53 protein-coding genes (1 of these 53 cut by a window edge) are annotated in these 57,253 nt (G+C 60.4%); 22 read left to right on the forward strand and 31 right to left on the reverse strand.

Translation table 11 applies throughout. The features are described from left to right. Positions 1-127: 127 nt before the first annotated feature. The 7 genes from C3Y91_RS09220 to araD form a co-directional block, all read right to left on the reverse strand. Positions 128-1,186 carry an Ldh family oxidoreductase gene (locus tag C3Y91_RS09220; RefSeq protein WP_130665639.1) on the reverse strand — a complete coding sequence of 353 codons (1,059 nt, stop codon included), beginning with the start codon at positions 1,184-1,186 and terminating at the stop codon, positions 128-130. A gap of 70 nt (positions 1,187-1,256) precedes the next feature. Further along, the gene (locus tag C3Y91_RS09225) at positions 1,257-2,777 is read right to left on the reverse strand and encodes an ABC transporter substrate-binding protein (protein ID WP_168575266.1); all 1,521 of its coding nucleotides are present in this window, start codon (positions 2,775-2,777) and stop codon (positions 1,257-1,259) included. A 185-nt stretch (positions 2,778-2,962) separates the two neighbouring features. Beyond that, positions 2,963-3,868 carry a 5-dehydro-4-deoxyglucarate dehydratase gene (locus tag C3Y91_RS09230; protein ID WP_027688003.1) on the reverse strand — a complete coding sequence of 302 codons (906 nt, stop codon included), beginning with the start codon at positions 3,866-3,868 and terminating at the stop codon, positions 2,963-2,965. A 17-nt stretch (positions 3,869-3,885) separates the two neighbouring features. Then, positions 3,886-5,403, reverse strand: a complete 1,518-nt coding sequence (locus C3Y91_RS09235) for an aldehyde dehydrogenase (NADP(+)) (protein WP_130663178.1) — start codon at positions 5,401-5,403, stop codon at positions 3,886-3,888. Positions 5,404-5,581: 178 nt separating this feature from the next. Next, complete coding sequence (locus tag C3Y91_RS09240; RefSeq protein ID WP_130665641.1) at positions 5,582-6,292, reverse strand: ribonuclease activity regulator RraA; 711 nt, start codon at positions 6,290-6,292, stop codon at positions 5,582-5,584. A 22-nt stretch (positions 6,293-6,314) separates the two neighbouring features. Further along, a complete protein-coding gene (locus C3Y91_RS09245; protein ID WP_130665642.1) occupies positions 6,315-7,505 on the reverse strand; it encodes an L-talarate/galactarate dehydratase in 1,191 nt (396 codons plus the stop codon). 9 nt (positions 7,506-7,514) lie between these two features. Then, entirely contained in the window at positions 7,515-9,251 is a 1,737-nt protein-coding gene (gene araD / locus C3Y91_RS09250) for an L-arabinonate dehydratase (protein ID WP_130676374.1), read from the reverse strand. Between the two features lie 142 nt (positions 9,252-9,393). Between araD and C3Y91_RS09255 the strand changes: the two genes are divergently transcribed. Continuing rightward, on the forward strand, positions 9,394-10,113 hold the full coding sequence (locus C3Y91_RS09255; protein WP_018480299.1) for a GntR family transcriptional regulator: 720 nt from the start codon (positions 9,394-9,396) through the stop codon (positions 10,111-10,113). A 26-nt stretch (positions 10,114-10,139) separates the two neighbouring features. Here C3Y91_RS09255 and C3Y91_RS09260 read toward each other — a convergent pair whose 3' ends face one another. From C3Y91_RS09260 to C3Y91_RS09290, 7 genes are all read right to left on the reverse strand, one after another. Then, the gene (locus tag C3Y91_RS09260; protein ID WP_024321451.1) at positions 10,140-11,087 is read right to left on the reverse strand and encodes a 2-hydroxyacid dehydrogenase; all 948 of its coding nucleotides are present in this window, start codon (positions 11,085-11,087) and stop codon (positions 10,140-10,142) included. After that, a complete protein-coding gene (locus C3Y91_RS09265) occupies positions 11,084-12,718 on the reverse strand; it encodes an ABC transporter ATP-binding protein (RefSeq protein WP_130687351.1) in 1,635 nt (544 codons plus the stop codon). Before C3Y91_RS09265 ends, C3Y91_RS09260 begins: the two co-directional genes overlap by 4 nt. Next, complete coding sequence (locus C3Y91_RS09270) at positions 12,711-13,637, reverse strand: ABC transporter permease (protein ID WP_174826991.1); 927 nt, start codon at positions 13,635-13,637, stop codon at positions 12,711-12,713. The genes C3Y91_RS09265 and C3Y91_RS09270 overlap by 8 nt, the downstream gene beginning before the upstream one ends. A 3-nt stretch (positions 13,638-13,640) precedes the next feature. Beyond that, positions 13,641-14,555, reverse strand: a complete 915-nt coding sequence (locus C3Y91_RS09275; protein WP_024321454.1) for an ABC transporter permease — start codon at positions 14,553-14,555, stop codon at positions 13,641-13,643. 160 nt (positions 14,556-14,715) lie between these two features. Then, positions 14,716-15,558, reverse strand: coding sequence for a DMT family transporter (locus C3Y91_RS09280; protein WP_130687467.1), 843 nt, complete (start codon positions 15,556-15,558; stop codon positions 14,716-14,718). A 460-nt stretch (positions 15,559-16,018) separates the two neighbouring features. After that, positions 16,019-16,300: a hypothetical protein gene (locus C3Y91_RS09285; protein ID WP_130665648.1), complete on the reverse strand. Its 282-nt coding sequence runs from the start codon at positions 16,298-16,300 to the stop codon at positions 16,019-16,021. A gap of 170 nt (positions 16,301-16,470) precedes the next feature. Continuing rightward, positions 16,471-16,935 carry an NUDIX hydrolase gene (locus C3Y91_RS09290; protein ID WP_130665649.1) on the reverse strand — a complete coding sequence of 155 codons (465 nt, stop codon included), beginning with the start codon at positions 16,933-16,935 and terminating at the stop codon, positions 16,471-16,473. A gap of 415 nt (positions 16,936-17,350) precedes the next feature. Between C3Y91_RS09290 and C3Y91_RS09295 the strand changes: the two genes are divergently transcribed. Next, positions 17,351-18,031: a redoxin domain-containing protein gene (locus C3Y91_RS09295; protein WP_130663186.1), complete on the forward strand. Its 681-nt coding sequence runs from the start codon at positions 17,351-17,353 to the stop codon at positions 18,029-18,031. A 58-nt stretch (positions 18,032-18,089) separates the two neighbouring features. Here the strand turns inward: C3Y91_RS09295 and C3Y91_RS09300 are convergent, their stop codons facing one another. The 9 genes from C3Y91_RS09300 to C3Y91_RS09340 form a co-directional block, all read right to left on the reverse strand. Next, on the reverse strand, positions 18,090-19,160 hold the full coding sequence (locus C3Y91_RS09300; protein ID WP_130663187.1) for an ABC transporter ATP-binding protein: 1,071 nt from the start codon (positions 19,158-19,160) through the stop codon (positions 18,090-18,092). Positions 19,161-19,227: 67 nt separating this feature from the next. Then, positions 19,228-20,526 carry a D-tagatose-bisphosphate aldolase, class II, non-catalytic subunit gene (locus C3Y91_RS09305; protein WP_130687355.1) on the reverse strand — a complete coding sequence of 433 codons (1,299 nt, stop codon included), beginning with the start codon at positions 20,524-20,526 and terminating at the stop codon, positions 19,228-19,230. Then, complete coding sequence (locus tag C3Y91_RS09310; RefSeq protein ID WP_027688017.1) at positions 20,523-21,476, reverse strand: SIS domain-containing protein; 954 nt, start codon at positions 21,474-21,476, stop codon at positions 20,523-20,525. Before C3Y91_RS09310 ends, C3Y91_RS09305 begins: the two co-directional genes overlap by 4 nt. Before the next feature lie 11 nt (positions 21,477-21,487). Then, positions 21,488-22,321, reverse strand: coding sequence for a carbohydrate ABC transporter permease (locus tag C3Y91_RS09315; RefSeq protein WP_024321462.1), 834 nt, complete (start codon positions 22,319-22,321; stop codon positions 21,488-21,490). Positions 22,322-22,344: 23 nt separating this feature from the next. Beyond that, the gene (locus C3Y91_RS09320) at positions 22,345-23,262 is read right to left on the reverse strand and encodes a carbohydrate ABC transporter permease (RefSeq protein ID WP_018493585.1); all 918 of its coding nucleotides are present in this window, start codon (positions 23,260-23,262) and stop codon (positions 22,345-22,347) included. Further along, positions 23,259-24,515: an ABC transporter substrate-binding protein gene (locus C3Y91_RS09325; RefSeq protein ID WP_130676365.1), complete on the reverse strand. Its 1,257-nt coding sequence runs from the start codon at positions 24,513-24,515 to the stop codon at positions 23,259-23,261. Before C3Y91_RS09325 ends, C3Y91_RS09320 begins: the two co-directional genes overlap by 4 nt. A 31-nt stretch (positions 24,516-24,546) precedes the next feature. Next, on the reverse strand, positions 24,547-25,506 hold the full coding sequence (locus tag C3Y91_RS09330) for a BadF/BadG/BcrA/BcrD ATPase family protein (protein WP_168575267.1): 960 nt from the start codon (positions 25,504-25,506) through the stop codon (positions 24,547-24,549). Then, complete coding sequence (locus C3Y91_RS09335) at positions 25,503-26,297, reverse strand: DeoR/GlpR family DNA-binding transcription regulator (RefSeq protein WP_024321466.1); 795 nt, start codon at positions 26,295-26,297, stop codon at positions 25,503-25,505. The genes C3Y91_RS09330 and C3Y91_RS09335 overlap by 4 nt, the downstream gene beginning before the upstream one ends. Before the next feature lie 193 nt (positions 26,298-26,490). Then, complete coding sequence (locus tag C3Y91_RS09340) at positions 26,491-27,807, reverse strand: alpha-glucosidase/alpha-galactosidase (protein WP_130665654.1); 1,317 nt, start codon at positions 27,805-27,807, stop codon at positions 26,491-26,493. Positions 27,808-27,906: 99 nt separating this feature from the next. Between C3Y91_RS09340 and C3Y91_RS09345 the strand changes: the two genes are divergently transcribed. Next, on the forward strand, positions 27,907-28,773 hold the full coding sequence (locus C3Y91_RS09345) for a helix-turn-helix domain-containing protein (RefSeq protein WP_130663192.1): 867 nt from the start codon (positions 27,907-27,909) through the stop codon (positions 28,771-28,773). Positions 28,774-28,816: 43 nt separating this feature from the next. On the opposite strand, the gene C3Y91_RS09350 is transcribed toward C3Y91_RS09345, so the two are convergent. The 3 genes from C3Y91_RS09350 to C3Y91_RS09360 all read right to left on the reverse strand — a co-directional run bounded on the left by C3Y91_RS09350 (position 28,817) and on the right by C3Y91_RS09360 (position 31,913). After that, complete coding sequence (locus tag C3Y91_RS09350) at positions 28,817-28,990, reverse strand: hypothetical protein (protein ID WP_245483719.1); 174 nt, start codon at positions 28,988-28,990, stop codon at positions 28,817-28,819. Positions 28,991-29,054: 64 nt separating this feature from the next. Continuing rightward, on the reverse strand, positions 29,055-30,014 hold the full coding sequence (locus tag C3Y91_RS09355; RefSeq protein WP_029767995.1) for an HD-GYP domain-containing protein: 960 nt from the start codon (positions 30,012-30,014) through the stop codon (positions 29,055-29,057). An 84-nt stretch (positions 30,015-30,098) separates the two neighbouring features. Continuing rightward, positions 30,099-31,913, reverse strand: a complete 1,815-nt coding sequence (locus tag C3Y91_RS09360; RefSeq protein WP_168575268.1) for a putative bifunctional diguanylate cyclase/phosphodiesterase — start codon at positions 31,911-31,913, stop codon at positions 30,099-30,101. Positions 31,914-32,274: 361 nt separating this feature from the next. Here C3Y91_RS09360 and C3Y91_RS09365 point away from each other — a divergent pair, with 361 nt between their 5' ends. The 8 genes from C3Y91_RS09365 to C3Y91_RS09400 all read left to right on the forward strand — a co-directional run bounded on the left by C3Y91_RS09365 (position 32,275) and on the right by C3Y91_RS09400 (position 40,923). Continuing rightward, positions 32,275-33,810, forward strand: coding sequence for a sensor histidine kinase (locus C3Y91_RS09365; RefSeq protein WP_168575269.1), 1,536 nt, complete (start codon positions 32,275-32,277; stop codon positions 33,808-33,810). 175 nt (positions 33,811-33,985) lie between these two features. Next, positions 33,986-34,309 carry an antibiotic biosynthesis monooxygenase family protein gene (locus C3Y91_RS09370; RefSeq protein WP_130665656.1) on the forward strand — a complete coding sequence of 108 codons (324 nt, stop codon included), beginning with the start codon at positions 33,986-33,988 and terminating at the stop codon, positions 34,307-34,309. Between the two features lie 146 nt (positions 34,310-34,455). Beyond that, on the forward strand, positions 34,456-35,466 hold the full coding sequence (locus C3Y91_RS09375; RefSeq protein ID WP_018493574.1) for a LacI family DNA-binding transcriptional regulator: 1,011 nt from the start codon (positions 34,456-34,458) through the stop codon (positions 35,464-35,466). Between the two features lie 42 nt (positions 35,467-35,508). Continuing rightward, positions 35,509-36,783: an ABC transporter substrate-binding protein gene (locus tag C3Y91_RS09380; RefSeq protein ID WP_168575270.1), complete on the forward strand. Its 1,275-nt coding sequence runs from the start codon at positions 35,509-35,511 to the stop codon at positions 36,781-36,783. Positions 36,784-36,855: 72 nt separating this feature from the next. Further along, a complete protein-coding gene (locus tag C3Y91_RS09385) occupies positions 36,856-37,707 on the forward strand; it encodes a carbohydrate ABC transporter permease (RefSeq protein WP_033183136.1) in 852 nt (283 codons plus the stop codon). Further along, positions 37,704-38,561: a carbohydrate ABC transporter permease gene (locus C3Y91_RS09390; RefSeq protein ID WP_018071360.1), complete on the forward strand. Its 858-nt coding sequence runs from the start codon at positions 37,704-37,706 to the stop codon at positions 38,559-38,561. Before C3Y91_RS09385 ends, C3Y91_RS09390 begins: the two co-directional genes overlap by 4 nt. A gap of 13 nt (positions 38,562-38,574) precedes the next feature. Next, complete coding sequence (locus C3Y91_RS09395; RefSeq protein ID WP_130665658.1) at positions 38,575-39,633, forward strand: ABC transporter ATP-binding protein; 1,059 nt, start codon at positions 38,575-38,577, stop codon at positions 39,631-39,633. Between the two features lie 21 nt (positions 39,634-39,654). Next, positions 39,655-40,923, forward strand: coding sequence for an MGH1-like glycoside hydrolase domain-containing protein (locus tag C3Y91_RS09400; protein WP_168575271.1), 1,269 nt, complete (start codon positions 39,655-39,657; stop codon positions 40,921-40,923). A 12-nt stretch (positions 40,924-40,935) separates the two neighbouring features. Here C3Y91_RS09400 and C3Y91_RS09405 read toward each other — a convergent pair whose 3' ends face one another. From C3Y91_RS09405 to C3Y91_RS09420, 4 genes are all read right to left on the reverse strand, one after another. Beyond that, the gene (locus tag C3Y91_RS09405; RefSeq protein WP_130665660.1) at positions 40,936-43,563 is read right to left on the reverse strand and encodes an AAA family ATPase; all 2,628 of its coding nucleotides are present in this window, start codon (positions 43,561-43,563) and stop codon (positions 40,936-40,938) included. Beyond that, positions 43,560-44,684, reverse strand: a complete 1,125-nt coding sequence (locus C3Y91_RS09410; protein WP_130665661.1) for a metallophosphoesterase family protein — start codon at positions 44,682-44,684, stop codon at positions 43,560-43,562. Before C3Y91_RS09410 ends, C3Y91_RS09405 begins: the two co-directional genes overlap by 4 nt. A gap of 308 nt (positions 44,685-44,992) precedes the next feature. Beyond that, positions 44,993-46,384, reverse strand: a complete 1,392-nt coding sequence (locus C3Y91_RS09415) for an aldehyde dehydrogenase family protein (protein WP_168307136.1) — start codon at positions 46,382-46,384, stop codon at positions 44,993-44,995. A 1-nt stretch (position 46,385) separates the two neighbouring features. Beyond that, positions 46,386-48,032: an acetolactate synthase large subunit gene (locus C3Y91_RS09420; protein ID WP_130764027.1), complete on the reverse strand. Its 1,647-nt coding sequence runs from the start codon at positions 48,030-48,032 to the stop codon at positions 46,386-46,388. A 59-nt stretch (positions 48,033-48,091) separates the two neighbouring features. Here C3Y91_RS09420 and C3Y91_RS09425 point away from each other — a divergent pair, with 59 nt between their 5' ends. Further along, positions 48,092-48,232, forward strand: coding sequence for a hypothetical protein (locus C3Y91_RS09425; RefSeq protein WP_018480331.1), 141 nt, complete (start codon positions 48,092-48,094; stop codon positions 48,230-48,232). 243 nt (positions 48,233-48,475) lie between these two features. Here the strand turns inward: C3Y91_RS09425 and C3Y91_RS09430 are convergent, their stop codons facing one another. Beyond that, entirely contained in the window at positions 48,476-49,012 is a 537-nt protein-coding gene (locus tag C3Y91_RS09430; RefSeq protein ID WP_130726023.1) for an A24 family peptidase, read from the reverse strand. Between the two features lie 256 nt (positions 49,013-49,268). Between C3Y91_RS09430 and C3Y91_RS09435 the strand changes: the two genes are divergently transcribed. The 10 genes from C3Y91_RS09435 to C3Y91_RS09480 form a co-directional block, all read left to right on the forward strand. Next, positions 49,269-49,466, forward strand: coding sequence for a Flp family type IVb pilin (locus C3Y91_RS09435; protein WP_130726024.1), 198 nt, complete (start codon positions 49,269-49,271; stop codon positions 49,464-49,466). A 98-nt stretch (positions 49,467-49,564) separates the two neighbouring features. Continuing rightward, positions 49,565-50,521 carry a Flp pilus assembly protein CpaB gene (cpaB, locus tag C3Y91_RS09440; RefSeq protein WP_168307134.1) on the forward strand — a complete coding sequence of 319 codons (957 nt, stop codon included), beginning with the start codon at positions 49,565-49,567 and terminating at the stop codon, positions 50,519-50,521. Between the two features lie 16 nt (positions 50,522-50,537). After that, positions 50,538-52,025 carry a type II and III secretion system protein family protein gene (locus C3Y91_RS09445; protein WP_164582354.1) on the forward strand — a complete coding sequence of 496 codons (1,488 nt, stop codon included), beginning with the start codon at positions 50,538-50,540 and terminating at the stop codon, positions 52,023-52,025. Then, complete coding sequence (locus C3Y91_RS09450; RefSeq protein WP_131614434.1) at positions 52,009-52,314, forward strand: hypothetical protein; 306 nt, start codon at positions 52,009-52,011, stop codon at positions 52,312-52,314. The genes C3Y91_RS09445 and C3Y91_RS09450 overlap by 17 nt, the downstream gene beginning before the upstream one ends. A 93-nt stretch (positions 52,315-52,407) precedes the next feature. Continuing rightward, positions 52,408-54,009 carry a TadE/TadG family type IV pilus assembly protein gene (locus C3Y91_RS09455; protein ID WP_164070668.1) on the forward strand — a complete coding sequence of 534 codons (1,602 nt, stop codon included), beginning with the start codon at positions 52,408-52,410 and terminating at the stop codon, positions 54,007-54,009. Further along, positions 54,006-54,485 (forward strand): TadE/TadG family type IV pilus assembly protein, encoded by a 480-nt coding sequence (locus C3Y91_RS09460; RefSeq protein WP_130673721.1) that lies wholly within the window; start codon positions 54,006-54,008, stop codon positions 54,483-54,485. Before C3Y91_RS09455 ends, C3Y91_RS09460 begins: the two co-directional genes overlap by 4 nt. Next, a complete protein-coding gene (locus tag C3Y91_RS09465; RefSeq protein WP_130663211.1) occupies positions 54,479-55,102 on the forward strand; it encodes a TadE/TadG family type IV pilus assembly protein in 624 nt (207 codons plus the stop codon). The genes C3Y91_RS09460 and C3Y91_RS09465 overlap by 7 nt, the downstream gene beginning before the upstream one ends. Before the next feature lie 29 nt (positions 55,103-55,131). Further along, positions 55,132-56,280, forward strand: coding sequence for a response regulator/pilus assembly protein (locus tag C3Y91_RS09470; protein WP_131614436.1), 1,149 nt, complete (start codon positions 55,132-55,134; stop codon positions 56,278-56,280). After that, on the forward strand, positions 56,277-56,849 hold the full coding sequence (locus C3Y91_RS09475) for a L,D-transpeptidase (RefSeq protein WP_130673719.1): 573 nt from the start codon (positions 56,277-56,279) through the stop codon (positions 56,847-56,849). The genes C3Y91_RS09470 and C3Y91_RS09475 overlap by 4 nt, the downstream gene beginning before the upstream one ends. Before the next feature lie 18 nt (positions 56,850-56,867). Beyond that, a protein-coding gene (locus tag C3Y91_RS09480) for a TadA family conjugal transfer-associated ATPase (protein WP_130673718.1) crosses the window boundary here: on the forward strand, positions 56,868-57,253 show its 5' end (the start). Its footprint extends 1,060 nt past the window's final position; the window shows 386 of its 1,446 coding nt (coding positions 1-386); it begins with the start codon at positions 56,868-56,870; its stop codon lies off the right edge, out of view.

Consider the following 57,253-nt stretch of genomic DNA (forward strand, 5'->3'; position numbering starts at 1 on the left):
CTGGCCATGGTCGTTCCCGAAAGCAGCCCCGACAGCGAAATGCCGGCTGGCAGCTGGAAGTTCCATCAGGGCGTTTGTCTGGCGAGCTTCGGGGGAAAAGCGCGCTTATGAAAGCGGGGCTAGCGCCTCACGCAGCGACGTCTGGAACTGGCAATCCTGCGATCTCGGCATGTTTACAGAGCTTCGCCCAAGCCACGTCGCCGACCGGCACGCCCTCTTCCAACGCCGAGCGGCGCCTTCGCGCTGCGCTATCACCCGGCATGCGGACGGGGCCGTTCCAAGGCGCGGGAGGATTGCTCCGGCATGCAGAGGCGAGAAAGTCAGACTGCATTGTAAAGGCATCCAGCCCGGCGAAAAAGGCGGGGTCGATGATCTGAAGGAAAGCGCTTTGCGAAAAGATGCCGGACGGCGCGTTCGCCCGTCCCTTGCCGGAAAGCCCCTGCCCCAGCAATTCGACGATCAGCCCGAGCCCAAAGCCCTTGTGCCCCTTCAACTGGCCGCCGAGAGGCATCATCGTCCCACCACGTTCGGTCACCTCGCGCGGATCATCGGTCGGCTCGCCTGCGGCGGTGAAAGCCCAGGCCTCAGGAAATTTCTTGCCGGCCTTCGCCAGGTTTTGCGTCATGGTCGTGGTGGTGATCGAGGCCGAGACGTCGATCAGGATCGGATCCGCAGATGTCGGGAATCCGGCCGCCATCGGGTTGGGCGTCAGAAGCGGCTTCGTGCCGCCATAGGGCGCAACGCGGCTCGCCGCGGGATGCGAAACCGACAGCTGTACGATGAGGCCCCGTTCGGTCACCTGCCGCATGAAGGCTGAAAGCGCGCAGGTATGGTGGCAGTTGCGGATCGCGGCGGTGACGACGCCATGATCGCCGACCCGTTCGCAGGCCTGCTCGATCGCCTTCGTCAGCAGCCATGCGCCCGGCAGGGATTTGCCGTCCCAAACAAAGGCTGCGCCGCGGTCATTGACGACCTCATAGCTGCCGGACTTTGCCAGCGAGCCGTCTTCCAACGCCTCGACATACCAGTTCAAAAGACTGACGCCATGGGTATCGTGGCCGATCATGTCGCCTTCCACCAGCACGGTGGCAGTCGTTTCGGCCTTGTCGGCCTCCATGCCGGCGCGGGTCAATATCTGCTTTGCGAATTGAGTCAGGGCAATGCGGTCAATCAGGGGCATCGGCATTTCTCCCTCACGTCATGGAAAGCACGGGCCGCTGTTCGCGGCGGCCCGTGGTTAAGTGCGGCATACCGGCTTACTTGAAGCGGATCTGCGACAGCTGCAGTTCGGAATTCGTCGCGATCGTCGGCTTGAAGTCGAGACGCGGCGAGACGCGGGTGAAACCGACCATGTGAAACATCGGGATGTCGGCGATGATTTCGGTGTTCACCTTGGCGAAAAGCTCCTTCCAGAGTTTTGTGCGCTCGTCGCCGGTGGCAGACGTCGCCTTGCCGATCAGCGCGTCGACGGCGGGATCCCGAACCATGGAGTGCGAGCCGTCGGTCGCGTATTTCACGAATGCGGTGAAGACGGGATCGCCAGTCGCATTGTCGTGCTGAGACTGGGTCAGCGTCGGACCGGAATCGGCGACAAAGGGCGCAACGAAGTAGCCGTTCCACACGGAAACATCGTACATGTCGAGCTTTACGTTCAGGCCGACTTCCTGAAGCATCGCCATGGTCGCTTCCATCGCTTCGGTGGCATTGGGATATTGCCCGTTGCGACCGATGATGCGGATTTCGCTATCGACCGGGACGCCGTCCGCTTTCGCTGCTGCGACCAGTTCCTTTGCTTTTTCGGGATCATAGGGCCAGGCGGGGATATCGGCATTGTAGCCGATCGTGGTTGGCACGACGAGCTGTGTCGCGATCTTTGCCTGTTCGGGGAACAGCGTTCCGAGCATCGCCTGACGATCGATGGCGAGGTTCATTGCTTCGCGGATGCGCCGGTCGTTAAGCGGTGCTGCGCGCGTATCGATGCGCAGTGATGTCGTTTCGGAATTGGGATAGGCGAAATCAGTTTCCTTGTTGGTGGCATCCTGTACGGAGACGGCCGGAACGATATCGGCTTCGCCGGCATCGACCATCGCAGCAGCAACGGCGCTGTCGGAGCGGAACAGATAGGTCGCCTGTTCCACCTGCGGCTTCTCTCCCCAATATTCCGCGTTACGCTTCAGCACGATCGACTGGCCGATATCCCATTTGTCGAACGTATAGGGGCCGGTGCCAATCGGCTTGCGGGTGAATTCGCTTGCTGGCGTCGCCTCGGCCGATTCCACAGCCATCACCGTCATCAGAAGCGGAAGAATCGGTTGCGCCGGTTTTGTCGTAATCCGGATCGTGTTGGCATCCGGCGTTTCGAAGCTGAACTCCGTGCCGCCGAAATATTTGCCGCCGGTCTCACAGCTGAGCTTCTTGTTCTTGTTGCGCTCGATGGTGAACTGAACATCTTTGGCGGTGAACGGCTTGCCATCGTGCCATTTGACATTCGGGCGCAGCTTGAACTCCCAGGTGTCGTCGTCGATCTTCGACCATTCCGTCGCCAGGCGGGGTTTGAGGCCGCCATTGACGTAGTCGAATTCCACCAGCATCTCGTTGACGTTTTCAGAAATGACCCGACCGACGTCCTGGCGCGCTGCCATACAGGGCTCGACGACATCGACGGTTTCGGCAAGCACAACACTGACGTTGCTCTTGGCATCCTCAGCGTGAGCCGAGCCGGCGCTCAGCGCGAGCACCGTGGTTGAAAAGCAGGCAGCTAACAAATGCAATTTCATTTCGTTCTCCTCCCATGCGCCTTTGGCGCTCCTCACAGTGAACTGCGTCCCGTTTCCGGTGCTCCGGCATCTATCTCCTCAGTAGTTCTCTAAAGCACAAGTGCACTAATATATTAGTTAGCGGCAAGCTTCAACTCCAGCGCTCCGAAGCGGGGAGCATTCAACCTTGGCCGGAACGCGAAATTTTACCTTGCCGAACCAATCAGTTCGCGCATCATCTCGACTTCCTCGTCGGTGAGATCCGTCAGCGGCGCCCGCACCGGTCCCGCCTCAAAGCCGCGCAAACGCACGCCTGCCTTGACGGCGGAAACCGCATAACCGGCCTTGCGATCGCGAATACGGGCAAAGGGATAGTAGAAATCGCGCAGCATCTGCTCACAGGCCGCGTCGTCACCGGCGAGGAATGCCTTGTGGAATTTCAATGCCGTTTCGGGCACGAAATTGAAGACCGCCGAGGAATAGGTCGGCATGCCGGCGCCGCGATAGGCCTGGGCAAAAAGTTCATGCGTCGGCATGCCACCAATATAGGAAAGCCGGTCCCCGAGCGCGATCGTGACACGGCGCACCGTATCGATATCACCGGTACCGTCCTTGAAGCCGATCAGATTTGGGCATTCGTCGGCAAGCTGAGCAAGCTGCTCGGCCGAAACCCGCGCCTGGCCACGATTATAAACGATAACGCCCATATTGGTGGCCTTGCAAACGGCCCGTACACGCGCGGCAATGCCATCTGCCGGCGCCTCGGTCAGGTAATGCGGCAGCAGAAGAATGCCGTCGCCGCCGGCCGCCTCGATCTCGCGCGCCATGTCGCAGGCAATCCGCGTGCCGTAGCCGCATCCGGCAATAACAGGCGCATCGCCGGATACGGCGCGGGCGGCCTTCACAACCTCAACCACCTCGCCGGGCGTCAGCGAGAACAGCTCACCAGTGCCGCCGGCAACGATCAGGCCGGCAACGGGGTAAGATGACAGCCATTCCAGATGCGCTGAAAACGGCCTGGCTGCAAACCGATCCTCGGCATCGAAAGGGGTGACGGGAAAGGACAGCAGGCCGTTGCGAATGATTTCGCGAAGTTCCGTCGGGGCAATCAATTTGGCACTCCTCGATTTCAGTTGCGCAGGTCTTGGGGCAACAGGCCGGCAGGGAAATTCTGATAGGCGACGGGGCGCAGAAACCTGCGGATCGACATGGTCCCGACGCTGGTCGCGCCGAAATTGGTCGAGGCAGGGTAGGGTCCGCCATGCACCATGGAATCGACAACCTCGACGCCGGTTGGGAAGCCATTGACCAGCAATCTGCCCGCCTTCCTTTCGAGGACCGGCAGCAGGTCGCGGGCAAGTCCAAGATCGGCATCGTCCATATGAATCGTCGCGGTCAGCTGTCCCTGGAAGCTTTCGGCAAGGGCGACCATCTCTTTAGGCGAGCCGACGCGTACGACGAGGCCGAGAGGGCCGAACACCTCTTCGCTGAGCGAGTGATCGGCAAGCCAGGCCGCGCCGTTGGTCTCGAACAGGCTCGGGGCTGCGTCGCGGCCAGCACTCTCTGCAGCGAGAACCGGCGCGACGGCATTGCTTGCCCGCATCCGGTCGACACCTTCGTGATAGGCCGTAGCGATGCCTTTGGTCAGCATCGTCTGCGGTGCCACCTTCTCAAGAGCCGACTTGGCAGCACTGGTGAACCTGTCCGCCTCCGGCCCGTCGACGACGACGGCGATACCGGGGTTGGTGCAGAACTGGCCGGCACCAAGCGTCAGTGAACCGGCCCAGCCGGAACCGATTGCCTCTGCCCGGGCGGCGGTAGCGGCCGGCAGCAGGAACATCGGATTAACGCTGCCGAGTTCCCCGAAAAAGGGGATCGGCTCAGGGCGCTGGGCGCAAAGGTCGAAGAGCGCACGGCCGCCGGCAAGCGAGCCGGTAAAGCCAACGGCTTTGATGGCCGGATGCGTCACCAGCGCCGTTCCGACATCACGGCGGCCCCCCTGGATCAGGCTGAAGACGCCGGCCGGCATTCCAGTGCGCTCGATAGCGGCTGCAATCGCCTCGGCAATAATCTCACCTGTGCCGGGATGGGCTGAATGTCCCTTCACCACGACCGGGCAGCCCGCGGCAAGTGCTGCTGCCGTATCGCCGCCGGCCGTCGAGAATGCCAGCGGAAAATTCGAGGCGCCGAAGACGGCGACGGGGCCGATCGGCCGTTGGACCAGACGGATCTCGGGCCGCGGCGCCGGTTGCCGATCGGGTTGCGCCGCATCGACGCGGGCGTCGAGATGCGCCCCCTTGCGGATATGGTCGGCAAACAATCTGAGCTGGCCGGTGGTGCGAGCGCGTTCGCCGTTCAGCCGGCCCTCCGGAAGCCCGGTTTCCTGCGTTCCGATGAGGGTGACGGCCTCGCCGCGCTTGTCGATCTCCTCGGCGATTGCCTCAAGGAAAATGGCCCGCTCCTCGCGTGTCGTTGCCGAAAATGCTGCAATAGCAGCTTCGGCGGCGCGGCAGGCGCGGTCGACCAGCTCCGTTGTGCCGACGGCAAAGTCATGTGCCTGCCCATGCGCCGGCTCGGACCGAAATGTCGTCGTTCCGGCGATCCACTCGCCGGCGATGAAATGCCTGCCTGAAGGGGTCCAGCTCATTGTTATTCTCCTCGGCGGAGCCTCGCTCCGTCCTGATGCGTGAAGTCTTGTCGAAGGTGTGCCGCATTAGAACAGGATGATTTTAGGCCAGGTCGGCCTAAAATCTGAATCCTGTTCTAAATTATATAGTGAGAGCATCATGTCGCCGAAAACCGCTTACACTTTTCGGCATCATGCTCTAGCGGCCATTCACCTTCCGCCATTCGGCAAAGAGCGTCAGATTGCTTTCGTCGGTGGCCGGGTAGAGGCCAATGATCGTGTGACCTTGCTTGACGCGCTCGGTGACGAAATCCTCGTAAGCGGTCATCTCTACCGCTTCATTGGCGATCTCGTCGGCGATCTCGGCAGGGATGACGATCACGCTGTCATCGTCGCCCACAATGACGTCGCCCGGGAAGACCGCCACATCGCCACAGCCTATCGGCACATTGATGTCGATTGCCTCGTGCAGCGTCAGGTTCGTCGGGCTGGAGGGACGATTGTGATAGGCGGGGATATCGAGACCACCGATCGTCATGGCGTCCCGGAAGCCGCCATCGGTAACGACGCCGGCGCCGCCGCGCATCATCAGACGGGTAATCAGGATGTCGCCGGCAGAGGCTGCGCGCGGATCCTTGCGGCTGTCCATCACCAGAACAGAGCCTTCCGGGCAAGTCTCGATGGCAAGCCGTTGCGGATGTTTCGGGTTCCGAAAGACGTTCATCGCATTGCGGTCCTCGCGCGCCGGCATGTAACGCAGCGTGAAGGCCGGTCCCACCATATTGCGGCCCTTCGGCTGCACCGGCCGAACATCCTGGACCGTCTGGTTTCTCAGGCCGCGCTTGAACAGTGCCGAACAGAGCGTCGCGACGGAGACGCCCATCAGCTTTTCACGGGTTGCGGGGTTCATATTTCCTTCTCCTCGTTCCAATTCAGACGCCGAAGCTGCACGTTTCCACGGTCCAGTCACGGGCTTTGCCCGTCAGGCTGCAACCAAGCCCCGGACGGGCCGGCACGATCATTCGGCCGTCCTTGATCTCGAGTTGTTCGTTGAACAGCGGCGCCAGCCAATCGAAATGCTCTACCCATGGCTCATGCGCATAGGCGGCCGCCAGGTGCAGATGGATTTCCATGGCGAAATGTGGCGCCAGGCGCATGCGTTTCGCCTCGGCGTGCGTGCAGATGCGCAGAAAGGGCGTGATGCCGCCGACCCGCGGCGCATCCGGCTGAATGAAGTCGACCGCATCGGCCCGGATCAGCGCCATGTGCTCGTCGGCGCTGGCCAGCATTTCGCCGGTGGCGATCGGCGTGGCGAGTTCGCGTGCCAGTGCCGCATGGCCCTCGGCATCATAGGCATCGAGCGGCTCTTCGATCCATTCGAGGTTGAGCGGTTCGACCAGCCGGCCGAAGCGCAACGCCGTCGTGCGGTCCCATTGCTGGTTTGCATCGACCATCAGCGGAACACGGCCATCGATATGGCTGGTCACGGCATCAAGCCGGCGAAGGTCGATCATCGGGTCCGGCTGTCCGACCTTGATCTTGATGCCGCCGATGCCGGAGGCGATCGAGTGGTCGATGGCATCGCGGATTTCCTCGACGCTCGATGACAGGAAGCCACCGGAGGTGTTGTAGCAGGCGACACTGTCGCGATGGGCGCCAAGCAGTTTTGCAAGCGGCAGGCCGGCGCGTTTCGCCTTCAGGTCCCAGAGGCAGATGTCGATGGCGGCGATTGCCTGGGTCGCAATGCCGGAGCGGCCGACCGAGGCCCCGGCCCAGCAGAGCTTGTCCCAGATGCGCGCGGTATCGTTGGGATCTTCGCCGATCAGGTCGTCGGCAAGCTCGCAGGCATGTGCATAAAGGGCAGGTCCGCCTGCCCGCTTCGAGTAACTGAAACCGAGCCCACTATGGCCAGCCTCGGAGACGATCTCGCAAAACAGAAAGGCCACCTTCGTCAGCGGCTTCTGTCGGCCCGTCAACACCTTGGCATCGCTGATCGGCCGCGCCAACGGCAGGTAGACGAGCGACAGGGTGACCGATCGGATGGCGTCCAGCTTGGACGGACCGGCAGCGAAGCCAGCCTTGGGAGGCTGTTCCGGGATCGTGCGTCGATTGTGATCAAACATCGTGGTGCCTCAGTTGATGGCCGGTTCCGGCGTCTTGCCACCGAATTCCGTCGTCAGGAAATCAAAGTCACAGCCTTTGTCGGCCTGCTCGATATGGCTGGAGAACATGAAGCCGTAACCGCGCTCGTAATGCCGCGTCGGCGCCACCCAGGCGGCCCGCCGCGCTGTGATCTCTTCTTCGGAAACCAGCATATTGAGGCTGCGTGCCGGAATATCGAGCTCGACCATGTCCCCCGTTCTCAGCAGCGCCAGAGGCCCGCCAACATAAGATTCCGGTGCGACATGCAGCACGCAGGCGCCGAAACTGGTTCCGGACATGCGGGCATCCGAGATGCGCACCATGTCGCGCAGGCCGAGCTTCAACAGCGCCTTCGGCATCGGGATCATGCCCCATTCCGGCATGCCCGGTCCGCCCTGGGGGCCGGCATTGCGGAGCACGAGAACCGTCTCCGGCGTCAGCGGGTAGTCGGGATCATCGATGATCTTCTTCATCTCCGCATAGCTGTCGGCGACCAGCGCCGGGCCGCAATGGCGGTGGAATTTCGGGTCGCAGGCCGCTGGTTTGATGACCGCGCCGTCGGGACACAGGTTCCCCTTGAGCACGGCCAGCGAACCTTCGTGATAGACCGGGTTCGACAATGGCCGGATAACGTCGTCATTGTAGATCTTCACCTGGTCGAGGCCATCCACCAAGGGTTTGCCCGTCACGGTGATCGCGGTGGGATCCAGCTTGTCCCCGAGCTGCTTCATCAGGGCGCGCAGGCCACCCGCATAAAAGAAATCCTCCATCAGGTAGGTCGAACCGGAAGGCCGGATGTTGGCGAGAACCGGCGTCGTGCGACCGATGCGATCGAGATCATCAAGCTCCAGCGGGACGCCGGCGCGCCGCGCCATGGCGATCAGGTGAATGATCGCATTGGTGGAGCAGCCGGTCGCCATGGCGACCGTGACCGCGTTGTCGACGGCCGCAGGAGTGATGATCTGGTCCGGCGTCAGATCCTCCCACACCATATCGACGATGCGGCGGCCGCAGGCCGCTGACATGCGCTGGTGGTTGGCGTCGGCTGCCGGAATCGAGGATGCGCCCGGCAGCGTCAACCCCATGGCCTCTGCGATCGCCGTCATCGTCGACGCCGTGCCCATGGTCATGCAATGGCCATAGCTGCGGGCGATTCCGCCTTCGATGCCCTGCCACTCCTCGTGGGTGATCGTGCCGGCGCGGCGCTCATCCCAGTATTTGAAGCCGTCGGTACCGGAGCCCAGCGTCTTGCCGGCATAGTTGCCGCGCAGCATCGGGCCGGCGGGCAGATAAATGAAGGGAATGCCCATGCTGACCGCGCCCATGACAAGGCCTGGTGTCGTCTTGTCGCAGCCACCCATCAGAACGGCGCCATCAACAGGATGGCTCCGCAGCAGTTCCTCGGTCTCCATCGCCAGCATATTGCGATAGAGCATCGTGGTCGGCTTGACGAAGTTTTCGGAAAGAGAAAGAGCGGGCAGCTCCATGGGGAACCCGCCCGACTGAAGAATTCCCCGCTTCACCCATTCAGCGCGTTCACGGAAATGCATGTGGCACGGCTGGGCATCGGACCAGGTGTTGATGACAGCAATGATCGGCTTTCCCTGCCAATCCTCCGGCGCGTAACCCATCTGCATGGTCCGCGACCGGTGGCCGAACGAGCGCTGATCATCTGGCAGCATCCATCGGGCGGACCGCAATTGCTCGTAGGTTTTCCTCGCGGTCACGGCTTTCTCCCACCTTTTCGCTTGTTTATCTCAGCCTTGGCACAACTGATATTTTAGTTTGACATATATATCAATGGAAAGTTTGCGTTCTTGTGCATTAGGTCGTGCGAAGCTATGAATGGGACTGAAAAGGATGCCTCACATGAATTCCCAATTCGCCTCCACATTCGGCCTGACCGCGCCCGGCTTTCCGGTCGTTGCCGGCAGTACGGTCCAGCGGGTCTATGATGATCTGCGAAAGCGCATAATCACCATTCAGCTGCCGCCGGACACCACGCTGTCGCGCACCGAGCTCACCGAGACTTATGAAGTCAGCCAGACTCCCATCCGTGACGCATTGCAACTTCTCAAGCAGGAGGGTCTGGTTCGCATTTACCCGCAGTCCCGCACTGTGGTGACCAGGATCGACGTTCTGCAAATTTACGAGGCGCATTTCCTTCGCGTGGCACTGGAAACGGAAGTCTGCCGCCGCCTCGCAACAGATCCGGACCCGGATCCCAGCGTCATCACCCGCGCCCGGTCGATCATCAAGATGCAGGCGGCAGTTGCCGACGACGCCGATCAGATTGCGATCTTCCAGGAGCTCGACGAGCTCTTTCACCAGACATTGTTCGCAGGCGCCAAGCGTAGCAGCCTCCACCAGCTGATCCGCGAGCGGTCCGGCCATCTCGAGCGTATTCGTCGCCTGCATCTGCCCGAGAAGGGCAAGATCGTCAGCATTCTCGATGGGCACCACGCCATCATCGATGCGATTGCCGCTCGCAACGAACAGGGTGCAGTCGACGCGATCCGTGAGCATCTCAGCCAAACCGTCGCAAAAGTGGAAGACCTCAGGAAGGAGTTCCCGGATTATTTCGTCTGATCTGCAGCGCCGCGGGTTTGCCGGAGTCAATTGACCGGCGTCAGCAGCGGCCTGCCTGCGAAGAAGGCGGCAAGGTTGTCGACCGTCAATTGCGCCATCCTGTCGCGCGTTTCCTCGGTACCGCTAGCGTGATGGGGATAGAGCACAACGTTGTCGAGCGCTGCGAAGCGCGGATCGGGATTGGGTTCGTCGAGGTAGACATCGATGCCGGCCGACGCGATCCGCCTTTCCTGCAAGGCCTTAATCAAGGCCGGCTCGTCGACCACGGTGCCCCGGGCAATGTTGATGAAGCTGCCCGTCGGTCCGAGCGCATTCAGCACGTCCGCCGAAATCAACCCTTCGGTCGAGGCCCCGCCCGGCGTCGCGACGATCAGGATATCGGCCCAGTCCGCCAGTTTTAGCGGCGCGTCGAAATAGGCAAAATCGTTGCCAGCCTTCTTCGTCCGCCCATAATAGCCGACCGTCAGCCCGACAGCTTCGCATCGCTTGGCAATCGCCATCCCTATGCGGCCGAGGCCGACGATCCCGGCCTTCTTGCCCGAGGTCGATGTCGTCAACGGCATCATGCCCTTCCGCGCCCAGTCGCCGGAGCGCACATAGCGGTCGCCTTCCGGCAGGCGCCGGCGTGCCGCCAGCATCAGAAGCAATGCCATGTCGGCAACGTCGTCGCACAGCACCTCGGATGTGTTGGTGAGCTTGATGCCGCGCCGTGTCATCGCTTCGACATCCATCTGGTCGTAGCCAGCCGAAGAACAGGCGGCAAGCTTTAATGCCGGCAATTTCGAAAGCAGGGCTTCGTCAATCGTCACATGGCCGTTACAGACCAGCGCGGAAGAGATCGGGCCGGCTTTCCGCAGGAGAGCATCCCGCTCTTCGCCTTTGACAAGATCCAGCCGGTGCAGCGTGTAGGTCTCCTCCAGCATCGCCATCTGACGGGGCCGGAGCGGATAGGCGACGATAACATCGGGCTTCATGCGGAAACGAGTCCTTCCTGTATGTGGCGGGCAGCGCGTCGGGTGGCCTGGACCTCCGGATCGGGATCGAGGCTCGCGGCAAGAAGCGCCTGCGTGTAGGGGTGGGAGGGTGCGTTGAAGATCTGTTCCACCGGACCCTCCTCGACAATCTCGCCGGCCTTCATGACGATGACACGATCGGCGAAATCGCGAACCACCGGCAGGTCGTGTGCGATGAATAGGTAGGACAGGCCGAATTCGCGACGCAGGCCCTCAAGCAAGGCAATCACCTGTGCCTGGATCGATACGTCGAGCGCTGAAACCGCCTCGTCGCAGATGATCAGTTTCGGCTCCATGGCCAGCGCCCGGGCGATCGCGATGCGCTGGCGCTGACCGCCGGAAAACTGATGTGGATACCTGTCGGCCATATCCGGCTTCAGGCCAACCTTGACCAGCAACTCGGCCACCCTCTCCTTCCATCTCGCTTTCGGCAGGATATCCGGGTGAATGACCCAGGCCTCGGAAATCAACCGGAACACGCTCATCCGCGGGTTCAGCGACTGGGTGGGGTCCTGAAAGACCATCTGCAAATCGCGACGCAGTCCGAATATTTCCCTCGGGGTCATCGCAAGCAGATCGTTGCCGCGGTAGAGAACCTGTCCCTCCTGCGGATCGTCGAGCCGAACGATTGCCCGGGCAAGGGTTGACTTACCGGAACCGCTCTCGCCGACAACGGCAACGGTTTCGCCGGGCATGATGACGAAGTCCACGCCCTTCAGCGCCTGGAATGCGCCAAAACTCTTCTTCAAGCCGATGGCGCGCAGCAGCGGTTCGCCCTGCCGGTCACGCTCCTGCGCCATTGCACCCTTCCCGGGTGCGGCGGCTATCAGCTTCTTCGTATAGGCGTTCTGCGGGTTGCGATAGACTTCGGCCGCATTGCCGGTTTCGACGACGCAGCCGGAATTCATCACCACGACCCGGTCGGCGATCTCGGCAACGACGCCCAAATCGTGGGTGATCAGCAACAGGCCCATTCCGGTTTCCTGCTGCAGCTCCTGCAGAAGTTCGAGCACCTGCGCCTGCACCGTAACATCAAGCGCGGTGGTGGGCTCATCGGCAATCAGGATATCGGGCTTGCAGGCGATCGCCATGGCGATCATCAGTCGCTGCCGCTGTCCGCCGGAGAACTGGAACGGATATTTTCGCATCGCCGCCTGCGGATCGGTTATGCCGACACGGCCGATCAATTCGAGCGCCCTCGCACCGGCACGCTCCGCCGACTGACCATGCGTCGTCATCATTTCGGTGATTTGCCAGCCGACCGGATAGACCGGATTGAGATGGGCGAGCGGATCCTGGAAGATCATGGCAATCTTGGCGCCGTTGATCGAGCGCCGCTCCTCGGGCGTCATTTTCAGCATGTCGCGCCCATTGAGGAGAATGGTACCGCTGGTGATCTTGCCGGGTGGCATGTCGATCAGGTTCATGATCGCCGAGGCCGACACGGACTTGCCCGAACCGCTTTCCCCGAGGATCGCCAGCGTCTCGCCGCGATCGAGATGCCAGCTGACATCCTGCACCGCCTTGACGGTACCGCTGACCGTGTGGAACTCGACCGAGAGGTCACGCACTTCCAAAAGATGTTCAGCCATTTTTCCTGCCCCTCATTTCAAGGCGCCAGCGTTGCGTCGGATCGAGTGCGATACGCAGCCAATTCGACAGAAGGTTCAGCGACAGCGTCGTCAGAATGATTGCAAGGCCCGGCCAGAAGGAAAGCCACCAGGCATTGGTGAGATAGGGTCGCCCTTGAGCAACCATGAGACCCCAGGTGATCTCCGGCGCCTGGATGCCGATCCCGAGGAAGGACAGCGAGGATTCCGCCAGCATGACGAAGGCGAAATCCAGCGTCGCGATGGTCACCAGCGTGGGGAAGATCACCGGCAGGATGTGATGGAAGACAATGCGCCAATACGATGCTCCCATGACCTTCGCTGCCTGCACGAACATCCGCTCGCGCACTTCCAGCACTTCGGCACGTGTGGTGCGCAGATAGATGGGAATGCGGGTGATCGCCAGGACGAGGACGATATTGGTGACCGAGGGTTCGAGCATGTAGAGCACGATCACCGCCAGAAGCAGCGACGGAAAGGACATGATGACATCGCCAAGGCGCATGATCCATTGAGCTGCGGAAGAGCGGCTGTAACCTGCGACCAGACCGAGCGCCGTACCGACGACAGATGATGCGAACACGGCTGCCGCGGCGACCAGGATGGTGTTTTGCGCCGCCACGACGACGCGGGCAAGAAGCGGCCTGCCCAGCGCATCGGCGCCGAGGACATAAAGCAATCCGCGGGTGATATCGAACGGTGGCGCATTTCGGCCCCGCAGGTTCTGCTTGGTGGCTATGCCCTCCAGCAGGAACGGGCCAAACAGCGCACAGAGAAGAACGATCAACAAGAACAGAGCCGCGAAGAAAGCGAGCTTGTCCGCCCACAGCATCGTCAGCCAACGCCCGGTCGGGCCGCTCGGTTTTTTCTCGGCGAGGATTTGTGTGTCGGTCATCGTCATCGCTCAATACCGGATACGCGGATCGAGCAGCGCATAAGCGAGGTCGATCAACAGGTTCATGATGAAGATCGCCAGCGCCGAGACCATGATGACGGCCAGTACGACGGCAAAATCGCGAAGCAGGATGGAATCGATCATCAGCTTGCCGATGCCCGGAAAGCCAAACACCGTCTCGACGACAACCGCACCGTTCAAGATGGCGGCAGCCTGGTCGCCGATGACGGTGATGACCGGCAGCATGGCATTGCGCAGTCCATGAATGAAGATGATTGAGTTCGAGCCGACCCCCTTGGCGCGGGCCGTCTTCACATAGGCGGAAGAGAGAACACTGATCATCGAGCCGCGGACCACCTGCAGGATCAGGCCGAAGGGCCGGATGAACAGCACGCTGACCGGCAGGATCCAGTGCCAGAACGTTCCCGTTCCCGATGTCGGCAGGACATGCAGTTTGACGGCGAAAATGACGATTGCCACGATGGCCAGCCAGAAATCCGGCGCCGCAGCGCCGATCAGCGAGAAGAAGGTGGCAAGCCGGTCGAAGACGCCGCCGACGCGAAACGCCGCGAGCGAACCGATGACGATCGCGGCGATCGTGACCAGCACCATGGTGATGACAGCCAGCCAGAAGGTCCAGACGAAGGCCTCCAGCACGACATTCATGGCCGGACGAGCCTGTCGCAGTGACTGACCGAAATTGCCTTGGGCAAGATCCGAGACATAACGGCCGAACTGCATGATCAACGGATCGTTGAAACCGTTCATCTCACGGAATTGCTGGCGCATTTCCGTGGTCGCATCGATCGGCAGATAGAGGTCGGTCGGATCGCCCGTCAGCCGGGAGAGGAAGAACACGATGACGATAAGCACCACGAGCGATACGCCACTGGCGATCGCGCGTTTGCCGATGAAACTCTTCATGCCACTCCTCCCGAGTGAACCCCATAGGGGCCGTGATGTCCGGTTTTCGTCTGGGCCGAAGCCGCCTGTCATACCCCTCCGGCAACAGGCACGGCTCGACTAACAGTCGCTATAACTGAAATATTAGTTCATCTAAAATTTTTGTGAACCCCAAAAATTGTCAGGGCTTATCAACCGGCGGCTTGCGTCGCCATGTCATGCCGCGGGTTCCAATAATGGCCGCGCCGATGATCACCACCGCGCCGATCCAGGTCTGTGCCGCCGGCACTTCCGAGAAAAATGAGAAAGCCATGAGAGCCACGACGGGCAGTCGGAGAAAGTCGAGCGGTGCCAGAACGCTTGCAGCCGCCATGCCGAAGGCACGCGTGATCAGCGTCATGTTCAGTGCGCCGAGGGCTCCTTGCATTGCAAGCAGCCCGAGTTGGCTCCAAGTAGGCATTGACCAGACCGGCAGCATAACGATCACGCCAAGCGGCACCGTCGTTATCAGATTCCACGCAACCAGCCGGTCGGCACTATCCCTCAATGCCATCCGCCGCAGCATCAATTGGCTGGCCGCCGTCAGGACCGCTCCTGCCAGTGCAAAAAGCAGCCACTGATCGAAACCGGACGCTCCAGGGCGAATAATGATCATGACGCCGACGAAGCCCGCGACAATGCCAATTACGCTGGACACGCCGACACGTTCCTTGAGCACCAGCCACGCACCGAGAACGAGAAACATGGGCATGGTGAAATTGATTGCCGTGGCATCGGCGAGTGGCGCGTGTGCAAAGGCGACGAACAAAGCAACCAACGAGGCAAGCTTAAGCCCCGCGCGCAGGACATGCAGAACACGATAGGGTGAGGCTTTCAGGTCGACCCGTGACACGATCCAGGGCGTGACGACAAGAAGTCCGAAAAACGACCGGAAAAAGCCGATCATCAATGGATGCACGTCGCCAGCCAGCAAACGTACGATGACTGCGTCGAGACTATTTAAAAAGGCGGCGGCCACCATCATGCATACGGCAAGACCTTTGCGACCGGGCTGCGTCACGCTTCTTCCGATCGAACAAAGGCAAACCCTGCTATATCGGCCATTCGATAAAGCTGCACGTTGAACCGGCAATCCATGAGAAAAAAGAGCCTTCCTGGCGTGTTTGCCAATCTCCGGGCGCCCAGCGTTTGCCGCGCCGTAGACCGCGCCCCGCCAAGGGCCGGCAGCATCCATTATCCGTAACGCGAATAACGGCTTTATCTCAATCCATCAGCTACCGTCCACACTGACGGAGCGAATTGCTTGCCGGACCGCTCTTGCCCACTGGCGTCAATTCGCAAGACTGAAAACGCTTTCACGCGGAAAGGACGACTGCCAAGCTGAAGCATGCCGCACAAACTGCGCAGCCGTCTTGCGATAATGACATGTGTTGGAAATGAAGACCTAAAGTGCGAGGAGCGAATTTGGAAGATTACGGCGCGCTTTAGTGGATCACTTCCCTTGGCTTCGTCCTGTTCGAGAACTGGTGGACGAGCATGATGCCCTGCTCAAGCAGCAACTCGGCCGCCTGCAGATCGCGCGGCGTGAGATCGCCGGATAGTCCGCGAATCGTATTTGCGACGCAGATGGAGTTGGCGACGAAGCGGGTATCGCCCTCACCTTCTGCTTCCTCGGCCGTTGCTTCCAAAGCGTTGGCGACGGTGTCGAGCAGGCTCGAGCGTTCGATAAGCGTCATGTCGTTCAGGGTTTTGGAAATGCCGTTCATGATTATCTCCTCGCGCGTGCCCAAGGCGGATCGCTGCGCCAATTTCTCCATTTCAGTCACATGGCGGTGACTGTCAGATAGGATTGCTGTCTTCAGAAGCAACTCATGGCTGCCGCGCACCTCATGCATAAGTGCAGCGAGATGGGGACGGCTCAACGAACTTCGGCCGATCATTCCAGATGCTTCAGGAGACCGGCAAGTATTGGTCGCTGGCCTTTCAAGAGCTTTATGGCTGCGTCGGCTAGGGAAAACCACCCGGCGCGATCGACCTCCGGAAAGCTTTTTACTTGGCCGGACCGTGGCGGCCATTCCATTTGAAATTCGGAACTCTGTATCACATTCACGTCCAGTACCGGATCAGCTTCGATCGACCACGCGACAACTATCTTTCCGCCAGGTTGCCCGTATTCGCCCAACGGGGTGAACCTGCCATCGACCGCTACACCCAGCTCTTCGGCAGTCTCCCTGATTGCCGCCGCGAGCTCATCTTCTCCAGGCTCGATCAACCCCTTCGGGATCGACCAGGCAGCCTCGTCTTTCCTAGCCCAGAAAGGACCGCCCGGATGGACGAGAAGGACTTCGATGTCCTTGCAAAGGCGCCGATATATCAGAAGTCCGGCGCTACGGACTACCATCGCATTGTGCCCATCACGAGGCCAGGCATTCCTCACAGATGCCGCAGCCGTCATCGTCCATCCACCGCCGCCGGCGCTTGCAGCAAAGGCAAGCACGACTGTCGGGCTGTTCTTTTGTGTCTTCCGGTGGAATGATTTCGATCGTCTTGTCGAATAGAGTGTCGGCCACAAGTTCCGCCATCTCGCTGCTCCATTAGTCTGTTCTAAATAAGATAGGAGCGGCGATCGATACCGGCAAGCTCTCGACGACGTCAGGCGGTTCAATGAAAGGGTCACTTCGACGCCGGTCAGAGCGGCAAGTGGCATGCCGAACCACGTTCGGCGATCTCAACATCCAACGCTGGGCCTTCTTGCGACAAGTGTTATAGTTAAATTTCGGTCGTCCCCCTAGACGATACGACAAAGGAATTATTCCATGGGAGACCAGAAACGCCCGCTGCAACCAGGAGAAACCGCCCCCGCATTCGCACTACCCACGGCCAACTTCGAGGGAACGGTCTCTTTCGCCGACTTGAGCGGTCGCCCGTTCGTGATCGGGTTCTTTCGCGGGCTGCACTGTCCGTTCTGCCGGCGCCAGTTAGAACAGCTTGCCAGCGTACAGCCGACCCTGCGTGCCGCCGGGGTGGAGACCGTGGCTGTTATCAACACGCCGGTGGAACGTGCGCGCCTGTATTTCCGCCACCGGCCGACGCCGATAACGCTTCTGTGTGACCCGGACTGCCGCACGCATCAGGCTTACGGTGTGCCGCATGGCGAGTTCCTGCCCGAAGGGAGCTGCGAGCAGCCCGAATGGCCCTATGGTGCAACGATGGCGCAGTTTCAGGCGGCACGTATCAACCCCACTGGCGAGCTGCCGGAACCGCTGCACCCCATGGAAGCCAACACGGTCCTCAACGCCAAGGACGGCTTCGAGCTTGACGAAGCCGATAATGCGATCTTCGCGAACCACGCTACCCAGCTCGTCGGGCACTTCCTGGTCAATGCGAACGGCACCATCGGCTGGGCACAAATCGAGGCGCTCGACGGACCGAACAGCCTCTCCATCTTCCCGACCGCGGCGGAGATCATCGCCGCTGCTGGCAGCCTTGGACGCTGACCTGCAGCGAACCCGTCCGCCAGCGTTGGCGAACTCGTCAGTCCGGAAAATCATCAGGTTAGACGGACCTCAACCGCTTTTCGGTTTTCGCGTCGAACAGATGCAGTTTGCTAAGGTCTGGGGCAATGACGATCTGGTCGCCGGTGCGGAGATCAAGGCGCTCTCTTACCGTCGCAACGAGCTGATCGGCGCCGAACTTCGTGGTTACCTGGATCTCGGCACCAGTAGGCTCGACGAGGACGACCTCAGCGGCAACAGGTCCTTGTCCGATTGTAAGATGCTCAGGGCGAATGCCGTAAATGAGCCGTGCGCCGCGGTCCAATGACGCTACTTCGGGCAGCGGTAATCTATCTCCGCCGTCCGTGATCAACTCCAGCGGTCCCGACGTGCTGACCTGCCCTCGAATAAGGTTCATCGCCGGCGAACCGATGAAGCCCGCCACGAAAAGGTTTGCCGGCCGGTCGTAGAGATCGAGCGGCGAGCCTATCTGCTCGACGAAGCCATCCCGCATCACAACAATCCGATCGGCCATCGTCATGGCCTCGATCTGATCGTGGGTGACGTAAATGGTCGTTGTCTTCAGTCGCTGATGCAGTTGCTTGATTTCCGAACGCATCTGGACACGCAGCTTCGCGTCCAGGTTCGACAATGGTTCGTCAAACAGGAAGACCTGCGGATTTCTGACGATGGCACGGCCCATCGCCACGCGTTGCCGTTGGCCACCGGACAGATTTCTCGGATATCTGTCGAGCAGATGCTCGAGCCCCAGAATTTCAGCGGCCTCTCGAACACGCTGCTTGGTCTGTGCTTTGGGTGCTTTCGCCAGCTTCAGCGAAAAACCCATATTCGCCTCGACGGTCAGATGGGGGTAGAGCGCATAGGACTGGAAAACCATCGCGATATCGCGTTCTTTTGGCGCGACATTGTTCACGACCTTGCTGCCGATCGATATCCGGCCAGCTGAAATCTCTTCGAGGCCGGCGATCATCCGCAACAATGTCGACTTCCCGCAGCCGGACGGACCGACCAGGATCACGAATTCGCCGTCTTGGATATCAATATCCACCCCATGCAGAACCTCGAAGTGACCGTAGCTCTTGCGGGCATTCGCCACACTTACTGACGCCATAACTTTCTCCGGCTGAATGTTGATATCTTCGGGATGCAGCCGCTCGTCTGACACGGCTGTCGATTGCTCATCGGTTTGCCGTGGCGCCTGAATAAGGTGCCAATGCCGTGTCGATCGCAGCAAGGCAGAGCTCGCGGGCCTTCGGAGCGACCCGCTTTGACACCACGTCAGAATAGAGTCGGCCGAGATATTGGCTGATCAGAGTTTCGGGAATTTCATCGGGAAGCCGGCGGAACAATTCGCCGACCGCGGCGGATGCGCGAGGATCCGGCCAGTAATAGCGAATTCGATCACTATAGCTGAAATGCCGTTGCAGTCGCTCCTCATCCGGACTGCCGCCATAGTGGGCCGCCCAGCTTGCCGGTTGCTCGACCATGATCTTTTCCATGGTCGTCACCAGTCCGGTTCGCGGTGTCCTGCCTGCAAGCACATCAGCGATCGCATCGAGACCGTACAGCGCTTCGCGCAGCGCGAAAGTCAGTCCTGGTCCGACCTTGAGGATTGCAAAGCCGTCGTCAACGAGAGCAGACAAGGCTTCGGCCGGTTGGTAGTCGGTAGAATGTGCTTCGAAAACCAAACCCGGCATGTCGTCCAGCGAACGAATAAGGCTCTTGGCCCGTTCAGGCTTGTAAAGCGCCACGTCCGTGTTGCCAAATTCCACACCCGGCTGAACCACGATTCCAATGACCCGCTCCATCGCCGACGCCAAACCTGCTTTGGCAAACGACGCCCGGTGAACCGCCAGGGTTTTCATCGCCGCATCGGCCCGGGTGATTTCGATTTCTTCGAGTGCGTGCGTTGCGCCACCCGGAGGCGGCACCTCGGTTCCGATGATATAGACCGGCGGACGACGGCCTGAACGAAGAGCGGCCTCTTCCGCGGCCTTTGCCAATCGAGCGGCCCGCGACGCGGTCAATTCGTCATCGAGCGCCATTGGTTCACCGGCACAGCCCATCGACGTGTCCAGGTGAATCTTTTCGAACCCTGCCTCGACATAGGCCGTCACCATAGCCATGGCGCGCAGCATTGCCTCCTCGGCCGCCAACGTCCTCCATGGGTTGGGGCCGAGGTGATCGCCTCCCAGGATGATGCGTTCGGCTGGAAAACCAGTCGCTGCGGCGACGTCCTCGATAAACCGGCGAAAGTCGACCGGCGTCATCGCGGTATAGCCGCCCTCCTGATTGACCTGATTGCAGGTGGCTTCGATGAAAACCGCCCGGTGCTCCATGCCGGCACGCAGAAGGGCTGCCTCAATGACCAGCGGATGAGCCGAGCAGACCGAAGTGACGCCATGGGGAAAAGGCAGGTTTCGGGCACCGAAAAGCTTTCGCAGCGCGATCTGCCGGTTCTCTTCGATCCTCGTCATGCGAGCGTCACAACCTTCGTCAGGTGACGGGGAGAGACCGTATCGATTTGCCGAGCCTGCGCGGCCCGTTCGCCGAGGACCTGCAGCGCCGGAAGGACAACGAGACCCGCAAGCGACAGATCGACATCGACGGCGAGTTCGAGATCGCCTGGACCACCTACACCGATGACGACCGCGCCTTTTTCTCTCAGTTCTCCCACCAGTTTCGTCTCCGCTTCCCTCTGGTCGGAGCTGTACAGCATGACCGCAACCGTCTTCCCGTCAACGAGGCTGATCGGCCCATGCCGGTATTCCAGCGGGTGGAAGGCCTGGGTCATGATCTGGCTCATTTCCATGAGCTTCAGCGCTCCCTCCAGGGCAACGCCGAAGAGCGGCCCGCCACCGAGGAAGACGAAGTGCGACCGGTCCGCGATAATTCCAGGAAGCGCGGCATCAAGAGCGCTCGCGAGCTTGCGGGCCGAATTCACGACCGAGGCAGGAACCTTCTGCCCGATCATCTGCAAACCGAGAAGGACCATGAGGCTCGCCGATACCGTCATGACGATACCTTCGTCCGGATGGGTTTCGGCAGCGATCATCCGATCGCAATTTTTCGCGAGAGAGCTTTCCGGTTCGACGGTTATCGCCGTCACGAAAGCGCCGGCGGCCCGGCTTGCCTTTGCCGCGGCAACTGTCTCCGTCGTCTCGCCGCTGCGGGAAAGCGCGACGACGTGCGTGTTACGCCACTCCGGCCAGAAGGCCGACGGCCGGTTTTGCCATTCGGCACCGGGAACCGCGATTGCCTTGCGACCGGCCATATTCGAATAGGATGCTAGCGCAAGCGCCAGATTGAAGGAGGTGCCGCAGCCGACGAAGACGAGCAGCTCCGCGCTATCGATAGCTGAATTCGAGCCGATCGCCTTCTCCCAGTAGGGAAATTGCTCGAAAATGACTTTTTCGGTCGTGTTCATGAAGTCTCCGATTATTTGACTGAACCAGCCAACAGGCCGCTGACGAGGTAACGGTTGAGGAAAATGACGACGAGAGCGGGGATGACGATGGCGATCGAGCCGCTCGCGGTGATGAGCCCGTAGTCGATGAAGTTCTTCGTTACGAATTCCGGGATCAGAACCGTTAGGGGCTTCGTCGCCTGCGGCGAAAAAATGAGCGGCACGAGATACTGTCCCCAGGCGCCAAGGAAGGTGAGGATCGCCGCTGCCGTCAGACCCGGTCCGGCCAGCGGCAGGACGATATTGAAGAAGATGTAGAGCCGGCCGGCTCCGTCGAGTTGCGCCGCCTCTTCCAGTGCGATCGGAAGAGCTTCGAACACGCTCCGCAGCAGCCATAGCGACAGGGGCAGGAAGGCCGAGACATAGATCAGCGAGACGCCCACATAGGTATCGACGAGATGCAGCTTGATCATGATCTGATAGAGCGGGATCAAAACTGCGTAAGCGGGAATAGCCAGTGTCGCGACGACGGCGATAAAAAGCACTTTCCGGCCAGGAAACTGAAGCCTGGTGAACGCGTAAGCTCCAAGAGAGGATATCGCGACGCAAAGCAGCGTGGCAGCGATTGAGGTCACCACGCTGTTGAGCAACGCGGCCCGGAACTGTTTGAACACCTCCACACCTCCGATCCGCGCAATATTGATGCCAAGCAGCCGCGAGTAGTGGTCCAGCGTAAAGTGCTGCGGGAAGAAGTTGATCGGTCGGGTCGAGAAGTCGTCGCTTGGAGTAACCGAACTCGCGATGGTCCAGTAGATCGGCCCTAAAGACCAGATCAACAGGACGACGACACCGGCCCAAATCATCATTCGATAGGCAATAGTGGATTTCATCAGTCGAACCGTGTGTTGCGGTAGACACGAAGGACGTAGACCAGCGAAATCAGCAAAGACACGAGAGTGATCACGACCGACAGCGCCATGCCATACGAGAAGCGGAGATTCTGGAAAGTTTCGAGGTAGATCTGGACGAGCACCGGTCGGGTCTCGAGGCTGGCACCCGCCAGAACCCAGGCCTCGTCGAAAAGATTGAAAGCATTCACGGTTGCGTTGGTCATGGCGACAGCGATCGCACTGCGAACCAGCGGAAGGGTTACCAATGTGAACATCTGAACGCGCGTGGCTCCATCGATCCGCGCAGCCTCATAGAGATGGGCAGGGATACTCTGCATCGCCGCAAGGACGATGACGATCGTCAAAGGCATCATGCGCCAGACGTGGACAATTGTTACGGCGACGATGGCGCTGGTGCGATCGTTGAACCAGACGTGATTTTCGAAGGGCAGCCCGAGCGCCGAAAGAATGCCGTTCAACAGACCCGCGCCAGGTTGATAAATCCAAAGCCAAATGACCGAGTTCACAACGCCGGGCAGCGCCCAGGGCAAGATCACTGCTGCGAGGACCCACTGCCGCCCGACCTTGATCTGATTGATGAGAGCGGCGGCAAGAACGCCGAACACGGTTTCGGCGACGACGGCCAGAACAACATACATGAGCGTGTTGCTCCAGGTCGTCGCGAGCTGGCCATCCGATAGCATTCGGCTGTAGTTCTCCAGACCGACGAATGGAGTGCCGGCCTGCATGGGGTTGACCCTGTGCAGGCTGTCCCAGACGGTTCTTCCCATCGGGTAGAAGACCAAAGCTGCCATCGTGATAACGATGGGCGACACCAACAGCAAGCCGAGCGTAGCGTCGGCGTTGAAGCCGACCCCACGCTTGCTCCTGGCCCCTTCGGACACCAAAGCAGTCATTGCGCCATTGCCTGCTTGGCGGCGGCAGCGATAGCCTCCATCGCCTGGTCGACGCTCATCTGTCCCTTGGCAGCGCTATTGATTGCTGTGTTTACGCCGCTGGAAAATTGCGGATACCAAGGCGGCGTGCCTTGCGGGAACAGCGGCTCAACGGTTTTGGACTGCGCCACCAGAGCGTCGCCGCTGTTCAGCTTTCCGGACTCGTTGAGTTCGGAAAGCGCCGACGTGCGTGTCGGCAGGAAGCCGTTCACGGCATTCTTCTTCTGGAAGTCCTTGCTGGTGAACCATTTGACGAAAGCGATCGCCGCCTCCTTGTTGGGAGAGACATTTGGAATAGCCAGCGCTTCCGGAAGGCCGAAGCTGCGCGTTTCACCGCTCGCCGTCGGCACAAGGATCGCTTCTACCTGGCCGGCGACTTTCGACTGCTTGGGGTCGTTCATCTGGCCGAGACGACCGGGCTCTCCGGAGATCATGATGCTGGTGATGCCCTGCCCGAACATGCTCTCATTGATCTGGCTGTCTTTCAGGCCGGTAGACGCCGGATCGACCAGCCCTTCCTTGAGGAGCATCAGCTCGAAAGCAAGCGCCTTGTAACCAGCCGAATCCGGCGAGGTGAACAGCGGATTGAAGTCCTTGTCGAAGAGTTCGCCACCAAACGCCTTGGTCAGCAAATACCAGCTCGTTGACGCGCCTTCGGTTGCCGAAACCGGCAGGCCGATCGGATACTCGACAATGCCCTTTTCCTTGATTTTCTTGGCGGCAGCGACCAGGCCGTCCAATGTTTTCGGCATCTCGGTGATGCCTGCATCCGCGAAATGCTTCTTGTTGACGAGCATCACCCGGAAGTCGTTGGTGTAGGGAATTCCCAATAACTTGCCGTCGACCGTGAAGATCTTGGCAACGCCGATATCTTTCACCGTGTCGGCGTCGATGACGTCGTCAAGCGGCATATACCAGCCGGCCGCGCTGAACTGACCGGTCCAGGACCAATCGAACTCGGTCACGTCAGCTGGCGCTGTCCCGGCAACCAAGGCTGTCACCAGCTTCGGGCGGATGTCGTCCCAAGACAGGGTCTGCAGGTCGACGTGAATGCCGGTTTCGGCCTCGAAGTCAGAGGCGATGTTCGGTCCCTGCGGCGATGGCATGAGCACCGTGATCGACTGACCGGCAAGCGGCTTGGCGTCCTGGCCAAGAGCGGGTGCGGCGATTGCCAAGGCCGCTGATGCAAGTAGAGGCAAGATCAATTTATGCATGTTCCCATCCTTCATTATTCTTGAGCTCAATTCACTGGGATGCGCGGTCACCGCCTTCGGCCGTGGCCACGATTTGCCCGAACCAGCCATCGTCCAATGGCCAGTCGAGAAGCTGGGCGGCAGCCAGGAGCGCGCCGCCAATCGGGGGAAGTTTCGGCAAAGCCGGAGGCCTGCCAATTCGGCGTTCAAGCGCCTCCAAAAGCAGCCGGCTCGAAAAAGTGCCGCCAGCATAGGTCCAGTCGGCACCCGGATCGCAGTGGCCGGCAATTGCCTCATGATGCTTCGCCAGTTCATCGGCAGCCTGCTCGATCAACCCGATCGCCCCTTTGTCGCCACCAAGTGCGATCTGATCGACGAGGGCTGAAATTGCTGCAATGCCTGCCCGTGGTTCCGCCAGGGAGCTAGCCCAATCGCCGAGCCCATTCATAGGATTGCTCGGGTCAATGCAAAGGTGGACAAACAAGGCCTTTGCGAGAGCCGTTGCCGGAGCACGCCCGTCCAAGCTTTGGCTGACGAGATTGAGCGCCTTCTGCCCGATCCAATGGCTGCTGCCCTCGTCACCGATGAGATCTCCCCAGCCGCCGGTGCGCGCCGACTGGCCTTTGGAATTACGCGCCCATGCCATTGAACCCGTGCCGGAAAGTATGAGGATACCCGGCTCGCCCGCAAAAGCACCAAGGTGGGCGGCGTCGACATCGTTGAGGACACGCCGGTGGACGTTTGGGAACGTGCGCTCGATCGCATCCCGTTGTAGAACCGACAGGCGCTCAACCTCGCCGTAGGCGGGCAGCGCTGCGGCGACGGCCGCCAGATTTCCTTCATCGCGAAAGGGAAGGAGATGCTGCTCCAGCTCCTGGAGCCAATTCGGATTGTCCATGGGATTGACGCCATGGCCGCGGGAACGCCGCAATATCCGGCCACGCTTGTCCGCGAGGGCAACCAGCACCTTGCTTCCGCCACCGTCGATGCCGAGGATCAGCGCGTCGCTCACTCTTTCGCCCTCAGATCCGCGATCGTTGCGTCGACGCCGAAGTTGACAAGCTCGTCGCGCCAATGGCGCGAAAGCCCGGAATCGGTAATGACTTTCGCGTTGTCCAGCGGCGCGACCTTGTAGGTCGCCGTGGTTCCGAATTTCGAGGAATCGGCTAGGACGAAACGATTGGCCGACCGAGCCAGCATGCGCCGGTTGAGGCTCGCTTCCGCACTGTCCACGCTGTAGATCGCACCATCGGCACTAATGGCGCTGGCGCCAAGAAAGAGCTGGTCGAACCATAATGTTTCCAGCATTGCCTCTGCCTGAGGTCCGACAAGCGACGCATTCTCGCTACGCAACTGACCACCGAGAAGCACCACCTCCAAATTCGGAATATTCAGGAATTCCTGCGCTACCGTCAGGCCGTTGGTGAATATCCTGAGCGGCATGGGGTTGATGCGAACGAGGCGCGCAAGCTGCAGGACGGTCGTTCCTGCGTCGAGAAAGATTGCCGTGCGCGGATGAAGCAGATCGTAGGCCGCGGTGGCAATCGCCCGCTTGGCCGATAGATGGCGCTTTTCCCGCTCCTGAAATGCAACCTCAACCGATGATCCTTCGGCAATGCGCGCTCCGCCATGCACGCGATCAATGGCTCCCTCCTGCTCAAGGATCTGCAGGTCTCTACGAACCGTGGCAAGCGATGCTCCGATCGCATCGGCAAGAGCCTGGATGGTCGAAAAGCCGTTCGCGTAGAGGTGGCTGCGAATGGCATCCAGCCGATCGACCTTCACTCCAACTGCCTGGCTCAAACGAAAATCTCCCTCACGACCAATCCCAATTTCGATCACATTTCCATTTCAAATGATCAATGTCAATCAATTTTATGACGTTTTTTGATTTATTGGATAATGACTGGAATGAAAAAAAGACGCGCCGTGAATTCACGGCGCGCCTGAAACGAATGAACTGCCATGCGCTTGTGGCTGGCTTATCCGCGGGATCTCACTGATATTTCGGCAGCAAATCGCCGTGCGCATCGATCAGGTCGTCGACAAGGTTCCAGATTTGGTCTGGAGACAATTCTGCAGACGTATGCGGATCGAGCAGAGCGGCTTGGTAGATGCGCTCGCGGTTTCTTGTAAGAGCCGCCTCGACCGTCAACTGCTGCACGGAAACGCTCAAGTTCATGACGGCGGAAAGCTGAGAAGGGATCCGACCGACCCGGACCGGCTGAATTCCGTTTCTATCGACATGGCAAGGCACTTCCACGATGCATTCATCGGGTAGATTCTCGATCAGGCCGTTGTTTGGGACATTGCCGTATATCAGCGCCGGGTTGCCAGTGACCGCGGCATGAATGATACCGGCGGCATATTCGTTGCTGCGGCACACCCCGATCGGCTTGTCGCCTTCCAGTTCCTTGCGCAGGGCATGCCACTCTTTGATCTGCACTTCGCAGCGCCGGATGTATTCGTCCAGCGGGATATTGAGCTGATCGATCAGATCCCCTCGTCCTTCCTTGATGTACCAGGAGGTATATTCGGAGAAATGCTCGCTGGATTCGGTGACGAAGTGGCCGAGCCGTTTGAGCACATCGAACCGCACCCGATCGTCCGGCGGAACGCGGCCATCGGCGGCGAGAGCGTTCAGTCTCGGATAAAGGTCTTCCCGTCGTCCGTCGCTGTGAACTTTCTCATATTTCAGGAAGAAGGCGATGTGATTGATCCCAGCCGAAACGTAATTCACGTCGGCAATGTCCTCGCCGAGGCATTGCGCGAGATGCGCGGCTGTGTGCTGCACACTATGACACAAGCCGACGGTGCGGATTTCCGGGGCCAGATCCTTGATTGCCCAGCAGTTGATGGCCATCGGGTTGACGTACTGCATCAGAAGAGCCCGCGGGCAAACCTCCTGCATGTCTCGGCAGATCGCCTCAAGGACTGGTATCGTCCGCAAACCGCGGAAAATGCCGCCGATGCCAAGAGTGTCGGCGATCGTCTGACGCAAGTCATATTTTTTTGGAATGTCGAAATCCGTGACGGTCGCCGGCTTGTAGCCGCCGACCTGCATCATGAGGATGACGAAATCAGACCCGCGCAGCGCTTCCCGCCGGTCGAGGGTGGCGTCGATCCTGACGCTTGAAAGCTTAAGCGACTCGCAGATCCGGCGAGCGACGATCTCTGACGTCTTCAGTCGCTCTGGATCGATATCGAAGAGGCTGATGACGTAGTCGCCGCCTCTCTGCGAGGACAGTACATCTCCCAGAATGTTCTGGGCAAAAACGGTGCTACCAGCGCCTACCAGGCAAATCTTCGGCATTGCAATCTCCCCATCGGTTGTGATTGCTTGTTGCTCCTTCTAGATCAGAATTTCTTCCTGGCATCGGGCCATTAATTCCGGGATTCGAGTCTTCTGCAAATGAAACATACCCAAAGCCGCGGCGAATGGATTGGATCCCGAGGGGAGTTCCTGATCGAGCGTCACATCGCTGATGCGATGGCCGCACCGCATTGGCACGACCACGTTGAATTAAACCTGCTCATGGAAGGCCGGATGACCTACCTTTTTAATGGAAGGCAGGAACAGGTGGAGGCCGGCCGCCTGGTTTTATTCTGGGCCGCAATTCCGCATCAGACGATCGCTGTTGCCGAAAACGCGCCGCTCGTATGCCTCTATCTTCCCCTTATCGATTTCCTTGGTCTGCCGGTGGACAGAAAGGCCAGGCAGTCGATCATGCAGGGGAGGTTTCTGGCGCAAGCAAATCCGGAAACAATGGATGCGTTGACACTCCCACGTTGGGAAAAGGAATGGCAGAGCGGCAGTGCGGCAAGACGGAAACTGGTCGTGGAGGAAGTACGACTGCGAATACGACGTCTGATCCTGGACAATGCTGAAAGCGACAATTCGCCAACGTATGTCTCTCCGACATCGTTGGCCGGCCACGCGGTGCGACGCGTCGAGCTGCTGATCGATCTCATCAATTCCCGCTACGCAGATCCGACAAGCGTACCCGATCTCGCAAAGCTTGCGGGAATGCATCCAAGCACCGCCAACAGCGCTTTCCGGGAGGTTTTGGGAATATCGGTCAACGAATATCTGACCCGACATCGGATTGCCCGGGCGATGCAGCTTCTGACAGACACGGACGTTCCGGTCCTCCAGATCGGTTTTGACTGCGGGTTCGGTTCCAGCAGTCGCTTCTACGAAATTTTCAAGGAGCGAACGGGTACGACACCCCGTCATTTCCGAGAAGCGGTGAACTCCAAGAACACTCCGGCACCTTGATGGGACTCAAACCGATGAGGTCGTGATGGCTCTGGGTGCTCCCCTATTTCGGCTCACCACCTGAGCAGATGCGTGCGGCTTGCGCTTCGACCTCGCGCGGATCCAGCGTCGCCGTTTGGTCCCGGCGATAGATCTCGGCGGAAATAACCGCCAGGCATCGATCAAAATCGGAGGGACGGATGAGGATCGCGCCACCAACGATGATCGCGGAAAGCAAGATCGCTCCTGCCAGCAGAATATCACTTCTGACCATGGTCACCCAGTGCGACCGCCGTACGGCATTAGTGGAGCGTGCCGCTGATCACCATTTTTGACACGAATGCGGAAAGAAGCTGGCTATCGAAATGGCCCGGCGAATTCATCATCATGTTGATCGCCTCTGCTTGCGAGAAGGCGCGCTTATACGGCCTGATCGTGGTCAGCGCTTCGTAAACGTCGCAAATCGCCGCAAGCCGGGCGACGTAAGGGATCTTCTTTCCGGCGAGCCGGCCAGGATAGCCCGAGCCATCGAACTTTTCGTGGTGATAGCGACAAATGTCGAGCACCTGCTTTGGGACATGCGCGACATGAGAAATCAGCTCATATCCCCGCTGAGGATGCCCGCGCACAAGATCCATTTCCTCGGCCGTCAGCTTACCGGGTTTCGCCAAAATTTCGTCCGGAAGCGCCATTTTTCCAAGATCGTGAACCAGTCCACCCAGTCCCAATACCCGCACATCCTCTTCTCCATGACCGAGGCTGCGCCCTAGGGTGATCATCAACGCGCTTACCGCCAGTGAGTGGAGGAACGTCAGCTCATCTTTTTCCTTCAGCTTTGCGACTGCGATCAGCGCACCGGCGTTGTCGAAGGCTGCCGACATGATCCGCTCCACAGCTGCGCTTGCCGCATCACTGGCAAAAGAGGCTTTGATCCTGGCGTGGGCAAGCATTTGACGGATCTGCGGTCTTGTATCCTCGACGCATTCCCTCGCTTGCTTGATATCCTTTGCCGAAAACACGGCACGAAGCTGGGCGTCAAACGCAGTCCGGTCGATGTCCTGCGGCCCGCCCGGATCGACATCCGCGCCTTTTCCGACGTCGATCACGACCGTCATCAGACGGCTTGCCATCAAACTATCGACCTGACCGGCGGCCGAGATCAGGAACGGCTTGAACCGACGTGTCCTGTCTTCCCCCTCGATTTCGACGTCCTCGACATACATTCCGACCCGCAATTGGCTGACATGTATCCGTTTTCGCATCTCTGATCCGTTCAAAATGATCTTGGTACTCAAGCGTAGTCTCAGGTATCCGGGGCTGGCCCGAGCGCGAAAACCTCGCTCTGGCTATAGGGCTCCGGCACGGGTCTTGTCTTGGTTGAGCCGTTGTCCATGCTGCTCTAAAATAGCCGCGGCAACCGTTCGATCGACTGCTTTCGAAAACAGATAGCCCTGTCCGAGCTTGCAGCCGAGCTGGCTCAATTGAACAGCTTGGGGTTCTGTTTCAATCCCTTCTGCGACGACCCGGATTCCCAGCTTGTGAGCTATTCCGATCAGGCCCTCGACGATGAAAGTCCCTGCGTCGCCCGGCACCATGCGGTCGATGAAGGACTTGTCGATCTTGATGATGTCGACCGGCACCGTCAGCAGGTGGGTCAAAGACGCGTAGCCCGTGCCGAAGTCGTCGAGGGCAACCCGCAAGCCCTTGGACCGAAGAGCCTTTATCTCGTCCGCTACGACATAGTCCCGTTGCCCGAGATAAACCGATTCCGTCACCTCGAGGATGATGTGCTCGAGAGGAACCTCTGCTTCCCCGAAAATACGGCACAGCCTGTCTTGCAGATTACCGCCGCGAAAATCTGCGGCGGACAGATTGATGCCGACATGTTGGAGAGGAAGGCCCCGGGCGAGCCAGCTCCGGATGTCCCCTGCAACCCTGACCAACATGCGTTGAGTGAGCTCAGCAGCAATATGGGCGTCTTTCGTCGCCTCATGGAAATGCGCTGCGGCTATGATTTCGCCGGAAGGCGTGGTCATTCGACACAAGGCTTCGAAACCGACGATTTCCCGCGTATCGAGGCGCAAGATCGGCTGGTAATGCGCGTCGATCCGATCGTCTTCCAGGGCGACACCCACATCGCGAACCGCCCTGAAGCGTCGGGTCAGGGCAGTGCCCAGGCCGGGATAGTGTTGCACGTACCGACCACGGTTGTGTTCTTTCGCATGATAGAGCGCCACATCGGCGTTCTGGCGGATCTGGTCAGGGTTTGTTTCCGTCTCTGCCAACGCACCGCCAATCGTCGCGGCGGGAAAGACGACATGACCGTCGCACGTCGAAGGAGAGGACAACGCTTTGAAGATGTCTGTTGCCCTCGCATTCAGATCAAGGTCTTTGTCGTCCGACACAATGACAGCGAACTCATCTCCACCGAGCCTAAACGTGTTTTGGGAGCCTGCTGTCGTGGCGACCCGGTCTGCAACCACTTGAATCAATGCGTCGCCGGCTGCGTGCCCGAACGTGTCGTTCACGAGTTTCAAGTTGTCGATGTCCACCAGCAAGATGCCCCAGGCGCGCCGGGATCGAGGCAGCTCTTCGGCGAGAAGCTGGTTGAAACGAGCGCGATTCGACAGCCCTGTTAAAGCGTCGCTGTATGTCAGCCGCTGACGTTCCATCACCCGTTCTTCGCGATCGATGGCGATTGTGCAGAGATGGACACAAGCGTCGACGAGGTCCCGTTCGAGGGCCTTTGGACCGCGGTGGTCTCGATAGTAGAAGGCGAAGCTACCAATCACCCGCTCGCCACGCTTGATCGGGCTGGACCAGCAAGCCTTCAACCCCAGCGGAAGGACCAGGGACTTGAAATCCTGCCAACGCGGATCAGTCTCGATATCGCTGACAACGACCGCTTCTCCGAAATAGGCAGCAGCGCCACAGGAGCCCGCAAGAGGACCGGCTTCAAGACTGTCGACGGCCGCTGAATAGTGAGGCGGAAGGGAGGGGCCAGCGAGTGTGTGAAGACGGCTCCCGTCGAACGTCAGCACCGAAGCGATGATCCCAGGAACGGCGGCCTCAACCTTGAGGCAAAGTTGCTCTATCGTTGTTGCCAGCGGTTCCCCTTTGGCAATCATTTCCAGAATGGCATTCTGCAACTCAAGGATCATGACGTCACTTCCCGGAAGGAGACCCTCCGTACCAAACCGACTTTCAAATCAGGTTACGCCGTTGATTAGATTTTGATCGAATAGACGCCGAATGATCAGTTCAGGACCTGTCGTGTCGAGCTTCGCGTGCGAAAGGTGTTCGCCACCATTCTGACCTCCTTCTCGAACGGAGTAAGATTGACCGATGTCACGGTCATTCTCTAAAGACGATTATGAAATACAATCCTCAGTCGTGCCCTTGAGGCGCCGAGTCAGTGAGCACTGCATAATTTTCGAGAGTCAGAAATCAGCTTATCGGATATGGTTCGGAATGCGTTGCAATGTTTTGGCTATCGCCGCATAATGGAAATTGGCCTAAAAGATGATCGGTGGCGATAAATACGTTGGCTCCGTGGGAAAAGCATCGCTCGCGATCATCGCGCTGATGTTTCTGTCACTGACCACCCTCTTGTCGCTCTGGCTCATATCCAGTTACGAGACAGCTGTTCGCCGGGGCGATGAGCGTGTCAGCGCCGCTTCCAAAATCGTTGCAGCAAACGCGAATTGGTTGAATTCCCTTGCTCGGGAGACCCTGCATCGAATTGATGATGCTCTAGGGCCGAGTACATCTTTGCCCGGCCCGGACCGCGTGCGCGATCTCGACGCGGCCGTCTATGACCTTCCTCCTCAGGCGACTGCCTATATCATCGGGGCCGATGGAGAAACGCTCTATTCAAATGACCGCAATATCCGGCCGATCAACGTTACAGACCGCGACTACTTCGTTCGGCTGAGAAACGGTGCGGACGAATATACGTCCCCGCTGATCATCAGCCGCCTTTCCCAGCGGCAGATATTCGTCTTCAGCCGCAGGCTCGAACGAAATGGGGTGTTCGCCGGCGTCGCCGTGATTGCCTTCGACGCGAGCATCCTAAGGCCAATATGGGACGCAGTCGCGATCGGCGAGAACTCGATTGTCAGCCTCATAAGACGCGACGGGCAACTTATCGCCCGATACCCGGAACCCGCCGGACCAGTCGATATGCGAAACCACAAGCTGTTTACCGACTACATGAGGAAGGCGACATCAGGCACATATCGCTCCGTGTCACCAGTCGACAATGAAGACCGCCTGGTCGGATACCGAATCCTCGAACGCACCCCTTTTGTGGCCATTGCTTCGGCAGATATCCATGTGATCATGCAGCCCTTTTGGGAGGATGCCAAAATCGCGGCTTTGCTGGTCGCTTTCGCCCTTGTCGGCGCATTGGCAGCTGCATTGTGGATTCAGAACCTCATCAAGGTGGACACATTGCACACAAGGCAGCTTGCGGATGCGTTGCGATCGAATGAAACGCTCATGCGCGAGATACACCATCGCGTGAAGAACAACCTGCAGACGGTGATGGCCCTGCTGCGCTTGCAGGGTTTTGAACCGGAGGCCGTTCAAAAATTAAATGAGCGGATCTCTGCGATGTCCGCAGTTCACGAGCAGATGTACGGCTTCGACCAGTTTAGCGGAATATCTGCTCGAGAATTCATTCCATCATTCGTCAGGACGCTCGTCGACGTCCATGGTCGCGCCGTTTCCGTTGACTTTGAAATCGACGACATCGTGATCGCAGCCGACAAGGCAACGCCGTTTGCCCTCCTGCTCAACGAGTTGATTGCCAACAGCATGAAATACGCGTTCGACGGGCGGGCATCCGGAAACATTCGCGTCATGCTGCGCGTGACCGAAGGAGAGGGATCCCAACTTACCGTCGCTGACGACGGGATTGGATTCGATGGCCGATCGGACAGCGCCGGGATGGGGACGCGGCTGATTAAAGCCTTCGTCAATCAACTGCATGGCGAGGCGAGATACAATCGCCTGGAAGGGACCCAGTTTATGGCAACACTCAAGCTGACCGATTGAGCGAGAGCTCATTCGAAGCCACCTTGCTGCCCAAAGCAAGCCTTCGGTTATCTCCGCTGCATCGGGGAACACTTTTCATCGAGTTGGGGCGACACATTTTCCAGGTGCCCAGCCGCTCGCGCGGGATTTTCCTCGCGTCGGCTTTGCTGAGTTCAGATGTCACTGGGAGCAGAACATGACGAAAGTTCCAACCATAGCTCGTATCTGGCGTGGCCGCACGAAGCCGGAACTCGCTGATGAGTATGAAGCCTACAACAGCGCAGAGGGAATTCCTCCACTGTTAAAGACAGCACTCGACGTTCAACTGTTGCGCGAAGACCGTGAGGATGAGACCTGGTTCACGACAATTTCGTACTGGGCGGATATGGAATCGATGACCGCGTTTACGAAAGGCGATCCACGGCAGCTTCATCATCTGGAGCGCGACGCAGAACTACTTTGCGAACTTCCCGAGCGTATCCAGATCCACAAGATAGTGGTCCCGCCTAGACTGCGCTGAAAATAGCCCGCCTCTTCGCATGTCTCTGCGAGCTCTCTGCTGGTGTTGGAAGATCATAGGCACGACGTCGGCACGACATCCGAAACGTTTTGGCTTGACTCCCAAAACGTTTTGGAGAATCTTTTTCTCACTTCGGGAGGAAGATCTTGGCTAATCTCAAACAACTCGCGCAATCGCTCGGACTGTCGATCACCACGGTGTCGCGTGCGCTCGACGGTTATGCCGATGTGTCGGCCGCCACGCGCGAACGGGTTCGTGAGGCCGCCGACAAGGTCGGCTACCGGCCGAATGCTTCGGCCCGTCGCCTCCGCAGGCAGCGCGCCGAGCTCGTTGCCGTCACGCTGCCGAGCGATCCTGGCCATATCGGTCCTCCGCATTTCCTCGATATGCTGTCCGGCTGTGCCGAACATCTTGCCGCTGCCGGCCTCAATCTGGTGATTGCGCCGGTGCCGCGTGGCGAGAGCGAACTCGACATCTGCCGCCGCTTCGTCGATGGCCGTCGCGTCGACGCCATGCTTCTCGTCCGCACCAAACGGAAGGACGAGCGCGTCGAATTTCTGCAGTCGCGCGGCATTCCCTTCGTCACCAACGGCCGCACGGAAAGCCTGCTGCCCCATCCCTATATCGACGGCGACGGTTTTGCCGGCTTCCGGGCCGCGACGCTGCGCTTCCATGCTGCCGGCCACCGCCGTATCGGCCACATCGCCGGCCCGCAGGAATATTACTTCGCACATGACCGCTGCCGTGGCTGGCGGGCGGCGATGGAGGAATGCGGCCTTGCCACCGACCTCTGCGCCGAAGGCGCGCCGTTGGAACAGGGCGGTTATCTCGCCGCACTCGAACTTCTGCGCCAACCCTCGCGTCCGACCGCACTCGTCTGCGCCACCGACGAAATGGCGATCGGAGCGCTCCGGGCGCTGCGCGAGGTCGATGGCGGCAACCAGATCAGCATTGTCGGCCATGACGACCTGGCGATGGGCGCGTTCACAAGCCCGCCGCTGTCCACCATGCGCATGACCGGCGAAAACCTCGGCGCGAGCTTCGCCTCGCTGCTGCTGCGCGCCATTGCAGGCGAACCTGCCGAAGAACTCCAGGAGCTTCACGCGATCGAATTCGTCGATCGCGACAGCCATCGCCGTCCCGCCAAGGCGGCATAGACAGCCGTGCATCTCAAACAAAGAACAATGAAGGAGGAGAAGATGAAACATATCCTACCACTTGGAATTCTGGCTTCGACGGTGCTGGCCTTCGCCTCGCCGGTGCTGGCCCAGACGGTTTTCGTGTCCACCCAGCTTCGTCCGATCGAGGAGGCGACCGTCGTCCGTGAGGAGCTCCTGAAGGACGTCGGCTCGGTTGACTACGTGGTTGAGGAACCACCGCAGTTTGCGGTGCGCATGGAAGCCGAACGTCAGGCCGGCAAGCACACCGTCAGCCTCGTCGGCGCGCTGCATGGCGAGCTCTCGCCGCTTGCCGACAAGGACACACTGGAACCGCTTGACGATCTCGCCAAGAAGCTGGCAGCGAGCGGCATGCCGCAGTCATTGCTCGACCTCGGCAAGCTCGGCAAGTCGACCCAGCAGTACATCCCGTGGATGCAGGCGACCTATGTGATGGCCGCCAAGAAGGAAGCGCTGCAATACCTGTCCGCCGGCGCCGACGTGAACGCGCTGAACTACGATCAGTTGATCGAGTGGGGCAAGAATATGCAGGAGGCCACAGGCCAGCCGCAGATCGGCTTTCCCGCCGGCCCGAAAGGCCTGATGGCGCGTTATTTCCAGGGCTATTTCTATCCCTCCTTCACCGGCGGCGTCGTGCGTACTTTCCAGAGTGCCGATGCGGCCGCCGGCTGGGAGAAGCTGAAGGCGCTATGGGCCCATGTCACGCCGAACTCGACCAGCTATGACTTCATGCAGGAGCCGTTGGCTGCCGGCGAAGTCATGGTCGCCTGGGACCATATCGCCCGCCTGAAGAATGCCATTTCCGCAGCACCTGACGATTATGTCGTCTTCCCGGCGCCTGCGGGTCCGAAGGGCCGCGGCTATATGCCGGTCGTTGCCGGTCTCGCCATTCCGAAGGGTGCACCCGACAAGGCCGGCGCCGAAAAGGTCATCGAGCACCTTTCGATGCCGGAGACGCAGCTCCTGACTGCCTCCAAGGTCGGCTTCTTCCCGACGCTGAACGTCAAGCTGCCGCCGGATCTCGATGACGGCGTCGCCCTGCTCGCCGGTGCCGTCACCGCCACCCAGGCTTCCAAGGACGCGGTCATCTCGCTGCTCCCGGTCGGCCTCGGCGACAAGGGCGGCGAGTTCAACAAGGTCTACATGGACAGTTTTCAGCGCATCGTGCTGCAGAACGAGCCCGTCGCAGACGTGCTGAAGGCCCAGGGCGCGACGATGGCCAAGCTGATGACCGACACGAAAGCTGCCTGCTGGGCGCCGGATGCCAAGAGCGATGGCCCCTGCCCGGTCGAATAAATCGGCCCATGAAGCGTCCGGACGAAATGCCCGGGCGCTCTTTCAACCCTCTGCTCGTCGAGGCGGGAGCCGATGACCAATAGCCGACCCTGGATCCCCTATCTGCTGATCCTGCCATCCGTCGCCTTCCTGGCGCTGCTGTTCGTCGTGCCGCTGGTGCAGACGATCTGGCTGGCCGTGTCGGATAATGGCGCGCCATCGCTTGCCAATGCCGAGCGCATGGTAACCGACATCAATTTCACCCGCTCGGTGAAGAACACCTTCCTGCTGACGATCGCGGTCGTGCCGGTGCAGATCGCCTTGGCGCTGGCCATGGGCACGATGGTCGCCAAGGTCGGCCGCGGGCGCGAGACGATCCTGTGGATCTGGACGATCCCGCTCGGCATTTCCGATCTCGCCGCCGGTCTCGTCTGGCTGTCGATCCTGCAGAATACCGGCTATCTGAATTCGCTGCTCTTTGGCCTCGGCATCATCGGCCGGCAGGCAAGCTGGCTCTCCTATCAGACGCCGGTCGCGCTCTTCCTCGCGATTGCGGTTGCCGAAATCTGGCGCGGCACGGCCATCGTCATGGTCATCATCGTCGCCGGCCTTAACCAGGTGCCGAAGGAGTTCAAGGAAGCCGCCGAAATCTTCGGCGCGGGTCCGTGGACGCGCTTCTGGCGCATCACGCTGCCGCTGATCCGTCCCGCCCTGCAATCGGCGCTGATCCTGCGCACCGTGCTCGCCTTCGAAGTCTTCGCGGTGGTCTATGCGCTCGGCGGGCGCAATTTCCCGGTCCTCGTCGGCGAGGCCTACAACTGGCAGAACCAGAACCAGAATTACAGCGTCGCCGCCGCCTACGCGGTGTTGATCATGATCATCTCGCTTGCCGCCACGCTTATCTATCTCAAAGCCTTGAAGGTCGATCCGGAGCGCCTGCCATGACCACGGATACCATCAGCACGACCGCGGACACCCCCAACACCGCCGGCTTCGTCTCCTCGCGGCGCTGGCTTTTGTGGAGCGGCATCGCCGCGCTTTGCGCCTGGGTACTGGTGCCGATCTATCTGGTGGCGCTCGGTGCACTCGGCGGCCGCCAGGGCGTCTACATCTGGCCGAAGACCGGTCTTCCCACTGGCATATCGCTGGAACCCTTCATTCTCTTCCTGAAGACCGAAGGCGTCGTCCAGTCCTTCCTCAATTCGCTGGGCGCAGCCGGCATCACGGTGGCGCTTTCGATCCTGCTCGGCGCGCCGGCCGGTTATGCGCTCGCCCGCTACGATTTCCGCGGCAAGGACAGCTACCGCCTTCTGGTGCTGCTGACCCGCGCTTTCCCGCTGGCAATCCTGGCATTGCCGCTGACCGTCTCCTTCATCCGGCTCGGCCTCTACGATACGATCCTCGGCGTCGGCCTGATCCATACGGTGCTGGCGCTGCCTTTTGCGGCACTCGTCACCCAGGGCATTTTCCTCGGCGTGCCGAAGGAGTTGGAGGAAGCCGCCTGGGTATTCGGCTGCACCCGCATCCAGGCCTTCTTCAAGGTAGTGGCACCCTTGGCGCTTCCCGGCATCGTCGCAACCGCGGTCTTTGCCTTCGTCATCTCGTGGAACGAGGTCTTTGCCGCCTCGGTGCTGACGGTGCGCAACCGCACGCTGACCGCCTACCTGCTGACCGTGCTTTCGGAAAGCCCGATGCATTACCGTTTTGCCGGGGGGCTGATGCTCATCCTTCCCTCGGTTGTCTTCATCTTCGCGGTCAGGCGCTACCTCTTCGCGATCTGGGGCATTTCCTCCAAGTAACGGGACCAGAGATATGGCCAACATTGTCATCGACCGCATCCGCAAGAGCTTCGGAGCCTTCCAGGCGCTGAAAGAGGTCTCGCTGACGATCAACGACGGCGAATTCGTCTCGCTGCTCGGTCCATCCGGCTGCGGCAAGACCACGCTGCTGCGCATCATCGCCGGCCTCGAGACGGCTACATCGGGAGATATCCGCATCGGCGACAAGTCGGTGATCGGCCTTGCACCCCGGGATCGCGGCCTTGCGATGGTCTTCCAGAACTACGCCGTCTTTCCGCATATGACGGTCTATGAGAACGTCGCCTTCGGGCTGCGGATGCAGAAGGTCGACGACGCCAGAGTGAAGGCGCAGGTCGAGAAGGCCGCCGGCCTCCTGCATATCGAGCCATATCTCGACCGCTACCCGAACAAGCTTTCCGGTGGTCAGCGCCAGCGCGTCGCGGTCGCTCGTGCCCTTGCCGTCGAACCGAAGGTTCTGCTGATGGACGAGCCGCTCTCGAACCTCGACGCGCTGCTCCGCCTGGAAATGCGCACCGAACTCAAGACGGTGCTGCAATCGGCAGGCACGACGACGATCTATGTCACTCACGACCAGACAGAAGCCATGGGCCTTTCCGACCGCATCGCCGTCATGCATGGCGGCGTGGTCGAGCAGGTCGGCCATCCGGTCGAGATCTACAATCACCCGGCAACACGTTTCGTCGGCGGCTTCATCGGCAACCCGCCGATGAACTTCATCAAGGTGCCGGTCGCAAACAGCCAGGTGGCGGCAGGCACCGAGCAGCTTGTCGTGCCGCAGGGGTCCGGCAATGAAGTGATCCTTGGCCTGCGCGGCGAAGCCGTCGAACTCGCGCCGCTGCCGCAGGGTCTCGAAATGAAGGTGCGCGTTGCCGAACCGATGGGCTCGCACCTGCTTCTGACCGGCTCGATCCACGACCAACCGGTGCGCGTCATCCTGCCGGCCTCGGAGACAGTAAGGAGCGGCGACACGATCGGCCTGAGGCTCGACCAGAAGCGCATCACCTGGCTTTCCCCCGAAAGCGGCAAGTCCTTTCCGTCCGTCCTGGCCTAAAAATATACCGGAGCATCCGAAATGAACACGCATACCGACCAGGCGAAGCGCATCCTCGCCGCCAACGATCGCGGCGGCTATACCGTGCCGACCGACCGGCTCTATCCCTTCCAGTGGAACTGGGATTCCGCCTTCGTCGCCATGGGCTTCGCGCTCTACGATATCGATCGCGCCTATCGCGAGCTGGAACGGCTGGTCGAAGGCCAATGGGCTGATGGAATGATCCCGCATATCGTCTTCCATGCGCCGAGCGAAACCTATTTCCCGGGGCCGAACGTCTGGCGCACAAACCATACGATCCCGACATCCGGCATAACCCAGCCGCCGGTCTTCGCGATCGCACTGCGCAAGCTGCACGAAGCTGCCGGCAAAGGCGCCGAAGAGCGCACCCTGCCCCTCTACGAGGCGGCGCTGAAATGGCATCGCTGGTGGTATTCCGCCCGTGATCCCGAAGGCACCGGGCTCGTCGCGCTTCTGCATCCGTGGGAAAGCGGCAGCGACAATTCTCCGGCCTGGGACATCGCGCTCGCCCGCGTGCCCACCACCACCGACACCCCCGTCGTGCGCAAGGATACCGGCCATGTCGATGCCGACATGCGTCCGCGCGACAAGGATTACCGCCGCTTCATTCATCTGGTCGATACCTATGCCGCCTGCGGCTGGGATCCGGCGAGACAATGGGAAAAGGCGTCCTTCAAGGTCGCCGAGATCCAGACAACCGCCATCCTGCTCAAGGCCGGCGAAGACCTCGAACACCTCGCCCGCCTCCTCGGCCGGACGGAGGACGCGATCGAGATCGCCGCCCTCAACGACCGCAGCCGCAAGGCGATGATGGCCCAATGGCGGCCGGACCTTGCCCGCTTTGTCTCGCGAGACCTGATCTCCGGCGAAGATGTCGAGGCTGCAACGCAAGCCGGCTTCATCCCCCTCCTCTCGCTGGACCTCGACAGGCAGGTTGCCGAAGCGCTGGTTTCGGAAATGAAGGTCTGGTCCAAGGATCTAAAGGTCGCCTTTCCGACGACGAAGCCTGGCATTGCGAGCTGGGAGCCGAAGCGTTACTGGCGCGGCCCCGCCTGGGCGATCATCAATTGGCTGCTGATCGACGGCCTCAAGCGCAATGGCTACGCGGATGTCGCCGAAGAGCTGCGGCAATCCACCATCGCAGCGATCGAGACGGAAGGTTTTGCCGAATATTTCGACCCGGTCACCGGCCAGGGCTGCGGCGGCCTCGGCTTTTCCTGGACGGCTGCCGCCTATCTGTGGCTTGAGCGAGGAGCAGTCCCCGCCTGAGTGCGGAACCTTCTAATCCGGCTGCCATGGCTGCATGGTGAGCACATTGCCGCCCAGCTTGGCGAAGGCGCGTTGGCGACAAGAGAAGACGAGGATCTGCTGGTCGCGCGATTGGCGGTGCAGCGCATCGAACATTCGCTCGATCCGGTCGTCGTCGGAATAAACAAGCGCATCGTCGAGGATGACAGGCGCCGGCCGGCCGTCGCGGGCAAGCAGCCTTGCGAATGCAAGGCGCGTCAGCACCGAGAGCTGCTCCCGCATGCCGCCGCTCAGCCGGTCGACATCCTCGTCCAGGCCGTTGCGGCGCACGATCTGCGGCAGCAACGTGTCGCCGTCGAAGGTGATCGAGATGTCGTCGAACAGCAGGCCGAGCAGCGGGGCGAGTTCGTTCATGACCGGCTTGAGATAAAGGTCGCGCGCCGCCGCCCGCGTCGCCGTCAGCGCCTTGCGCAAGCGATCGAGCACGCCGACCTCCGTTTCGAAACGCTTCACCTGCTCGCGCGCGGCTGCCAGAAAATCCCGCGTTTCCGACCAGTTTTCTTCCAGCGCACTGTCCGAGCGGGTGCGGATCTGACCGCCGAGATCGGCAAGCTCCTCGCGAAGCCTGGCAATTTCGCGGCCTGCGGCGTCGGCGACCGAGCGCGCCCTGGCAAGGGCAGCCTCGGCACCTGCGAGGTCTCGTCCCGCCCTGCGCAAAGGCTCGGCCCGCAGTTCGACAGCATCGACCTGCTCTTTGGCGCTGGAAAGCTTGAGAACAAGGTCCTGCTGCAATTCAGTTCGGCCGACTTCGGGGCCGATGACCGCTTCGATCGCCTCGCGTTCCTGGCCAAGCCTGGCGTGCTCGGTCTGCGCGCGCAATGTGGCATCGCCTGCTTCCGTGCGCATCACTGACGCCTCGCGCGCCCGATTACGCGCCAGTTCGATGCGCCGTGTCGCATCCGCGAGACCGGCACGCACCTCTTCCGGGTTGGCGACGAGTTCGACCGGACCCTGGCTGAGTTCGGCAAAGCGTGCGGCGTCGAGGTGAAGCTCGTCAATGCCATTCGGCGCGAGATCGGCGAGCCGCTGGCGCGCCCGCACCAGTTCCTCCTGCTTGTCCCGCGCGGCAATTTCGCGCTGTCGTGCCTGCCGCAGACTGTCGACACCGAGCTTGGCAAGCAATGTTTGGCGCGTGGCTTCCGCGGTCTCCAGCGCCCCATTGTGATCGGCCTGCCGGCTGGAGTGGATGGTCAGGGTGCCGACGCCTGCTATGTCGAGCCTCGCCATCCCGGCAAAGCTTCTATCCTCGCCCCCAATCAAAGCCTGGCGGTCCATGCTCACTGATCCGGAGGCATCCTTCAGGTAATCGATCCTGAGTGAGGGAAGGCCGACTTCGGCGGCTGCGCGCAAGCCGACGATCTTGATGTCCAGCACTTCAAGCCGTTCGATGGCATCGGCTGGAATGGCGAGCAATGCATGTGCGGCCTCCCCATCCTCGATCTGCTGCCGCGCGGCTTCCGCCTGTTCGAGACGCAGGCGAACCTCGGCCAGGCGCTCTGCGGCGTGGCGTGAACGTAGCGCTGCCTCCAGCCGCGCAAGCAGTTCACGGTTCAACCGCTCCTCCTCTTCGGCCGCCTGCACCTCCGCCGTTGCAGCCTCGCTTTCAACAAGCGATGCCGTGCGTCGCTCGGCTGCACTTGAAAGCTCCTTTTCTGCCAAGGCGAAACGCCGCGCGAGTTCGCCGCTGCGGTTCAATGCCGTGTGGAAGCGGTCGAATGCCTGCTGCGCCACATCGCGGCGGCTAGCGGCCAAGGCGGCCTCGGCATCGAGCGCTTTGAGTTCCCTGTCATGCAGTTTAGCGGCTTCGAGCACCGACTGGGCATTGGCAATCGCGGTCTTCCGGCCCGCCTCCTCATCAGGGTTTTCCAGTTCGCCGAGTCTCGCCTGCACTGAGCGGCGGCGGTCGAGTGCGCCGTGCAGCATCTCCACCTCCTTGGCCAGCCGCGCCTCCTCCTCCTGCAGCCGGTCACGCTCCTCGAGCGCGGCGGCAAAGCGTCCTCCTGCCTTCGGTCGGAGCGTTGCTGTAACCAGGCGATTGAGTTCTTCCTCGCAGGCTTCGAGCACCGCCGACATGCGCCGTCCGCCCGTCAGCGCCTCCACCTCTCCCTGCACCGAAGACAGCAGGCTTTCGCGCACTCGCTTGTCGTTCTCTTCCTCGCTCTTGCTGCGATTTTCGATGCCGGTGACGCCCTGGCGCACCCAGAGCAGGCCTGCCGGGCCGGAGGTACCGCCGGAAATGAGATCGCCGATGAAAGCCTCGGCTTCGTCGGCCTGGGCGACGATCCGGCCGCTGCCGAGATCGGTGACGCTGGCGCGCCGTCCGCTATGGAACTGCTTGGTCAGGCGGTAGCGGCCGGCTTCGATCGTGATATCGGCCTCGACGATTGGATTGCCGCCGCTATAGGGGCGCAGCATCTGCACGCTCTTTGGGTTGCCGCTGTGCGGCTGGAAGAACAGGGCATGCAGCGCCTCGAAACAGGTTGATTTGCCATGTTCGTTGGCGGCGCTCAGCACATTGACGCCGTCGGTGATTCCCTCAACTGATATTCCGCGGCCGGCGAAGCGTTTGACATTGTGGAGGCGAAGGGCGGTGAGTTTCATCGATCGATCGCCTCGCAATAGGAGAACAGGCGGATCAACGCTTGGCGCGCCACGTTCCTGTCGTCGCCGGAACGGGCCTCGTCGAGGCTTTCGGCAAGCAGCAAGTCCGCAGCATCGCGCAGTGCACCGGCTCGGTCGATGGTCTCGAGATCATCGCTCTCGCAGTCGGTCCCCAGAAGGTCGGCATCGATCTCCAGATGCGCAAATTCCGGCGCGACCTGCTCCAGCAGGCTGATCATTGCTGTGCGCCCGTTCAACCGGGCACGGCCGGACAGTGCGACGCGCAACAGGGTTTGTCGCCGCGCGAACGGTTCCGGCAGCGCGGCCTTCAGCACTTCAACACCGTCTTCCGATGCCAGCAGAGGAAGGTGCAATGTCTGCCAGGAAAAGCTGGCGGTCGTCACCGCCGTCGTCGTCGGCATCGCCCCCTGTCCGGCAATGGAAACGACCATCGCCTGCCCCGGCCGGTCATGCTTGAAACGGTCCGGCTCGGGCGCGCCGCTATAATATGTTCTGGCGTCCACCGCCACCAATCCGTGCCAATCGCCGAGCGCCATGTAGTCGAGGCCGGCCAGCGCCGCGCGGTTCGGCGCAATCACGTTGGTGGCCGTGGCATCCTCGGAAAATTCCTGGATGGGGCCATGGGCGAGGCCGATGCGGATAGCGCCGTCCGGCGTGGCGGCGCCCGTCATCCATTCGGTCAGGTCGCGACCCGGCCTCCTGGTCGTGCAAGGCGCCGGCAGCAGGATGACATCAGGTCCAAGCGGAAGAGGCACCGCTTCCGTCGCCAGGATGACATTGTCGGGCACCACGCCGCGCGCAGCACTCCAGAGCTGATCCGCCAGCAGCGAGTCGTGATTGCCCGGAAGCAGGACCCAGCGCAGCGGTGAATTCCGGGCCATCTCGCCAAGCGCCTGACGAAGCACGGCAGGCGTCGGCGTCTCGGTATCGAAGGTGTCGCCCGCGAGCAGGATGACACCAGCGCCATGCTCTCGTGCTGCACCGGCAAGCCTGGCGATGACGCCATGCCGCGCCTCGCGCAGGCGCCCTCTCAAATCCTCCGGAAGATTGCCAAATCGCTTGCCAATATGCAGGTCCGAACTGTGCAGGAAGGAAAACATTAATCAGCCACGTTTGCGATGCGCTGCGAGCTTTCGAACATGGCCAAAGACCTCTCGTCCGCAGTTCTGTGATTCGTTGTTCCGAGGCAGACCATGCCTCCCGGCTATGGGCGAGGCAAGTCCATCCTGGCCGAGCAAGCGGTTATCCAATGTTTGTCTAATTTTGAGCGGTGCACGACACCCATCCCGTCGCCGTACAGGAATTATGCCGACGCGGTGACCGACCACGTCGGCGAAGGCATCGTCTATTATCCAAGGGTTTTACCTTGCCGATGGAAATCGAACAGTTGATCCCATCATCACTGGCCCTAAGTCACCTGGTTGAACACCACCATCTTGTCGTCGGCCATCTCTTCCATCGTCCAGGGAATGCCGCCGACCCCGTATCCTGACTGCCTGCGTCCGGCGAAAGGCATCCAATCGGTGCGGAACGCGGTGTGGTCGTTGACGAGAACGGCCGATGCATCCAGATGTTTTGCCGCTCTGAGAGCAACCGCTATGTCGGCGGAAAAGACGCTCGCCTGGAAGGCATAAGGCAGCGAGTTGGCAATGCGGATCGCTTCGTCGAGGTCGCGGTAGCCGTAGACGCAGGTCAGCGGTCCGAAAACCTCGAGCACCGACACTTTCGCATCAGTAGGCGGGTTCAGCAAGACAGATGGCAGAAGCGTTGTCTCGGACATCCGCCCGCCTCCGATCTGTCTGGCTCCGGCGTCCGTCGCCTCCTTGATCCAGGTCGTGACGCGGTCTGCCTCGCGTGGCAGGATGAGCGGACCTACCTCGGTTTGCGCAAGCTTGGGATCACCGACATGAAGGGCTGCCACCCTGGCAGCGAGCGCCTCGGTGAAGGAAGCCAGAATATCTTCGTGCACGAAGAGACGCTGGGCCGACACGCAGACCTGCCCGGCGTGATAATAGCCGCCTTTGACGATGGGGCCGACGATCGCATCGACATTGGCGCTGCGGTCGACGATGACGGGTGCCGCTCCACCATGCTCAAGCGCGCATCGGGTGCCCGGCGGCAGCTTGCTCTTGAGGTACCAGCCGACCTTGGCGGAACCGATGAAGCTCAAAAACGCGACGCGACGATCGGTTGCGAAGGCTTCGGCAAGCGCATTGTCCTCGGTGATGAGGGTCTGGCACCAGCGTTCGTCGAGACCGGCCTCCCAGAACAGCTTGACGATCTCGATGCAGGAAATCGGGGTCGTCGCTGCCGGCTTGATGATCACCGGGCAACCCACGGCGATCGCCGGCGCGATCTGGTGGATGATGAGATTGAGCGGATGGTTGAAGGCCGATATCGCCGCCACGACGCCGATCGGCTCCTTGGTGGTGAAGGCCCATCGGTTCGCGCTGGCTGCAGTCAGCCCCATGGGGATTTCCTTGCCGCCGAAATTGCGCAGCTCGTCCGCGGCATTGAGGAGGCCGTCGATCCCGCGCGTCACCTCGATGATCGCATCCGTCAGCGGCTTGCCGCCTTCACGGGCGATCATCATCGCAAAACGATCGCGGCTCTCCTGCAAAAGCGCCGACGCCTTTCTGAGGATTGCCATCCGCTGATGCGCGGGCAGCCAGCCGTCGCGATCGGCGAAGGCGTTGGCGGCGATCTGAAGCTTGCGTTCGAGTGCGACCGCGTCATCGGCCGGCAGCTCTTCAATCGGTTCGCGGTCGAACGACTGGTAGACCTTCATGGCAAGCGGCATCTCAGACCTCCAATATCTGGGGGAGCCGTTCACGAAGCTCCTTCACCAGCACGCGTTCGTTCTCCGAATAGTCGACAGGAACGTTCACCAGATGGACGCCGCCTCCGGCGAACGCCTCTTCGAGAACCTGTTTGAACTGGCCGATATCGTCGACCCTGGTTCCCTTGGCGCCGTAGGATTCGGCATATTTCACGAAGTCGGGGTTGCCGAAGGTCATCCCGAAATCCGGGAACTCGTCCACCGCCTGCTTCCAGCGGATCATGCCGTAGGCATTGTCCTCGATCACGAGGACAACGAGGTTGAGTTTGAGCCGGACGGCGGTCTCGAGTTCCTGGGAATTCATCATGAAGCCACCGTCACCACAGATCGCCATGACTCGCCGCTCGGGGTATAGCATCGAGGCAACCATCGCCGACGGCAGTCCGGCTCCCATCGTTGCAAGAGCGTTGTCGAGCAGCAGCGTGTTCGCCATCCGCGTCCGGTAGTTGCGGGCAAACCAGATCTTGTACATGCCGTTGTCGAGCGCCAGGATGCCGTCATGCGGCATCACCTCTCTTATGTCGTGGACCAGCCGCTGTGGGGTGAAGCGATCCTCTGTTGCCCGCGCGGCGATGCGCTCGAGAATGCGCTCCCGGAGATGGAGAAGCGCCTGCGCGTTCGGCAGCTTGCCCTCGAGGCGGTCGGCCAGCGCCTTCAGCGAGGGGCCGATGTCGCCGATGACCTCGGATTGCGGGAAATAGACCTGCTCGACGGTCGCCGGCTGATATCCGATATGGACGACCTTCGGGCCGCCCTTGCCCATGATGAACGGCGGCTTCTCGATGGTGTCATGGCCGATCGTGATGATGAGGTCGGCCTGTTCGATGGCCTCGTGGACATAATCCCGCTCCGACAGCGCGGCGGTGCCCATGTAAAGTTCGGTTCCACCCGGCACCGTTCCCTTCCCCATCTGGGTCGTGAAGAACGGGATGCGTGTGCGGATCACGAATTGGGCGATGTCGGAGGTCGAGCGGGGACGGGAGGCGGCGGCCCCGAACATCAGAAGCGGACGTTTGGCTGCGGCAATGAGGGCGGCAGCGCGATCGAGGGCCGCATCGCTTGCCGTCGGCAGTTCGAGCTGATGCGGCGCAATCAGCGCCACCTCCTGGCACTCTTCGGCCGCGATATCTTCCGGAAGCTCGAGATGCACCGGCCCCGGTCTTTCCTCCTGGGCGATGCGGAACGCCTCCCTGACCGTCGTCGGGATCATCTGCGGCGACACGATCTGCCTTGCGAGCTTGGTCAGCGGCTTCATCGACGCAACGACGTCGACCACCTGGAACCGCGCCTGGCGGGACGAGAGTATCCCTTTCTGACCGGTAATCATCACCATCGGCATCGCGCCGAGCAGGGCGTATGCGGCACCCGTCGAGAGGTTCAGGGCGCCGGGCCCGAGCGTCGTCAGGCAGACACCGGGCTTTCCTGTCAGGCGGCCATAGGTCGCGGCCATGAAAGCGGCTGCCTGCTCGTGTCGGGTGAGCACGAGCTCAATCGACGACTTGCGGATGGATTCGACAACGTCGAGGTTCTCTTCGCCGGGAATGCCGAAGATGCGATCGACACCTTCGTTCTCAAGCGCTGCCACTAGAAGATCGGAGCCTTTGGTCATGGATTTGTGCCTGTGCTGTTTGGTTTGAGGCTTCAAGAAAGGAAGGACCCCTCGAAGATATGTTCTTTTTCGCGCTCGTCCATGCGTTCGACGGCATCGGCGGTTGCCCCTCAATCCTGGTGACCGAGAATTTGCAGATAGGATTTGCCGTGGGAATAAAAAAGCTCTCCGCAGCTCTGCTGGCAAACAGCTTTGACTGATGATGCCAGATGTTGCAGTTCAGGCCGGCATGCGAGCACGGCCTATAGCTGAAACGCGACCACTCTCGCGACCCGTCGCTTTCTCGATAGTACCGAAACGCTCCAAGTCCGTTCGCGCCGCATTGAATGTGGGCGCGATAGGCCTGTCTTCTGTACGAGTTGATTGGCCGTGAAAAACAGATTTTGCTGAAAACAATCGTGAATGCGAAGGGGCTCTTGCGAGGAAGTTCTGTCGACGCCGGGTCACCGTAGCTGCAGCTGCTGTCGGATAATGGGCAAAGCCAAGGTGAGGAGCGCGGCGAAAACCATGACGACGCCATAAGGTACCTTCCGGCTCGCCCGGATTTCCTCGACGCGCATGAAAAAGGCGAGATGTGCGACGCGCAGCGGCACCGGCAGCCGCAGGACCAGGAGCGTCACGATGCCGAGGACCAGGAGCAAAAACGAAAACGGCAGCATTCCGTGCCATCCGACAAAAAGGCCGATCGGCAGGAAAAGCTTGGCGTCTCCTGCGCCAAACAGCCGGAACGCCCAGAGCATCACCCCGAGTATGAACATCAGCAGACCGGCCCCGACGTCGCCGCCAATTCCACTCGAAGCAAACAGCGCAGCGCCGACATCCTCGGAGCCAAGCATCACGGCCACCGCGCGCAGTGCATAAAGTGTCACGAGCGCAAGCACAATCGTGTTGGGAATCTTCCATGTGCGGAAATCGGTCCAGGCGGCGTAGAGAAAAAGTAATACTGAAAGCGAACTAATAACATTGATCATTTTCAGCATAGCATTCAACCTTTTGGGTTATAATAGCCTGATTTTCAAGTTCAGTTTCAATAAATACCGATGAATGAGTCGGTTTTACGCATGGATCACGGACTTTGGTCTTAACCATAAAGTATAGATGCCGAATGTGTGCGTATAAATCAATTGACTAAATTAGAGTTAAGAGATTACTAATGTTCCCAGTCGAAGAGGCGGTCTCGACGACAGGGCGGCCGGGGGAAAATACGGCGCACCACTTACTGGGAGGAAATTCTCGATGAAAGCCTTTGTAAATAGCGTACGCGCTTTCGCGCGGGAAGAAGATGGCGTCGCACTCACTGAATACCTCATTCTGCTTGCCTTGCTGGTCGGCGGTGTGATCACAGCGGTGACATTGGCCGGCACCAATCTGGCTCTCGTTTGGAACGGCTGGGCAGGCTGGTTTACAGCCAACCTGACCGCCCCAGCAGCCTGATATTGGCGTTCGAAGAAGCGAGGGGTTTTGTTAACCCCTCTCTTCTAATTTAGCAGCAATGAATGGATGCGTTCCGTCCAGTGTAGCGAGTAACTGCAATGCGTTCTTCAACGATTTTAAGTCTCGTTATTGCGTTTGTGCTCGCAGCGGCAGCAGTTTTCGGCATGCGCGAGTATCTCTCCGATCAGAAGGCCCAGCTGTTGGCGATGAACGGCATAAAGGCCGAGGAAAGAACACTCGTTGTCGCCGCCAAGCCAATGCGCTTCGGCGACCGGATCCGATCCGAAAATCTCAGGGCCATTCCGTGGCCCTCCAATGAAACACCCGCAGGCTCGTTCGTCAGCATCGGGGCTGTCGTCGGCAACGATGCCCAGCCGCGCTATGCCATGGCGGCGATCGACCCCGGCGAGCCGGTGCTATCCTCGAAAATCACTGGTACCGGCGAACGCGCCACGCTGTCGGCGGCGCTCGACCAGGGCATGAAGGCGGTTTCCATCCGCGTCAACGACGTGCTCGGCGTTGCCGGCTTCGTCAGGCCTTCCGATCGCGTCGACGTGCTTCTGACGCGGGTCGTGCGCGGACCGACAGGCAATGATCAGACCTTCGTTGACGTGCTGCTGCAAGGCGTCAAGGTGCTGGCGGTGGACCAGACGGCAGACGAGCGCAAGGACGAGCCATCCGTCGTGAAAACCGTGACCTTCGAAGTCACGACCGATGAGGCGCAGCGCCTTACCCTCGGCTCCAGTATCGGCACGCTCTCGCTGGCGCTTCGCAATATTGCCTCTTCCTCTGTCGAACAGACCCGGCAGATCACCGTCGCCGACCTTGGCGGCGGGGCGATGGCGACCGAGCTCGGCAAGGATCTGGAAAAGAATGAGTTGCCAGAACCTGAAAAACAAGTGCAGATTGTGGAGCCAAAGGTCGAGCCGGTGTTGCCGGTCGAGCCGAAGTGGGTGACGGTGGGGGTCTGGAACACGACGAAGCGCGAGGAGCACAGAGTCGGCCTGGGCCAGAGATATTTAGCCGGCGTGCCGCTGGTGCGGCTAGCCGAATGAGGGGGCTAAAGCAGGCATGGCGAATGGCAAGAGAAGAATCGCAAGGACGAAAAGCCTTGCGGCACTGGCGGCAGTGTTTTCAGCCTGTGTGATTTTGGGGCCTGGATTTGCCGGCTGCGCCAGTGCACAGGAAAAGTTCGTCACGCTCGGCAAATCGGTCCAGCGTGTGACGTTGCCTCCGAACGCGACGCTGACGCTCAATACCGGCCAGCCCTTCGGTGATCTCGTCATCGGCAGCGCCGATATGATCGACGTGGTGCCGCTTTCCGACCGATCGCTGTTCATTCGCGGCAAGAAGATCGGTGCCACCAATATCTCGGTCTATGGCGACGACAAGTCGCTTCTCGGTGTCATCGACATCCGTGTTGCCAGCGATTTCACCGAAGTCGCCGCCGCCATTCGCTCTGCCGCGCCCTCGGCCCGGGTTACCGTGGTCAACTCCAACGATCGCATTCGCCTGACAGGCTTGGTCCGTGACGGCGTTGAATTGCAGCGGGTGATGGAAGTCGCCCAGTCCTATTCCGACCAACCGGTGCTGAACCAGTTGCGCGTCAGCGACAGCCAGCAGGTGATGCTGGAGGTCCGTATCATTGAAGCCTCACGCACGACGGGTCGTGACCTCGGGATCGGTTGGTCCGGGCACGGCAACAACGGCATCGGCAAGGCAACGACCAGCCAGGGTATCGGCGTGAATGATGACGGCAGCCTGGCCCGCACCCTCCTTGATCCCAAGGGTGCTGCAACCGGTATGCTGCCCTTCGGCCAGCTGATCGCCAAGGTTCTGGAAATTTCGGGCGGCCGCATCGACGTGGTCATCAACGCGCTCGAGCAGAAGGGATTGGTGCGTCGTCTGGCTCAGCCGAACCTCATCGCAATGAGCGGCTCGACCGCCAGCTTCCATGCCGGCGGTGAAGTGCCGATCCTGAAGACGACGAACAACGGCACGACAGTGGCCACCGAGACGGACTATCGCCCCTTTGGTGTGCGGCTGACCTTCAAGCCGGTGGTGCTGGACGACGGCGTCATCAATTTGGAGATCGAGCCAGAGGTTTCCGAGCTTGATCCATCGATCAGCGTCAACGGCAATCCCGGTTTCATCTCACGCGCTGCCAGCACGACGGTAGCGCTTCGTGACGGACAGAGCTTTGCCATGGCGGGCCTGTTGCAGTCGATCAATGCCAAAGACATCCAGCAACTGCCGGGCCTCGGGAAGATACCGATCCTCGGCGCACTGTTCCGTTCGACGAGTTTCCAGAAGAAGGAATCCGACCTGGTTATCGTCGTCACCCCGCACATTGTGCGACCGGCCCGCCCGGGTGAGGACCTCTACAGTCCGCTCGATCAGACGCGTTCGTCCAACGACGTCGAGCTTTTCGCGCTCGGTGTCCTGGAAGTCGACAAGGATATGCTCCGGCGCTTTCGCAACGGCGAAGGCGTGACTGGGCCCTATGGCCATCGTCTCGACCTGAACCAGGGAGCCCAAGTTGTTGTTACAAAACGCTAAGCGCGTCCTTTTCCTCCTCGCAGCCGCCGGCCTTGCTTCCGGCTGCGCCGACTACATGAACCATCGCGACTCGATCACCTTCGGGCTCGGGAATGCCGTGGAAGCAAACAAGGCCATCCATATCGAGGACCCGTTCCCGCCGGAAGCCCAGCGAACCTGGATCGCAAGCGACGGCAAGGTGGTCCGCAGGGTGGTCACTCAGTACCAGAACGGCGGGATGGGCGTTGTTCCGCCGTCGCCGGCCATGGGGGCTAATGGGGCGTCCAGTGTGGCTACCGTTAGCCAATAGCTGGCGAAAGGCATGAACGGCGGTAGCGCGCCGGAAGGGAAAATGCACGATAGAGGGTCGTCACGGCGATAGCGCGGTGATGGGGGTATGCCAATGCTGAGCAGGGTTGTCAGACGGTTCTGGAACGATCATCGTGGCTATGTCATCGCCTTGACGCTTATCGCCATGCCTATGCTTCTCGGCTTTTCGCTGCTGGTCATCGATGTCGGCCGCAGCAGCAACCTGCACACCGATCTGCAGAACGCGGTCGATGCAATGGCGCTCGCCGGAGCCCGCGAACTCGATGGCCGCGACGATGCCATTTCGAGGGCGCAGACGGCAATCGAGAAAATCGCCAATAGCGCGGCTTTTTCAGGGGGCGGGATCGGCATGTCGCTTGGCTCGCATATCACCTTGACCTATAACGCCGGAAATGACGCCGGCAGCACGGTCAGCGTGTTTTTTCTGAAGAACATCCCGGCCAACGACGATACGCCCATCCCGGCGTCGATGAAGACGATAGTGGCCAGCGAGGCGTCCTATGCCTGGGTCATCGCCAAGCCGCAGGCGATGCAGACGATCTTTCCGATCCCGGTCGGCTTCACCCGCAATACGATCAACATCGCTGCCGATGCTGTGGCCGTATACCATGCCAGCGCCTGTGATATCACGCCGATCTTCATCTGCAATCCCTATGAGCCGGCTGGCAATACGAGCCCGGCCGCCAACGAACAGGCGGCGGCGGATCTCCACACCAACTTCGCGGCCGGCAATCTCTACGGCCGGCAAATCGAAATGTACAGCACGTCTTCGTCCAGCCCCGGGCCTGGCAATTTCGGGTTCCTGAGAACCCCTCTGGGCAATGGCGCAAGCGTGATGGCCGACGCTTTGGCTACCGGGAATCCGGGGGCCTGTTATACGAAGGACAACCTGGATACCGAAACGGGTGCCATGGCCGGGCCAGTTGAAGACGGCGTCAACACGCGATTCGGTATTTATCAGGGGTCGTTCAAGGGCTCGCGCAATGATGGCCGCTACCGCCCGGCCCAGAACGTGCGCTCCGCACAAAAGCAAACGGGACAGAACGGCTGCAAGGCCTACGACCCGGTGCTGGTCGGCAGCACCGTTGGCGATGTCACCAAGGCGGTGCCATTGGGTTACGGTGCAGCCATGTCGCCCCTCGGCGGCGGCAAGATCAGCACCAGCAACAATTGGAACTATGCAAACTACTGGACCGTCGCGCAGGGCGGCACGGCCCCGTCGGTCAGCGCGATTCTCAGCAATTATTCCAGCTATCCGCCGCAGGCCGGCGGAACACCGAGCCGGCCCTCCGCCTATGACGTCTATCGTTACGAGCTCAACACCGCGGCGCTGCTCAACCATGCCTCGGCAAACGGCGAAATCGGCAATCCGACGACAGGCGGCGGACAGTGCTACTCGGGGCCGGCCCTGTCGAACTACACGGTGGGCGAATATGGCGACCGCCGCGAGATTTTCGCCGCCATCGTCAATTGCGGCTACGAGGCCTCGGTCGACCATTTGAACGGCCACAAGCAGACGCAGGCGGTTGCCTTCGCACGCATGTTCATGACCAAACCGGCGATCAAGGCTGGCAACGAGCGCTATCTGTCGCTTGAAGTGATCGACATCAGCGGCAAGGGTGGACGGGGCACACTCGAAGATTTCCTCCGGGAAGAAGCGGAGCTGGTCAGATGATGGCGCTCCGCAATTTTATCTTGCATCGGCTTGGCCTCGGCTTCTGGCGGCGGCAGGAAGGCGCAGTGCTTGCCGAAGCGCTGCTCGCCATCCCCTTTGTGACGCTCTTTGCGGCGGGGATACTCGAGTTTGGCAGCATCTTCTGGCAGCGCATGCAGATCGACGCAGGCTTGCGCGATGCCGGGCGTTACCTTTCGCGGTGCCGACCGGTGTCGGGAACCTATGTGCCGACATGCAATCAGGCGACTGCGAAGACGATCGCCTTTTACGGAACGCAAACACCACCGGCAAACGCTAAACCCCGTGTACCCGGCTGGAATAACCCTGCCGACATCACCATCACTGCGCCGGATGCGGACGGGGACATCACCATTTCCACCGCTCATCTCTACCAGACCTCGCCGGTGTTCGGCTTTCTGGGAATTGGTGCCATCACTATCAGTTCCTTCCATGAAGAGAGATACATCGGATGGTGACCTCTAGGGCAATCAAGGCATTCTGGCAGGATAGCAGTGGTGTCAGCCTTGTCGAAGCATTGCTGACCTTTCCGATCGTCATGCTGGTATTCGCCGCCTTCATCGAGTTCGGCTATGCCATGTCGCAGTGGAATCAGACGGTCAAGGCACTGCAATATGGCGCCCGTTTGGCGGCGGTATCCGATCCGCTGACCACGAATTTCAATGCCGTTTTCCCAACAGATGCCGCCAATCCACTCAACAACGGCAAAGCGGCGCCAAACGATGCAACAATATCCTCGACCTGCGGACCGGCTCTTGCAAACTGCACGGCGGCATTGAACCGGATTGTCCGGGGAAGCGACGGCGTTTGCAACGCGGGAACCGATCCTCGCCCCGGCATTTGCGACCTCAATTGGCGCATCACGCCGGATAAGCTGATGGTCACCTACCAGCGATCGGGGCTCGGCTATTGGGGCCGGCCTGACGGGCCCGTGCTGACGATGCGGCTGGAGGTGCGCAACATCACCTTCGATCTGCCGATCCTTGGCGGGCTGTTGGGATTGAACGACGTCACCATCCCGGCCCATCCGGTGACGATCACGACGGAAGATCTGAAGACCTGCTCAACCTGCTGACTCCTTAAATTACGCGTAGGAAAGCGAAAATGACAGCTCACATGAACATTGCCGCATCCACCAAGATATTGGTTCTCTCCGACGACGCGGCTGCAGCGAGCTTCATGCTCGACACGTTCGGGTCGCTTTCGCGTTACGATGTCCGCCACCTCTCACTAAAGGCGCTCGGAGAAAAAGGCCGGTTCGATCCGACTCAGTTCGACCTGATCGTTCTCGACGTCGACAACGGGACATTGCTGCAACAGCCGGAGCTTTTCACGTTTCGCACCAGCTATCGGGACATTCCGCTCGTCGTGGTTTCCGAGGACCTGCCGGACGACATGCTGCGGCTGCTCTTCCGCCTGAACGGCAATGACTGGCTGAAGAAGCCACTCGAGCGCCGGGCACTGATCGACATGATTTCGACCCATGCGCCGGGCACCGGGGCGAGCGACAGCCGCGTGCATGCCGTGGTCTCGGCCGTCGGCGGCGCCGGCGCCAGCGTGATCGCTTCGTCGCTTGCTCATGTACTGGCCCAGCCGACCAAGAATTCCACGCCGCGGATTGACCTGTTCGACACGGATTTTTGCTCCGGGGCGCTTGGCTATTATCTCAACCTTGTCAACGACTACGACCTAAAACCGGTCATCGCCAATCCTTCCCGGGTCGATCTGGAATTCATCGATCTGGTCCGAAAGCGGCATTCGGGAGGCTTTTCACTGCTGTCTTTCAAGCAGCCATCAGTCCTTCTGGCGCCGAAGGGCCGTGAACTCGTGCTGCGTATGCTCGACGTGGCCGCCTTCGAGAGCGACCATACCATCGTCGACGTTCCCTACTATGACACGCCATGGAAATACGAGGTGCTCAGCTCGGTCAACAGCATCTGCATCGTCACCGAAATGACGGTACCGGCGCTTTCCCAAGCCAAGGATTTGTTTGCCACTCTGGTGCGGCTGCGAGGCAGTTCGGAGCAGATATTCATCGTCATCAACAAATACCGCGCCAAGCTTTTCGGCCTCGGCCTCGGCCTGCGCCGACAACAAACGGAGAAGATATTCAAGGAGATCCCGACGCATGTCATTGCGGATGACTGGGATACTCTGAGCGAGGCGGTCAACCGCGGCGTGTTGCCATTTCAAGTGAATTCCCGGGCGCGCTTCTGCAGCGCGGTCGGTAAGCTTGGAGCACTGGTGCGATGACGGCGATCGACAGTGGGCGCATAAGGTCCTGCGCCGCCGATGTTGGCCTTGCAGTTTTGGCAATTCTGGCCGCTGTCGGCGACGCTGAGGCAGGCGGGCTTGTGCCACGTAGCCTTGGGCCGACGACAAGCGCCGTGGTGACGATCGAAAAAAGCTATGCGGCTGGGACAATCGTCATCGTCAGCGGCAACCGTACGCTGGATCTCGTCATCTCCGAAGGACGCGCGATCCGTTACAAAATCGGAGTCGGACGAGACGGATTTCGCTGGAGCGGTACCGTCAAGGTTGGACGCAAGGCCGAGTGGCCCGACTGGCGCCCGCCTGCCGAGATGAAGGCGCGCTCGGCTGGACTTCCGGACCTGGTACCCGCCGGACCGCTCAATCCTTTGGGTGCTCGCGGGATCTATCTCTACAAGGGTGGGACAGACACGCTCTACCGCATTCATGGAACGAACGAGCAGTCGACGGTCGGCGGTTTCGCGTCATCGGGCTGTTTTCGCATGAGCAATGCCGACGTCATCGATCTCTACAAGAGGGTGAAAGTCGGTTCCACGGTCATTGTAAATTAATCGTTCAGGGGTGGGCACATGGCGAGCGGTATCATGGGGCGTTTTTACAAGCAGGGGGAGCCGGAAAGCCGGGAACCGGAGGCGGCCAAACCGTCTTTGGTCGGCGCAGTTCAGAACATGCCTGCCCAACCGGCCTCTGATAACGCCACGGCGAGTGGAGAAGAGGCTTCGCTCGGGCCGGACATGGTTTCCGAGCGGGTCAATCTGCACCGCTACCTGCTCGATCGCATCAACCTCGGGATTCTCGACACGCTCGACAACGAGGAGATCGCCACCGAGATCCGGCCGTTGGTCAAGGACTATATCCGGGCGAACAACTTTCCGCTGAACGCCAAGGAAATCAATGATCTGATCCGCGACATCACCGACGAGATGCTCGGGCTGGGACCGATCGAGCCGCTGCT

The organism is Rhizobium ruizarguesonis, from assembly GCF_012349115.1.
Lineage (GTDB): Bacteria > Pseudomonadota > Alphaproteobacteria > Rhizobiales > Rhizobiaceae > Rhizobium > Rhizobium ruizarguesonis.

Bases quoted from the DNA above. Each gene is read 5' to 3' on its own strand.
- C3Y91_RS09220 (WP_130665639.1), bottom strand. From the start codon at position 1,186: ATGCCGATGCCCCTGATTGACCGCATTGCCCTGACTCAATTCGCAAAG.
- C3Y91_RS09225 (WP_168575266.1), bottom strand. From the start codon at position 2,777: ATGAAATTGCATTTGTTAGCTGCCTGCTTTTCAACCACGGTGCTCGCG.
- C3Y91_RS09235 (WP_130663178.1), bottom strand. From the start codon at position 5,403: ATGAGCTGGACCCCTTCAGGCAGGCATTTCATCGCCGGCGAGTGGATC.
- C3Y91_RS09240 (WP_130665641.1), bottom strand. From the start codon at position 6,292: ATGAACCCCGCAACCCGTGAAAAGCTGATGGGCGTCTCCGTCGCGACG.
- C3Y91_RS09245 (WP_130665642.1), bottom strand. From the start codon at position 7,505: ATGTTTGATCACAATCGACGCACGATCCCGGAACAGCCTCCCAAGGCT.
- C3Y91_RS09255 (WP_018480299.1), top strand. From the start codon at position 9,394: ATGAATTCCCAATTCGCCTCCACATTCGGCCTGACCGCGCCCGGCTTT.
- C3Y91_RS09260 (WP_024321451.1), bottom strand. From the start codon at position 11,087: ATGAAGCCCGATGTTATCGTCGCCTATCCGCTCCGGCCCCGTCAGATG.
- C3Y91_RS09265 (WP_130687351.1), bottom strand. From the start codon at position 12,718: ATGGCTGAACATCTTTTGGAAGTGCGTGACCTCTCGGTCGAGTTCCAC.
- C3Y91_RS09270 (WP_174826991.1), bottom strand. From the start codon at position 13,637: ATGACGATGACCGACACACAAATCCTCGCCGAGAAAAAACCGAGCGGC.
- C3Y91_RS09275 (WP_024321454.1), bottom strand. From the start codon at position 14,555: ATGAAGAGTTTCATCGGCAAACGCGCGATCGCCAGTGGCGTATCGCTC.
- C3Y91_RS09280 (WP_130687467.1), bottom strand. From the start codon at position 15,558: ATGATGGTGGCCGCCGCCTTTTTAAATAGTCTCGACGCAGTCATCGTA.
- C3Y91_RS09285 (WP_130665648.1), bottom strand. From the start codon at position 16,300: ATGAACGGCATTTCCAAAACCCTGAACGACATGACGCTTATCGAACGC.
- C3Y91_RS09290 (WP_130665649.1), bottom strand. From the start codon at position 16,935: ATGGTAGTCCGTAGCGCCGGACTTCTGATATATCGGCGCCTTTGCAAG.
- C3Y91_RS09295 (WP_130663186.1), top strand. From the start codon at position 17,351: ATGGGAGACCAGAAACGCCCGCTGCAACCAGGAGAAACCGCCCCCGCA.
- C3Y91_RS09300 (WP_130663187.1), bottom strand. From the start codon at position 19,160: ATGGCGTCAGTAAGTGTGGCGAATGCCCGCAAGAGCTACGGTCACTTC.
- C3Y91_RS09305 (WP_130687355.1), bottom strand. From the start codon at position 20,526: ATGACGAGGATCGAAGAGAACCGGCAGATCGCGCTGCGAAAGCTTTTC.
- C3Y91_RS09310 (WP_027688017.1), bottom strand. From the start codon at position 21,476: ATGAACACGACCGAAAAAGTCATTTTCGAGCAATTTCCCTACTGGGAG.
- C3Y91_RS09315 (WP_024321462.1), bottom strand. From the start codon at position 22,321: ATGATGATTTGGGCCGGTGTCGTCGTCCTGTTGATCTGGTCTTTAGGG.
- C3Y91_RS09320 (WP_018493585.1), bottom strand. From the start codon at position 23,262: ATGACTGCTTTGGTGTCCGAAGGGGCCAGGAGCAAGCGTGGGGTCGGC.
- C3Y91_RS09325 (WP_130676365.1), bottom strand. From the start codon at position 24,515: ATGCATAAATTGATCTTGCCTCTACTTGCATCAGCGGCCTTGGCAATC.
- C3Y91_RS09340 (WP_130665654.1), bottom strand. From the start codon at position 27,807: ATGCCGAAGATTTGCCTGGTAGGCGCTGGTAGCACCGTTTTTGCCCAG.
- C3Y91_RS09345 (WP_130663192.1), top strand. From the start codon at position 27,907: ATGAAACATACCCAAAGCCGCGGCGAATGGATTGGATCCCGAGGGGAG.
- C3Y91_RS09355 (WP_029767995.1), bottom strand. From the start codon at position 30,014: ATGCGAAAACGGATACATGTCAGCCAATTGCGGGTCGGAATGTATGTC.
- C3Y91_RS09360 (WP_168575268.1), bottom strand. From the start codon at position 31,913: ATGATCCTTGAGTTGCAGAATGCCATTCTGGAAATGATTGCCAAAGGG.
- C3Y91_RS09365 (WP_168575269.1), top strand. From the start codon at position 32,275: ATGATCGGTGGCGATAAATACGTTGGCTCCGTGGGAAAAGCATCGCTC.
- C3Y91_RS09370 (WP_130665656.1), top strand. From the start codon at position 33,986: ATGACGAAAGTTCCAACCATAGCTCGTATCTGGCGTGGCCGCACGAAG.
- C3Y91_RS09380 (WP_168575270.1), top strand. From the start codon at position 35,509: ATGAAACATATCCTACCACTTGGAATTCTGGCTTCGACGGTGCTGGCC.
- C3Y91_RS09385 (WP_033183136.1), top strand. From the start codon at position 36,856: ATGACCAATAGCCGACCCTGGATCCCCTATCTGCTGATCCTGCCATCC.
- C3Y91_RS09390 (WP_018071360.1), top strand. From the start codon at position 37,704: ATGACCACGGATACCATCAGCACGACCGCGGACACCCCCAACACCGCC.
- C3Y91_RS09395 (WP_130665658.1), top strand. From the start codon at position 38,575: ATGGCCAACATTGTCATCGACCGCATCCGCAAGAGCTTCGGAGCCTTC.
- C3Y91_RS09400 (WP_168575271.1), top strand. From the start codon at position 39,655: ATGAACACGCATACCGACCAGGCGAAGCGCATCCTCGCCGCCAACGAT.
- C3Y91_RS09405 (WP_130665660.1), bottom strand. From the start codon at position 43,563: ATGAAACTCACCGCCCTTCGCCTCCACAATGTCAAACGCTTCGCCGGC.
- C3Y91_RS09410 (WP_130665661.1), bottom strand. From the start codon at position 44,684: ATGTTTTCCTTCCTGCACAGTTCGGACCTGCATATTGGCAAGCGATTT.
- C3Y91_RS09415 (WP_168307136.1), bottom strand. From the start codon at position 46,384: ATGCCGCTTGCCATGAAGGTCTACCAGTCGTTCGACCGCGAACCGATT.
- C3Y91_RS09420 (WP_130764027.1), bottom strand. From the start codon at position 48,032: ATGACCAAAGGCTCCGATCTTCTAGTGGCAGCGCTTGAGAACGAAGGT.
- C3Y91_RS09425 (WP_018480331.1), top strand. From the start codon at position 48,092: ATGTTCTTTTTCGCGCTCGTCCATGCGTTCGACGGCATCGGCGGTTGC.
- C3Y91_RS09430 (WP_130726023.1), bottom strand. From the start codon at position 49,012: ATGCTGAAAATGATCAATGTTATTAGTTCGCTTTCAGTATTACTTTTT.
- C3Y91_RS09435 (WP_130726024.1), top strand. From the start codon at position 49,269: ATGAAAGCCTTTGTAAATAGCGTACGCGCTTTCGCGCGGGAAGAAGAT.
- cpaB (WP_168307134.1), top strand. From the start codon at position 49,565: ATGCGTTCTTCAACGATTTTAAGTCTCGTTATTGCGTTTGTGCTCGCA.
- C3Y91_RS09445 (WP_164582354.1), top strand. From the start codon at position 50,538: ATGGCGAATGGCAAGAGAAGAATCGCAAGGACGAAAAGCCTTGCGGCA.
- C3Y91_RS09455 (WP_164070668.1), top strand. From the start codon at position 52,408: ATGCTGAGCAGGGTTGTCAGACGGTTCTGGAACGATCATCGTGGCTAT.
- C3Y91_RS09460 (WP_130673721.1), top strand. From the start codon at position 54,006: ATGATGGCGCTCCGCAATTTTATCTTGCATCGGCTTGGCCTCGGCTTC.
- C3Y91_RS09465 (WP_130663211.1), top strand. From the start codon at position 54,479: ATGGTGACCTCTAGGGCAATCAAGGCATTCTGGCAGGATAGCAGTGGT.
- C3Y91_RS09470 (WP_131614436.1), top strand. From the start codon at position 55,132: ATGACAGCTCACATGAACATTGCCGCATCCACCAAGATATTGGTTCTC.
- C3Y91_RS09475 (WP_130673719.1), top strand. From the start codon at position 56,277: ATGACGGCGATCGACAGTGGGCGCATAAGGTCCTGCGCCGCCGATGTT.